This is a genomic window from Anaerolactibacter massiliensis, assembly GCF_900290205.1.
In the GTDB taxonomy this organism is placed as follows: Bacteria; Bacillota_I; Bacilli_A; order Erysipelotrichales; family Erysipelotrichaceae; genus Bulleidia; species Bulleidia intestinalis.
Window position 1 is genome coordinate 1,683,684 of record NZ_OLMH01000002.1, and the last position, 57,671, is coordinate 1,741,354.

Annotated in this window: 55 protein-coding genes, 1 tRNA gene and 1 pseudogene (2 of these 57 cut by a window edge); 10 read left to right on the forward strand and 47 right to left on the reverse strand. The window is 50.8% G+C overall.

From position 1 onward, the window contains the following. The 13 genes from C7E00_RS11600 to pheA form a co-directional block, all read right to left on the reverse strand. Window positions 1-635: the start of a PTS sucrose transporter subunit IIABC gene (locus C7E00_RS11600; protein ID WP_105304416.1), read on the reverse strand. 1,225 nt of this gene lie to the left of the window's left edge; the window shows 635 of its 1,860 coding nt (coding positions 1-635); it begins with the start codon at window positions 633-635; its stop codon lies beyond the left edge, outside the window. A gap of 26 nt (window positions 636-661) precedes the next feature. After that, window positions 662-1,498, reverse strand: coding sequence for an HAD family hydrolase (locus tag C7E00_RS11605; RefSeq protein ID WP_105304417.1), 837 nt, complete (start codon window positions 1,496-1,498; stop codon window positions 662-664). 200 nt (window positions 1,499-1,698) lie between these two features. After that, window positions 1,699-3,861, reverse strand: coding sequence for a bifunctional metallophosphatase/5'-nucleotidase (locus C7E00_RS11610; protein WP_105304418.1), 2,163 nt, complete (start codon window positions 3,859-3,861; stop codon window positions 1,699-1,701). 167 nt (window positions 3,862-4,028) lie between these two features. Beyond that, on the reverse strand, window positions 4,029-4,550 hold the full coding sequence (locus C7E00_RS11615; RefSeq protein WP_105304419.1) for a Gx transporter family protein: 522 nt from the start codon (window positions 4,548-4,550) through the stop codon (window positions 4,029-4,031). Next, a complete protein-coding gene (locus C7E00_RS11620) occupies window positions 4,547-4,900 on the reverse strand; it encodes a NusG domain II-containing protein (protein ID WP_105304420.1) in 354 nt (117 codons plus the stop codon). Before C7E00_RS11620 ends, C7E00_RS11615 begins: the two co-directional genes overlap by 4 nt. A 57-nt stretch (window positions 4,901-4,957) precedes the next feature. Further along, window positions 4,958-5,404 (reverse strand): type II 3-dehydroquinate dehydratase, encoded by a 447-nt coding sequence (locus C7E00_RS11625; protein WP_105304421.1) that lies wholly within the window; start codon window positions 5,402-5,404, stop codon window positions 4,958-4,960. Further along, entirely contained in the window at window positions 5,401-6,246 is an 846-nt protein-coding gene (locus tag C7E00_RS11630) for a prephenate dehydrogenase (RefSeq protein WP_105304422.1), read from the reverse strand. Before C7E00_RS11630 ends, C7E00_RS11625 begins: the two co-directional genes overlap by 4 nt. After that, the gene (gene aroA, locus C7E00_RS11635; RefSeq protein ID WP_105304423.1) at window positions 6,243-7,511 is read right to left on the reverse strand and encodes a 3-phosphoshikimate 1-carboxyvinyltransferase; all 1,269 of its coding nucleotides are present in this window, start codon (window positions 7,509-7,511) and stop codon (window positions 6,243-6,245) included. Before aroA ends, C7E00_RS11630 begins: the two co-directional genes overlap by 4 nt. Then, on the reverse strand, window positions 7,508-8,530 hold the full coding sequence (gene aroF / locus C7E00_RS11640) for a 3-deoxy-7-phosphoheptulonate synthase (RefSeq protein WP_105304424.1): 1,023 nt from the start codon (window positions 8,528-8,530) through the stop codon (window positions 7,508-7,510). Before aroF ends, aroA begins: the two co-directional genes overlap by 4 nt. Then, the gene (locus tag C7E00_RS11645; RefSeq protein ID WP_105304425.1) at window positions 8,527-9,774 is read right to left on the reverse strand and encodes a shikimate kinase; all 1,248 of its coding nucleotides are present in this window, start codon (window positions 9,772-9,774) and stop codon (window positions 8,527-8,529) included. Before C7E00_RS11645 ends, aroF begins: the two co-directional genes overlap by 4 nt. After that, entirely contained in the window at window positions 9,771-10,874 is a 1,104-nt protein-coding gene (gene aroC, locus C7E00_RS11650; protein WP_105304426.1) for a chorismate synthase, read from the reverse strand. Before aroC ends, C7E00_RS11645 begins: the two co-directional genes overlap by 4 nt. After that, window positions 10,871-11,875 carry a 3-dehydroquinate synthase gene (aroB, locus tag C7E00_RS11655; protein WP_105304427.1) on the reverse strand — a complete coding sequence of 335 codons (1,005 nt, stop codon included), beginning with the start codon at window positions 11,873-11,875 and terminating at the stop codon, window positions 10,871-10,873. The genes aroC and aroB overlap by 4 nt, the downstream gene beginning before the upstream one ends. A gap of 234 nt (window positions 11,876-12,109) precedes the next feature. Continuing rightward, window positions 12,110-12,943, reverse strand: coding sequence for a prephenate dehydratase (gene pheA, locus C7E00_RS11660; RefSeq protein WP_105304428.1), 834 nt, complete (start codon window positions 12,941-12,943; stop codon window positions 12,110-12,112). A gap of 38 nt (window positions 12,944-12,981) precedes the next feature. Between pheA and C7E00_RS11665 the strand changes: the two genes are divergently transcribed. After that, complete coding sequence (locus C7E00_RS11665; protein ID WP_105304429.1) at window positions 12,982-13,509, forward strand: hypothetical protein; 528 nt, start codon at window positions 12,982-12,984, stop codon at window positions 13,507-13,509. Window positions 13,510-13,511: 2 nt separating this feature from the next. On the opposite strand, the gene C7E00_RS11670 is transcribed toward C7E00_RS11665, so the two are convergent. Genes C7E00_RS11670 through C7E00_RS11710 form a run of 9 tightly spaced genes read right to left on the reverse strand, consistent with a single transcriptional unit; the run spans window position 13,512 to window position 22,606 of the window. After that, window positions 13,512-14,264 (reverse strand): TPM domain-containing protein, encoded by a 753-nt coding sequence (locus C7E00_RS11670; protein WP_167836576.1) that lies wholly within the window; start codon window positions 14,262-14,264, stop codon window positions 13,512-13,514. 12 nt (window positions 14,265-14,276) lie between these two features. After that, window positions 14,277-15,359 carry a hypothetical protein gene (locus C7E00_RS11675; RefSeq protein WP_105304431.1) on the reverse strand — a complete coding sequence of 361 codons (1,083 nt, stop codon included), beginning with the start codon at window positions 15,357-15,359 and terminating at the stop codon, window positions 14,277-14,279. Window positions 15,360-15,375: 16 nt separating this feature from the next. Continuing rightward, complete coding sequence (locus C7E00_RS11680) at window positions 15,376-16,140, reverse strand: DUF4428 domain-containing protein (protein WP_105304432.1); 765 nt, start codon at window positions 16,138-16,140, stop codon at window positions 15,376-15,378. Window positions 16,141-16,142: 2 nt separating this feature from the next. Beyond that, a complete protein-coding gene (locus C7E00_RS11685) occupies window positions 16,143-16,580 on the reverse strand; it encodes a hypothetical protein (protein WP_135358216.1) in 438 nt (145 codons plus the stop codon). Continuing rightward, complete coding sequence (locus C7E00_RS11690) at window positions 16,573-17,874, reverse strand: SPFH domain-containing protein (protein WP_105304434.1); 1,302 nt, start codon at window positions 17,872-17,874, stop codon at window positions 16,573-16,575. Before C7E00_RS11690 ends, C7E00_RS11685 begins: the two co-directional genes overlap by 8 nt. Before the next feature lie 35 nt (window positions 17,875-17,909). Further along, complete coding sequence (locus C7E00_RS11695) at window positions 17,910-18,116, reverse strand: DUF6935 domain-containing protein (RefSeq protein WP_105304435.1); 207 nt, start codon at window positions 18,114-18,116, stop codon at window positions 17,910-17,912. After that, entirely contained in the window at window positions 18,113-19,585 is a 1,473-nt protein-coding gene (locus C7E00_RS11700; RefSeq protein ID WP_105304436.1) for a bifunctional metallophosphatase/5'-nucleotidase, read from the reverse strand. Before C7E00_RS11700 ends, C7E00_RS11695 begins: the two co-directional genes overlap by 4 nt. Next, window positions 19,567-21,369 (reverse strand): hypothetical protein, encoded by a 1,803-nt coding sequence (locus C7E00_RS11705; RefSeq protein ID WP_105304437.1) that lies wholly within the window; start codon window positions 21,367-21,369, stop codon window positions 19,567-19,569. Before C7E00_RS11705 ends, C7E00_RS11700 begins: the two co-directional genes overlap by 19 nt. Before the next feature lie 4 nt (window positions 21,370-21,373). Next, on the reverse strand, window positions 21,374-22,606 hold the full coding sequence (locus tag C7E00_RS11710; protein ID WP_135358217.1) for a hypothetical protein: 1,233 nt from the start codon (window positions 22,604-22,606) through the stop codon (window positions 21,374-21,376). 239 nt (window positions 22,607-22,845) lie between these two features. On the opposite strand from C7E00_RS11710, the gene C7E00_RS11715 reads away from it, so the two are divergent. Both C7E00_RS11715 and C7E00_RS11720 read left to right on the forward strand, forming a co-directional pair. After that, a complete protein-coding gene (locus C7E00_RS11715; RefSeq protein ID WP_167836577.1) occupies window positions 22,846-24,156 on the forward strand; it encodes an ABC transporter substrate-binding protein in 1,311 nt (436 codons plus the stop codon). A gap of 63 nt (window positions 24,157-24,219) precedes the next feature. Next, on the forward strand, window positions 24,220-25,740 hold the full coding sequence (locus C7E00_RS11720; protein ID WP_167836578.1) for a LuxR family transcriptional regulator: 1,521 nt from the start codon (window positions 24,220-24,222) through the stop codon (window positions 25,738-25,740). 110 nt (window positions 25,741-25,850) lie between these two features. Here the strand turns inward: C7E00_RS11720 and C7E00_RS16235 are convergent, their stop codons facing one another. Together C7E00_RS16235 and C7E00_RS11725 are read right to left on the reverse strand one after the other, a co-directional pair. Continuing rightward, on the reverse strand, window positions 25,851-26,003 hold the full coding sequence (locus C7E00_RS16235; RefSeq protein WP_154503202.1) for a hypothetical protein: 153 nt from the start codon (window positions 26,001-26,003) through the stop codon (window positions 25,851-25,853). Window positions 26,004-26,275: 272 nt separating this feature from the next. Then, window positions 26,276-27,772, reverse strand: a complete 1,497-nt coding sequence (locus C7E00_RS11725) for a hypothetical protein (RefSeq protein ID WP_135358218.1) — start codon at window positions 27,770-27,772, stop codon at window positions 26,276-26,278. Window positions 27,773-28,432: 660 nt separating this feature from the next. Between C7E00_RS11725 and C7E00_RS16050 the strand changes: the two genes are divergently transcribed. The 4 genes from C7E00_RS16050 (at window position 28,433) to C7E00_RS16365 (ending at window position 29,779) form a co-directional block, all read left to right on the forward strand. Then, window positions 28,433-28,612 carry a hypothetical protein gene (locus tag C7E00_RS16050; RefSeq protein WP_135358219.1) on the forward strand — a complete coding sequence of 60 codons (180 nt, stop codon included), beginning with the start codon at window positions 28,433-28,435 and terminating at the stop codon, window positions 28,610-28,612. A 62-nt stretch (window positions 28,613-28,674) separates the two neighbouring features. Next, window positions 28,675-29,169: a hypothetical protein gene (locus C7E00_RS11735; protein ID WP_105304443.1), complete on the forward strand. Its 495-nt coding sequence runs from the start codon at window positions 28,675-28,677 to the stop codon at window positions 29,167-29,169. Further along, a complete protein-coding gene (locus tag C7E00_RS16635) occupies window positions 29,157-29,432 on the forward strand; it encodes a class I SAM-dependent methyltransferase (protein WP_204378619.1) in 276 nt (91 codons plus the stop codon). Before C7E00_RS11735 ends, C7E00_RS16635 begins: the two co-directional genes overlap by 13 nt. Continuing rightward, on the forward strand, window positions 29,429-29,779 hold the full coding sequence (locus C7E00_RS16365; RefSeq protein WP_204378620.1) for a methyltransferase domain-containing protein: 351 nt from the start codon (window positions 29,429-29,431) through the stop codon (window positions 29,777-29,779). The genes C7E00_RS16635 and C7E00_RS16365 overlap by 4 nt, the downstream gene beginning before the upstream one ends. A gap of 287 nt (window positions 29,780-30,066) precedes the next feature. On the opposite strand, the gene C7E00_RS16680 is transcribed toward C7E00_RS16365, so the two are convergent. Then, window positions 30,067-30,555: a hypothetical protein gene (locus C7E00_RS16680; RefSeq protein WP_154503193.1), complete on the reverse strand. Its 489-nt coding sequence runs from the start codon at window positions 30,553-30,555 to the stop codon at window positions 30,067-30,069. 126 nt (window positions 30,556-30,681) lie between these two features. Between C7E00_RS16680 and C7E00_RS11750 the strand changes: the two genes are divergently transcribed. After that, window positions 30,682-32,148, forward strand: coding sequence for an NAD(P)H-hydrate dehydratase (locus C7E00_RS11750; protein ID WP_105304444.1), 1,467 nt, complete (start codon window positions 30,682-30,684; stop codon window positions 32,146-32,148). Here C7E00_RS11750 and C7E00_RS11755 read toward each other — a convergent pair. Together C7E00_RS11755 and C7E00_RS11760 are read right to left on the reverse strand one after the other, a co-directional pair. Next, a complete protein-coding gene (locus tag C7E00_RS11755; protein ID WP_105304445.1) occupies window positions 32,125-32,670 on the reverse strand; it encodes a GNAT family N-acetyltransferase in 546 nt (181 codons plus the stop codon). The genes C7E00_RS11750 and C7E00_RS11755 overlap by 24 nt on opposite strands. Before the next feature lie 9 nt (window positions 32,671-32,679). Continuing rightward, complete coding sequence (locus C7E00_RS11760; protein WP_105304446.1) at window positions 32,680-33,549, reverse strand: phosphodiester glycosidase family protein; 870 nt, start codon at window positions 33,547-33,549, stop codon at window positions 32,680-32,682. 130 nt (window positions 33,550-33,679) lie between these two features. On the opposite strand from C7E00_RS11760, the gene C7E00_RS11765 reads away from it, so the two are divergent. Next, a complete protein-coding gene (locus C7E00_RS11765) occupies window positions 33,680-34,261 on the forward strand; it encodes a hypothetical protein (protein ID WP_204378621.1) in 582 nt (193 codons plus the stop codon). Between the two features lie 38 nt (window positions 34,262-34,299). Here the strand turns inward: C7E00_RS11765 and C7E00_RS11770 are convergent. Continuing rightward, window positions 34,300-34,383, reverse strand: a tRNA-Leu gene (locus tag C7E00_RS11770). Window positions 34,384-34,433: 50 nt separating this feature from the next. Then, window positions 34,434-35,315, reverse strand: a complete 882-nt coding sequence (locus tag C7E00_RS11775; protein WP_105304447.1) for an ArdC-like ssDNA-binding domain-containing protein — start codon at window positions 35,313-35,315, stop codon at window positions 34,434-34,436. 148 nt (window positions 35,316-35,463) lie between these two features. Here C7E00_RS11775 and C7E00_RS11780 point away from each other — a divergent pair, with 148 nt between their 5' ends. Further along, the gene (locus C7E00_RS11780; protein WP_105304448.1) at window positions 35,464-35,721 is read left to right on the forward strand and encodes a kinase to dihydroxyacetone kinase; all 258 of its coding nucleotides are present in this window, start codon (window positions 35,464-35,466) and stop codon (window positions 35,719-35,721) included. A 360-nt stretch (window positions 35,722-36,081) separates the two neighbouring features. Here C7E00_RS11780 and C7E00_RS11785 read toward each other — a convergent pair whose 3' ends face one another. The 18 genes and pseudogenes from C7E00_RS11785 to mgtE form a co-directional block, all read right to left on the reverse strand. Then, window positions 36,082-37,536 carry a C69 family dipeptidase gene (locus tag C7E00_RS11785; RefSeq protein ID WP_105304449.1) on the reverse strand — a complete coding sequence of 485 codons (1,455 nt, stop codon included), beginning with the start codon at window positions 37,534-37,536 and terminating at the stop codon, window positions 36,082-36,084. A gap of 43 nt (window positions 37,537-37,579) precedes the next feature. Further along, window positions 37,580-38,506: a CPBP family intramembrane glutamic endopeptidase gene (locus tag C7E00_RS11790; RefSeq protein WP_167836579.1), complete on the reverse strand. Its 927-nt coding sequence runs from the start codon at window positions 38,504-38,506 to the stop codon at window positions 37,580-37,582. A gap of 396 nt (window positions 38,507-38,902) precedes the next feature. Next, the gene (locus tag C7E00_RS11795; RefSeq protein WP_105304451.1) at window positions 38,903-40,975 is read right to left on the reverse strand and encodes an elongation factor G; all 2,073 of its coding nucleotides are present in this window, start codon (window positions 40,973-40,975) and stop codon (window positions 38,903-38,905) included. A 4-nt stretch (window positions 40,976-40,979) separates the two neighbouring features. Then, window positions 40,980-41,657 (reverse strand): ankyrin repeat domain-containing protein, encoded by a 678-nt coding sequence (locus tag C7E00_RS11800; RefSeq protein ID WP_105304452.1) that lies wholly within the window; start codon window positions 41,655-41,657, stop codon window positions 40,980-40,982. Window positions 41,658-41,956: 299 nt separating this feature from the next. Beyond that, window positions 41,957-42,820, reverse strand: coding sequence for a mechanosensitive ion channel family protein (locus C7E00_RS11805; RefSeq protein ID WP_105304453.1), 864 nt, complete (start codon window positions 42,818-42,820; stop codon window positions 41,957-41,959). Between the two features lie 8 nt (window positions 42,821-42,828). Beyond that, window positions 42,829-43,524: a M48 family metallopeptidase gene (locus tag C7E00_RS11810; RefSeq protein ID WP_105304454.1), complete on the reverse strand. Its 696-nt coding sequence runs from the start codon at window positions 43,522-43,524 to the stop codon at window positions 42,829-42,831. Window positions 43,525-43,585: 61 nt separating this feature from the next. After that, window positions 43,586-45,940, reverse strand: coding sequence for a ferrous iron transport protein B (gene feoB / locus C7E00_RS11815; RefSeq protein WP_105304455.1), 2,355 nt, complete (start codon window positions 45,938-45,940; stop codon window positions 43,586-43,588). Window positions 45,941-46,085: 145 nt separating this feature from the next. Beyond that, window positions 46,086-48,704: a glycoside hydrolase family 2 TIM barrel-domain containing protein gene (locus tag C7E00_RS11820; RefSeq protein ID WP_105304456.1), complete on the reverse strand. Its 2,619-nt coding sequence runs from the start codon at window positions 48,702-48,704 to the stop codon at window positions 46,086-46,088. 41 nt (window positions 48,705-48,745) lie between these two features. Beyond that, the gene (locus C7E00_RS11825; RefSeq protein ID WP_105304457.1) at window positions 48,746-48,943 is read right to left on the reverse strand and encodes a hypothetical protein; all 198 of its coding nucleotides are present in this window, start codon (window positions 48,941-48,943) and stop codon (window positions 48,746-48,748) included. A gap of 141 nt (window positions 48,944-49,084) precedes the next feature. Further along, window positions 49,085-50,035 (reverse strand): Gfo/Idh/MocA family protein, encoded by a 951-nt coding sequence (locus tag C7E00_RS11830; RefSeq protein WP_105304458.1) that lies wholly within the window; start codon window positions 50,033-50,035, stop codon window positions 49,085-49,087. Between the two features lie 127 nt (window positions 50,036-50,162). Beyond that, the gene (locus tag C7E00_RS16530) at window positions 50,163-50,822 is read right to left on the reverse strand and encodes a nitroreductase family protein (RefSeq protein WP_105304459.1); all 660 of its coding nucleotides are present in this window, start codon (window positions 50,820-50,822) and stop codon (window positions 50,163-50,165) included. Window positions 50,823-50,982: 160 nt separating this feature from the next. Further along, window positions 50,983-51,504, reverse strand: a pseudogene (locus C7E00_RS16535) (MBL fold metallo-hydrolase); the annotation flags it as partial. Further along, complete coding sequence (locus C7E00_RS16240; protein WP_167836580.1) at window positions 51,450-51,623, reverse strand: hypothetical protein; 174 nt, start codon at window positions 51,621-51,623, stop codon at window positions 51,450-51,452. The pseudogene C7E00_RS16535 and the gene C7E00_RS16240, both read right to left, overlap by 55 nt. Then, on the reverse strand, window positions 51,616-51,960 hold the full coding sequence (locus C7E00_RS11845; protein WP_105304461.1) for an ArsR/SmtB family transcription factor: 345 nt from the start codon (window positions 51,958-51,960) through the stop codon (window positions 51,616-51,618). Before C7E00_RS11845 ends, C7E00_RS16240 begins: the two co-directional genes overlap by 8 nt. Window positions 51,961-52,091: 131 nt before the next feature. After that, window positions 52,092-55,727 carry an EAL domain-containing protein gene (locus C7E00_RS11850; protein ID WP_167836581.1) on the reverse strand — a complete coding sequence of 1,212 codons (3,636 nt, stop codon included), beginning with the start codon at window positions 55,725-55,727 and terminating at the stop codon, window positions 52,092-52,094. After that, window positions 55,672-56,154, reverse strand: coding sequence for a hypothetical protein (locus tag C7E00_RS16245; protein ID WP_167836582.1), 483 nt, complete (start codon window positions 56,152-56,154; stop codon window positions 55,672-55,674). Before C7E00_RS16245 ends, C7E00_RS11850 begins: the two co-directional genes overlap by 56 nt. A 135-nt stretch (window positions 56,155-56,289) precedes the next feature. Next, window positions 56,290-56,826: a bifunctional pyr operon transcriptional regulator/uracil phosphoribosyltransferase PyrR gene (pyrR, locus tag C7E00_RS11855; RefSeq protein ID WP_105304463.1), complete on the reverse strand. Its 537-nt coding sequence runs from the start codon at window positions 56,824-56,826 to the stop codon at window positions 56,290-56,292. A gap of 17 nt (window positions 56,827-56,843) precedes the next feature. Further along, window positions 56,844-57,671: the 3' portion of a magnesium transporter gene (gene mgtE, locus C7E00_RS11860; protein ID WP_105304464.1), read on the reverse strand. 585 nt of this gene lie beyond the right edge of the window; the window shows 828 of its 1,413 coding nt (coding positions 586-1,413); the start codon falls outside the window, past its right edge; it ends in the stop codon at window positions 56,844-56,846.

Sequence of the window (57,671 nt, forward strand, 5' to 3'; positions counted from 1 at the left end):
AACAGATTCCAGGTCGGAATCGCGCCTTCATAGCTTGCGACAGCCCACGCATTCACCAGGTTGGAATGAATCATCAATAGACCGATGACCGCACCCAGATACACGTTGCCGCCGAAGACCTTTGCCGCAGATACTGCAACAATAACCGGCAGATATGCGAACGCGGTATTCGCTACCATATCCAGGAAGTTATACCAGTCGCTTGCCGCAAATCCCGGAATCGCCTTGCCGAGTGCTTCAACAAGACCCATCATGAGACCAGAAGCTACGATCGCCGGCAGAATCGGAACGAATACATCGCCCAGTGCTTTCAGCATCTGCTTCCAGACCGGCATCTGCGCTGCCGCAGCTGCCTTCACGTCTTCTTTGGTCGCCGCTGACAGACCCGTGATATCAAGGAATTCGTCATATACCTTATTGACGGTTCCTGTTCCGATGATCAGCTGAAGCTGACCATTGGAAGAGAAGACTCCCTTGACGCCCTCGACATTTTCGAGTGCTTTGACATCAACCTTGCTGTTATCCACAATTGCAAGGCGAAGCCGTGTTGCGCAATGTGCTGCTGAAGCGATGTTGTCTTTTCCGCCCAGATGGCTGTAAATCTCTTCCGCGCACTTCCGATAATCCAATGCCATACCCTTTACTATTCTCCCCTCGTTGCTTATAATCCGCTTCCGTCCAGAAGCCCGAGTATCTGAAATCCCTTTTCAAGCCCGTCTTCCTCTACAGAAGGAACTACCACATTGCTGATCTTCTTCAGAGCCTCTGCTCCATTCGCCATGCAGACAGATGTTCCCACCGTCTGAATCATGGTCAGATCATTCATCGAATCGCCGAATCCATACGTATCACTCAGCGGTACCTTCAATGCTTCTGCGATCTTACGGATCCCGGTCCCTTTATCAAACGCACGATTGATCAGCTCTCCATTCTGACAGCTCCCATGTGCTCTGACTTCCTGGATCACGAAATCAAATTCATCTCCGAGCATCCGCTTCGGTTCCTCCAGCTGTGATGAATTCTGACACATGATCACAACCTTATATACGGGTGCTCCGTCATATTCTTTCATCGGCCGGATCGAAAGCGACTCTGATAACGCTTTCCGCCACCGTTCGATTTCAGAATTGTCCGCATCCGCATTCTTCAGGAAGTCGCCGAGATTCTCATCTCCATAGGTTGCATTCTTCGCTTCAATCGTGCAGAATACTCCGTTCTTATGAAGTACTTCCAGACTTCTTTTCAACTGTTCATCTGTCATCGGATGATCATAGATCACCTTGTCATCCAGTGTGACATAGCCGCCAGCCGAAGCCACCATGCCGTCAAACGGATACTTCAGTAACGGTTTCAGCATGGCATAGTTCCGTCCTGTGCAGAGAAACACCAGATTTCCGAGATCTCTGGTCCTGCGGATTGCCCGCAAGGCACTCTCTGGCGGAACATTGGATCCAGCCGGAGTCAGAGTCCCGTCAATATCCAGGAAGATTAGTTTCATTCGCTTCCCCCTATTCAATTCAGGCAGACACCGAAGCAGTCTGCCGTTTCTGTTTACCATAATTATACGTTAGGAAGAAAGCCCTTACACTCAGAAAAATTGAATTTCGGTACAGAAATTTCTGATGGCGAAACAAATCGTGAAAAAAAGCAGCGGCAGAGAGAGAAAGTTTTCTCCCCCGCCGCTGCTAGTTCAATGCCTTATTCTTTCCTGCGGCGATCCGCTGCCTGCGCAGCAATCAGAGCGATCAGAAGGATCACCATGCACACGACAGCGATGGTCTGGATCGAATTGCTGGAATTCGTTCCCAGAACAACAGAGCCATCCGCATCCGTTACCGGAACCAGCAGGTCTCCATTTCCATCACGGGAACAGAGCACCGGCGACATATCAGCCTGTGAAACTGCATAGACATTCGCTGCACTCTGCAGGGAAGCCGGAAGCTGATCTTTTGCAATCCGCACACAGTACAGATTATCGGAATTCAGAACTGCTGATGAAGCAGAAAGATCAAAGGCGGCAGTATTCTTTTCCTTGATTCCGAGGTCTGAAGAAGTCAGCGCATTGAGCAGACCGCTGTCTGCGGTTTCAGAAGCAGCGGCTTCTGCATCGGCAATCACTGTGATTCTTCCATCACCATAAGGATTGCTGTAAGTATCAGGAACCTGCTCATTCTCCAGCGACTTGAAGAAGCTGCACATCAGCTCTACATCAATGACATTGTCATCTCCGTTCACGATGGCCTCATCGTTCTGGAACATTGTCATGCCATCGCCGCACTGCGTGTAGTAGTAATCATTGATCACCAGCAGGTATTCCTTTTCCAGATCCAACGGCTCGCCGCCGATCAGCACATTGTTCACGCGGTAGTCGCCGTTCTCATAGGAACCATCTACTCCTAAGAACATTCCCTGGCTGTCTTCCGAGACTTTGCTTTCTTTCGACAGATCGATCTGATAGCTCAGATTTCCGCCGATCATGAAGCCGCCGCATTCTTCCGGAGACTTCCGTGCCCCCATCTCCAGGCAGTCGACAATCTGCTGTCCGGTTGCCTTGATTTCCGTCACATGGGTATACCACGGGAAGACCGTGAGCACGCTGGTATAAGTCACATCTCCTGCCAGGATATCTGCGCGGATTGATCCGCCATTGAGCAAAGACAGATCTGCCGGCTCAAACCCATCCAGATTGCTGGATGCCCAGACATAGCCATCGGTCAGGAAGTCTGCCATATTGCAGTCACGGGTTCTGACCAGCCGCACGCTGCTGTCCGATGGATCATAGATCTTCAGATCATAATCCGTATGTCCGACCACTTCCGCCAGATATGCATACTGATCTTCTACTGCAGAGACTTCCGAAGCCATGTTCTGATAAGCTTCGCTGCTCTTCTCCTCATCCGTGATCGTATCAATCAGATGGCTCTCTGCTGCACTGATCTTTCCATCCGCAACCGTCAGCTTCAGGCAGCCGATATTCTCCAGCTTGGTGCCGGTGCTGGTCAGAAGAACTTCCTCGCCATCTTTGTTCTCAATCTGTTCGCCTGCAATGACGGAATGCGCATGACCGTCCAGGAACACATCGATTCCATCTGTATTCTCGATAATTTCCGGACTGGACCAGCCATCCGTGACACCCTCATCGCCGATATGCCCCATGACGATGACATAATCCGCTTCGGTTCTTGCCTGATCAACCGTCTTCTGAATATAGGCATAGAAGTCTTCCGGAGTATCCGCATTGAACGTGTACTTATACGTCTGTCCGTCATCTTCCATGAAGTACGTCGGAGTTCCCTTGGAGATCGACTCCGGAGTATCCAGACCGACAAACGCGATCTTCACGTCGCTTCCGTCCACTTCAAAGTCCTTTACTTCATAGCCTTTGTCAAAGACGAAGTTTCCATCCATATCTGTGAAATTTGCACAGATATACTCGAGACCAGGATGATTCTTCACTTCATCCAGGAACGTATCCACGCCGAAATCAAACTCATGATTGCCCGGTATGCACAGATCATAGCCAAGCTTCTCCATCAGATCCATGGACGCAGTGCCATCCGACAGCGTGTCGAACACTGCTCCCTGAATGGAATCGCCATTGTCTACCAGAAGAACTCCAGCCGCCTGTGCCTGTGCCTCTGCCCGGACTGCCGCAATGCCGGCATAGCCAAGCGAAGAAGAAGTTCCGGTCAGACCGGCATTGTCCGAAATTCCTCCATGCACATCATTCGTGTAAAGCACGATGATGTCAGAAGAACCGGCACCGATGTCCCCGAAGGTCGTACCTGCCGCCTGCACCGGCTGCAGACATAATCCGAAAGCCGCAGACAGCGCCAGCAGAAAACCAGCAAATCGTTTCATTATCTTTTCCTCCCATACAGAAATCACTGCAGGCAGAACAGATCTCTTCTCCTTTCTCTATGATGTATGTATTTCTGCACTGCAATTCTGTAAGTTCAGTATAGTTCTTTACGCAGAATTTACAATTGTCACATGGAAACAGAAAACGCTATCTGTACAGATAGCGCTCAGTTCGTATGCTTCGGTTTGATTCTCAATGGCTTGATCCGCTTCAGCACCAGTCCGGCAATGTATCCGGTCAGAATTCCAGCCGGAATGGATCCTAAGAAAAGATAAGGAAGCAGCACGGCAATTCCTGGCTGCATATAGAACAGCATGACTACGAACACCTGACCGACGGAATGCGCGATCGACATCAGCACCGACGTGAACATCAGCGAGGAATTCAGCCGGTCCAGAAGAATCAGCACCAGGCTCGAAAGCAGCACGCCGCCCGCACTGATCCAGAACGTGCTCCCGAAAATCGTTCCTCTTAACAGATTTCCAATGACTACCCGCATGATGTTGACGATGATCATATCCTTCACGCCAAGCAGGCGGATCGTGATCAGCGCAACAATATTCGCCAGGCCGATTCTCAGCACGCCGATGATCGGTCCGATATAGATGGACTCCACCAGGTTCAGCACGATCGCCATCGCACTGAGCAGAGCCAGATAGGTGAAATGGCGGTTCTTATCGATCGTCATTGTGCAGCCGACTCCTCCGGATAGATGATGATGTTATTCGGCAGGCAGGTGATCGGAATCGGATCATCCACCGATGCCCAGCCCATGCTTGCGCAGATATGGTTCGGGCATTTCTCATTGATGACTCTCCACCTGCCGTCCTTGACTTCCACCTGCAGTCCGCCAGTATCTCCGTCTACGGTATAAATCGCGTCCACATTCGGATCAAATTCCTGAACGATCGTATTTCCGTGCTGGATCGCGACCTTCGTCCCCGATGATTCTGCGGGAGTATTCCGGTTCAGCACGACCAGTGCAATCAGAGCTCCTGCCGCAATCAGGATCAGTATCCACAGTTCTTTTTTCTTCATAGTGAACGCATTATATCATCTCTCCACAAGGGAAACAATGATCGAGCTTCCCCTGAATCAATGCTCGTTTTCTGCCTTCAGAATCGCATCCATGCCCTCTGCATAGCCTGCCCAGCCATGGCCTTTGATCTGGGTGAGGCAATAAGGAGCCTCATAGGAAATATGGCGGAAATCCTCCCGGCTGCTGATATCGGTGATATGAACCTCTACCACCGGAACCGGTGCAATTGCTTTTACCGCATCTGCCAGCGCAATGCTGGTATGCGTATAAGCACCCGGATTGATCACCACTCCGAGCATATCTCTGAAGTATGCTTCCTGGATCCAGTCCACCAGATCTCCCTCATGATTGGACTGGCGGCAGTCTGCTTCAATGCCTCTTTTCCCGGCTTCTTCTTTCAGAAAGGCAACCAGATCCTCATAGCTCCCTTTCCCATACAGATTCTTTTCCCGGATACCGAGCATATTCAGATTCGGCCCATTCAGAACCATGATCTTCTTCATCTGTCAAAGCACTTCCTTCTCTCGGTAGACTGAATCATCTTCTGCTTCATGCCTTCCGTATCTTCCTCATCAATCATCTTCCGGAACGACTGCAGCTCCCTCTCGAACGCATCAATCTCGGCAATCAGATAATCTTTGTTCAGGATGAACAGCTCCGGCCACATATTCTCATTGATCTTCGCAATCCTGGTCAGATCCCGGAACGAGTCTCCGGTATACTGCGCCAGATGCGTACTGTCATTTGCATTCATCAGGCAGACCGCAATCACATGCGTCAGCTGCGACAGATAGCCGATCATCTGATCATGTTCTTCCGGGCTCAGCACCGCAATATGATGGAACTGCAGAATCTCAGCTAGCTGCTTTGCAGTTTCGATTGCCGATTCCGTATTCTCCTTCGTCGGCACAATCAGGAAATTTGCCTGACGGAAGCGGTTCGCATCACTGTACGCAATTCCTCTGAACTCTCTTCCGGCCATCGGATGGCAGGCGATATACTCCACATCCTTCCGGAGAATCCGATTCACTGCTTCGATGACCTTTCTCTTGACGCCAGTCACATCCGTGATCAGACAACCCGGCTTCAGTTCCTGCTGGTGCTCTTTGATCCACGAAACAAACACATGCGGATAAAGCGCAAAGATCACCAGATCACTTCCCCGTACCAGCGAAGGATCCGTGCTTCCTTCCTCAATCCATTCTTTCTTTCTTGCATACGCAACGGCTTCAGGGTCTGCATCAATGCCTCTCACCCTGTAACCCTCTCTGGCCAGACCTTCCGCGTAGCTGCCGCCCAGCAAACCAAGACCGACAATCGTAATGACCGTATTCTGTGTGATCATAGCTGTTCCACCTTCACGCCAGCTTTCTTCAGATCCTTAAAGAAATCAGGATAGCTCTTGCTGACGGCTTCTGTTCCCTCTATTGTAACCGGAGAATCTGCATTGCATGCAAGAACCGCAAGCGCCATCACGATCCGATGATCATTATGACCATTCAGAACGACACCTCCGGAGATCTTCGTCTTCCCGGAGATCTCAGCAGAGTCTTCCTCACTGTGCATGACTGCTCCGAGCTTCGTCAGTTCTTCTTCCATAGCGTCAATCCGATCGCTTTCCTTGATTCTTAAACGTCCGGCATGAATGAACTTCGTCACTCCTTCTGCCTGCGTCGCTGCGGCAAACAATACCGGTCCGAGATCCGGGCAGTTTTCCAGATCAATCACCGTTCCATGCAGAACAGAAGGTTCAGCGATTACAAGACCATCCATTTCCTTCAGACTTCCGCCCATCTTCCTCAGAATGTCCAGCATCGCATGATCCCCCTGCATGCTCTCCGGATTGATACCATGAATACATACCGGTTTTCCGGAAATCACGCCGAGTGCTTCAAAGAATGCCGCCTGGGAATCATCACCTTCTACCGTGCGCTCTGAAGGACGATAGCGCTGATTTCCGGGAATCCGGATCTCGAGTCCTTCATCATGAATCGTGATTCCGGATCCCTTCAGGATCTGCTCCGTGAGCAGCACATAAGAACGGGACTCATAAGGAGGAATGATCCGGATCACGGAGTCCTTCTCCGCGAGCGGCAGCGTGAACAGCAGGCCGGTGATGAACTGCGAAGAGACATCTCCCTTCAGCACATACTCCCCGCCCGGCACAGGTCCCTGCACCCGCAGGAATTCGTCCTTCTTTTCAAACAGCAGTCCTTTTTCACGGAACAGTTCCTCATAGACGGACTGAGGCCGCTGCATCAGCTTGCCATGCCCGGTGAATGTCACGACCTTTCCGGTCATCGCCGCAAGCGGAATCAGAAACCGCAGCGTGCTGCCCGATTCCCCGCAGTCAAGCACAGATCCCTCATACGAAGACCAGTCTCTGATTCCGGTGATATGAAGTCCGTCTGCCGCTTTCTCAGATCCTGCTCCGAGGGCCTTCAGACACCGCAGCGTCGCTTCGGTATCCTGGTTGTCTGCCACATGATGCAGCATGGAAGTTCCTTCTGCTAATGCAGCAGAGATCAGCACCCGATGCGACAGCGACTTGCTCGCCGGGATTGTCACTTCCCCTTCGGAAGTTCTTCCGGGGAAAATCCTCACTCTCATCGGATGCTTCTCCCGACCGCTTCTGCAACCTTCTTCGCACTAGTTACCAGATGTGCGAACTTTTCCGGTTTCAGAGACTGCGCACCATCTGACATTGCCTGATCCGGATGGTTATGGCATTCGATGATCAGACCATCGCAGCCTGCCGCAATCGCCGCCAGCGATACCGGCTCGATCAGCTTCCAGTCGCCGGAAGAATGAGATGGATCAATTACGATCGGAAGATGCGTCCTCTCCCGGAGAATCGGCACCACGGCAAGATCCATCGTATTGCGCGTGTACTTCTCATACGTGCGGATGCCGCGCTCGCAGAAGATGACATTCGGGTTGCCGCCGGACATGATGTACTCTGCACTCATGATCCATTCCTCGATCGTTGCCGACATGCCACGCTTCAGCAGTACCGGCTTCTTCGTATGTCCGACTGCCTTGAGCAGATCGAAGTTCTGCATGTTTCTGGCACCGATCTGCAGCACATCCACATATTCGACGAATTCATCGAGCTTATCTGCAGACATGATTTCCGAGACAATCGGCATTCCATTCTTCTGTCCTGCTTCATAGAGATCCAGGATGCCTTCATGGCCGAGACCCTGGAAGGAATACGGAGACGTACGCGGCTTATAAGCCCCGCCCCTCAGCACTTTCGCTCCTGCTTCATGGACTTCTTCGGCAATCTCTTCGACTTCCTTTTTTCCTTCGACTGCGCATGGTCCTGCCATCAGCACGATCGGCTGTCCGTTTCCGATCCTGATGCCATGGCCCAGATCCACAATCGTATCCTGAGGATGGAACATGCGGTTGGCAAGCTTGTAAGGAGCCTGCACACGCTGCACATTCTCAACCCATTCATTTGCCTGGATCAGACGTTCATCCAGTCTTGTCGTATCTCCAACCAATCCCCATACATTCCAGTTTTCTCCCTGGATGATGTTGACCTGCAGTCCTCTGTCTTCGAACTGCTTATGCAGCTTATCAATTTCTCCCTGCGGTGCGTTCTTCTTCAGGGTGATGATCATAATGTTTCCTCCATTGCCTTTCTGATCTGTTTCAAAGTATCTCCGACCGAGCCTGAATTCTCAATTCTGACATCTGCATAGCGTTCATAATAAGGTCTTCGTTCTTGATAGAGCGACAGAATATGTTCCCGATCAGAAGAAAGCGGGCGATCGCTCGATCCGTACAGCAGATCCACAGGACGGTCCAGCCAGAGAATCAGTCCATTCTCGGCTAATGCCTGCATGTTTTCCTTCCGCTTGATGACTCCGCCTCCGCAGGAGATCACACTCCCCATAGCTTCTTTCAGCGAATAGCAGAGACTGCTTTCGAGATCTCGGAAATACGTCTCTCCGCGTTCCTGGAAGCAGGTGCAGATCTTCATGCCCATCTCTGCTTCAATCACTTCATCCATCTCGATCCGCTTCTTTCCGGTTTCTTCGGCCAGCAGTTCTGCAATCGTCGTCTTGCCGGAAGTCGGCATGCCGATGAGCACGACGCTTCTTCTCTGATCATACAGAGACTTCATGCATGCAAGGATCTCTGCTTCCGGAATATGCTTGTCTGCAAACCAGCGATCAGCAGCTGCCGCCTGGCGGACGAGCATCTCGAAACCCCCGCAGGTCACGCATCCCTTCAGCTTCGCTTCAAACAGGAACTTCGTCCGCAGCGGATTGGCAATCACATCCACGGCATACTTCAGATGGTCAAATACCGAAGGATCCGCCGGCATCAGTTCATCATGCGGCTTCATGCCAAGCGGAGTCGCATTGATCAGGCACGCATACTCCGAGGCATGATCAAGCAGTTCCTGCATCGTGATGGATCCGGGACTGTGCTTGCGGCTCGTCACGCAGAAGTCTGCGCCAAGCTGCTTCAGTGCACACCGGATCGCCTTGGATACTCCCCCATCGCCGATCACGGCAGTCTTTCCGTTCTTCACATCAATGCCATGAGCCATGATCATATCCCGGAAGCCTTCGACATCCGTATTGTGACCGATCAGCCTGCCGTTCTGATTCACGATGGTATTCACTGCTCCGGCTTCCTGTGCAAGCGGATCAAGCTCATCCAGATACGGAATGACTTTCTGTTTGTAAGGGATGGTCACATTCAGACCATCGAATTCTTTCTTTTCCAGAAACGGTCCGAGTTCTTCTTCCTTCAGCTCGATCAGCGAATAGCAGTCCTGCTTCAGAAAGAAGGAATGAATTTCCGGTGACCAGGAATGACCAAGCGGATAGCCAATCAGTCCGAGTTTCATCATTCTTCTCCTTTCAGCCACTGCCGGCCATGGGCCGATGCAAGCATATCGGCCAGCGTGATGGCAGTCATTGCATCCACGACCGCTCTTGCCCGATGGATAATTGCCGGATCATGTCTTCCGTGAATCTCAATTTCCGTATTCTCCATCGTTCTGAAATTCACGGTTTCCTGCTTTCTTGCGATCGAAGGCGTCGGCTTGATCACCGTCCGGAAGCGGATCGGCATGCCATTGGTGATACCACCGTTGATACCGCCATTATGGTTGGTCTTCGTCACGACCTTTCCTTCTCTGATCTCAAAGGCATCATTTGCCTGGCTGCCATAGAGTTCTGCAAATCGGAAACCTTCTCCGAATTCCACGCCCTTGACAGCAGGAATGGAGAACATCGCTGCAGACAGATCACTCTCCGCAGAACAAAACTCCGGCTCGCCGATGCCTGCCTCCATGCCGAGGACCACCGTCTCGAGAATGCCGCCGACTGAATCAAGCGACTCTGCAGCCTTGCGGATCTCCTGCTGCATCTTCTCTCCGGTTGCTTCATTCAGTACCGCAAAGGCTCTGCCGTTCAGAAGTTCCATCTGTTCCTTCAGAGATCCTTCTGAAAACGAATCATCTTCAATGCCATGGAGCGAAGCAATATGGGTTGCGATCAGAATGCCGTGACCTGCCAGCATCTGTCTCAGGATCGAGCCCGCTGCCACAATCGGTGCCGTCAGCCTGCCGCTGAAATGACCGCCCCCTCTGGTGTCCTGGAAGCCGTGATAACGCATCTCTGCGGTATAGTCCGCATGTCCCGGACGAGCAAGATTCTCGAGCGCCGAATAGTCTTTCGAACGGACATTCGTATTGGCAATCAGAATTGCCAGCGGTGTTCCTTCCGTAACTCCGTCTTTCACTCCTGAAAGAAACTGCACTTCGTCTGCTTCATGTCTGCCTGTGGAAATCGCACCGACCGCTCTACGCTTGTCCATGTCCTGCTTCAGCTGCTCTTCATCAATGCGGAAGCCGGAAGGAAGTCCATCGATCACGCATCCGATTGCCGGCCCATGTGATTCTCCGAACAGCGTAACGGTCACTTCATTGCCGAATGTATTCTTCATAGTCCGATTCCCTCCCGGATCTCTTCCTGATTCCATTTCTCGAGATGGCCTTTGCCGAGCTCATCGACCTGAACGATCGTGATCGTATCATGATCTGCTTTCTTGTCATTCTGCACGAGCTGACAGATTTCCTCACGATCTGCATCGCAGGACTGCGGCAGATTCAGCCGGGTGAGCACTGCTGATAATCTCTGCTTCAGTTCTGGATTTTTCAGAATCGTCATCATGCCCATGCCGACACATTCCCCATGCAGATAGCGGTTCATCTCGTAGTAGCTTTCATATGCATGTCCGTAGGTATGTCCGAAGTTCAGCAGCATCCGTTCGCCGTTTTCTTCTTCGTCGTGTTCCACGACCTTGCGCTTGACTTCCAGGGAGCGATAGATGATTTCATCGAGGTGATCCATATAATCATCGTGTTCAAACAGAGCAAACAGTCCAGGATCATGCGTCATGCCCATCTTCACTGCTTCGGCCATGCCTTCCGACAGAAGCCGCGGGCTAAGCGACGAAAGTACCTCCGGATCTGCCAGCACCACCGACGGCTGCCAGAATGCACCGACGCAGTTCTTGATGCCATCGAGATCCACTGCCGTCTTCCCGCCGATCGAGCTGTCAACGATCGACAGCATCGTCGTCGGAATATTCACCCAGCGGATTCCTCTCTTATAGGAAGCTGCGCAGAATCCGGCCAGATCTCCGACTACTCCGCCGCCCAGTGCAATCACGACATCCTTTCTGGACACATTCTCTTCCAGCATCCTGGAAAGAATCCCGGACCACTGGGCGATGCTCTTGGACTCCTCGCCATGCGGCACCACGATCATAGGCGATTGCGGATACTGCTGCTGCAGCAGGTTCCGCCATTTCTCCGGAACCCCGGTATCGCTGATCAGCACCGGCTGTCCGCATTCGCCGATCACTTCCTTCGCCCTTGCAAGAACCCCATGTTCCAGAATAATCGGATAATTTCTCTGTCTGGTATGTACTTCAATCTCCATCGTTCGATCTCCCCTGAAAAGAAAAACCACAGGACATTATCCTGTGGCTCAGATCGCTGTGTTCTCTTTACCATTCAGATAATGCCTTCACGCAAAACGGGCCATTATCTGAATGACCCTGACTATCTAAAGGTAAAGTAATAGTAACCGTGCATCGTTCTCATAAATATACCGGGAATATTTTACCTCTCCCGAAGCAGGATGTAAAGAGCTGAAAATCAAATGAAAATTATTTCAATATTGTGAATCTGCTGCCCGGTAGCACCCGAGAATCTTCAGATCCAGACTGTGTTCCTTCAGTTTCAGCAGTGCCGTTTTCACAAACGGATCATTGCGATTGCCCTGGAAATCCAGATAGAACCGGTAATGGAAAGGCTCCGAAGGAATCGGCCGCGACTCCAGCTTCGTCACGTTGATATCCGCATAGCTCAGAATCCCGAGCGCATGATATAGCGCACCCGGCTCATGATTCACCGTCAGGATAATCGAGATTTTCGTGCCATCCTCCGGTTCTTCATGAATCGCGCTCATGAGCAGGAATCTCGTCATGTTCGTATGGCTGTCCTGCACATCTTTCTGCAAGGATACCAGCTGATAGTATTCCGCCGCCCGGCACGAACCAAGGGCAGCCTTGGAATGATCGCCGCACTCTGCCACATGATGAACAGCTGCAGAAGTATCCTGCCAGGCAATTGCCTGAATTCCCGGATGAGCTTCAAAGAACCCGCTGCACTGGCTCAGTGCTTCCGGATGGCTGTATACTTCCCGGATCTCTTCGATCTTCGTTCCCGGAACCGCAATCAGATCCTCTCTGATCGGAACAACGGTCTCTCCGACCGCATGAACGTCATGGCTCTGAAACAAGTCATACGTTCTCGCAATGACGCCGGTCGTCGTATTCTCCACCGGCAGCATCCCGTAGTCGAGCACGCCTTTCTCGCAATCTGCGAGAATCTCCGGGAAGCTGCGGTACCCGCAAAGCTCGATGTCTCTTCCTGCAAAATATTTCATCACAGCGATCTCGCTGAACGTTCCGTGATTCCCCTGATACCCGACTCTGACTGTCATTGTGCATCTCCTGTTTCTGAAGCTGGTATAATTCTAATATGCGCCGCAAGTCCGTTCAAGAATCGATCCTTTCGCTCAGCCGCTGGCTTGTGCCGGTCCTGTTCGTGCTGCCATTTCTGCCGGATCGTTTCATTTCCTTCAACTATACCGGGCTCATCAATGATCTCCGATACCGTTCTCTGTTCTTTCTGTGCGAAGTTCCTTGCGGCATCATCGAATTCCTGCTGCTGTATCAGGCGGGTTCAGGCCTCATTCCTCACTGGGGAAGACAATGTCTCTTTTCTCTCTGCCTGATGGTCCTGATGGTATTCACCCCATATCAGAAAGAGGAGAGCACGCTCTCCTCGCTTCATCTGATGCTGGCATGGTGTTTCATGATCCTGCTGAACTGGATGCTTTATCAGACAGGATGGGATCATCCGAAGATCCGCATGCCTTACCTCATCGGGTCCTTTCTTGCCGCAATGATTTCCCTGACAAGCAATTCCATTTGCGGGCTGGCAGAGGTTATTTATGCATGCATGGTAAATCACTGCCTCAGGATCCTTGTCCTGGAACGAACCTGAATTCAGAACTTCCCGCTTCGGACCGTACTTCCATGAGACGTTCCCGAAGAGTCTGAGTTCCGGGAAGGCTTTTCGATCTTCCGCCGGGATACCGTCGTATTCACAAACTGATCCGACTGTCCTCTGAGCGCCAGACTGCCGGCACAATAAGCAGCTGCTGAACGATTCATGGCAACCGACTTCATGCGTTGCTTCAGGATCAGGCAGACTCCGAGGGAGATTCCTGCAGAAATCGCAAAGATCAGAAGAATTCCTGTCCAGAGCGGACGTTTCACCGGATGATTCTCTGAAGCCAGGCTCAGATAGCGATCGCACTCCGAGAGATAATCATTGAATCCCGATGCCCACTGGTCCTCCTTCAGATCATCCAGAAACTTCGCTTCCAGCTGATCCAGTCCATAGGAGGTAAATGCATAGTCTGCTTTCGGACCATTCGTCAGCAATGCATATTCCCTCTCCTCCATGCTCAGCAGGAGCAGAATTCCATTCCGATCTGTTCCTTCTCCCAGACCATAACGCTCATGATAGAGCTCATCCGCCATTTCCTCGACTTCGCCGCCTGAAAGGGAAGGCAGCGTCACAATATAAACTCCGAACTGATAGCGTTCCGAGATGTTTCCGGCATAGTCTTCAAGGGAAGCCAGCTGGGTTTCGCTCAGAATGCCGGCCTCATCGAAGACATGCATGCCTGCAGCCGGAAGCGGCAGAATCAGGAATACGAATCCTGCCAGAATCATCATCAGCATCTTCTTCATCTGCATCGCCTCCTACCTCAGAAACAGCAGCGACAGGATCGCTGTCAGAGAGAATGTCAGTCCTGCAAAGGTTCCCCAGAACTTCGTCGGACTGATCGGAAGATCGCCGACCATCTTTCCCGTCTGGCCATTCATCATGAACAGATAGTCCTTCCCATTCCACTTCGTATTCAGAATCCATACCGGCAGCAGCGCATAATGAACTTTTCCGCGCTGCAGATGGATGGTTTCAGAAATCCGGGAATAGGAAGAGTAGCCCGTCACACTCCCTGCCAATGCATCGGAAAGCGAATTGGTGCAGCGCTGGTCCGCCCGCTTTTCGCATTCTTCTGCAGGAACATCGAACTTATCGGCAAGATAGCCTGGCAGATAGGCATTCGAGAAAGGCTTCAGATCTTCATAGTGGAACGGCTCCACTGATTCCATGTAGTCATCCTGCATCTTCCTGGATCCATCTGAGGGAATCTTCTCAAACGGCAGACTGCCGCTTCGGAAGACGTCATAATGGTCAGTTTCCGTGATTTCATAATCTCCCTGCGTATAGGTTCTGACCCTTCTGCCTTCATAACGGGCGGAGCCTTCTGCAGTTCCGTCAAAAAGCCAGAATGGCACATAGACTCCCTGCACCTTGCTGATATGGTTCCCAGCCGTGAATGCACCCGGCAGAAAAGGCCTTCCCCGGTAATGCTGGCGCAGAGCATTTTCCGCCTCCTTGCGGGCCATCTTGAATGGAATCACATAGTCCGGCTTCAGTCCTCCCGCAAACTGGCCCGGCACGATCGTCGGATTGCCGCAGTACGGGCAGCAGGAAGCAGCCGTCGTCTCATCTGTGACAAGTTCCGCGCCGCAGGATGGGCAGCTGTATGCACGCATGCCGGATGTCTCCGGCCCCCATTCTGTCATTCCGGAAGTATCCCAGCCTGCACTTTCCATGGCTTCTGCTGCTTTTTCATTCTTTTCCGCATACAATGCCTCTATTTCTGAAGGCTCATATGCACATCCGCAGTAGTCGCACTCCAGCTTTCCGGAAGCACCGCTGTAATGCAGCGGTCCGCCGCAGGCAGGACACTGATAGTTTGTAATCTGTGATGCCACCTGGATCCCTCCTTTCTTACATGCTGCGTTCTGCTCCGCACGCCTCGCAGAATTTTCCCTGGTTGACTTTTCCGCAATACGGACAGGTCCAGAAAGGATTTCCAGCCTCTGGCGCTGAAGAAGGAGCGACCGGCTGAGGAACTGCTGCAGAACTTCCTGGCTGTGTGCTCAATGCCTTCCGGATCTCTTCCGCCATCTCTTCGTAATGGCGATAGCGAGGGCTTTCTGAAAGCACATTTCCGGAAAATCTTCTTCCGTTTTCCTGGAACGTCACTTCCTGCTGATTGAGATCGAACTCCATCTCGCTGAAATACGGATTGCTGACATAAATGGTCATTCTGAAATCATAGCTGTATTCATATCTAGGAGGATTGAAGCTGACGCTCTTGTCTCCTACCTTTCTGAACATCTCCCGCTTTGATTCGTCCACGGAAAGATTTGTTCCGGTCACATCAGACAGATTCAGAATGTCCGGATTATCCTTTTCAAGATCCGCGGCAGAAGTCACTGCAAAGGTCCTCGCCGCAGAATCTATCAGCACTTTCTTTCCTTCTCCGATCACGCGATCCGGATGGAAGTTCCTGACCTTCTCCTTGTTCTGTTCCCGCCATTCCAGCTGCTTTCTGATCTCTTCCACGGTTTCATTCTTCCGATCGCGGAACCATGGCGAAAGCTTTGATGCACAATCCTTGCATAGATTTCCATCCGCAAGTTTCCGGTTTCCGAGAAGTCCGATTTTTTCTCCGCAGATATCGCAGTATTTCTTGTCAAATAATCCCATCGCTATTCTCCCCACTTTCCTTCATAAATTACCGGCTGACTGCTGCCACACGGATATGCTTCAATCGCATCCAGATATCCGTCTGTTTGCGGAATGCTTTCCCGCCGGAACAGAAGCCGGGAATACGGTCCGATTTCTCCATCATCCATGGGCAGAATCTCACCGGTTTCAATCACATACCGGACATTCCAGATCCCGATTTCTTTTCCGTCTTCCATGATCTTCACCGTGTCATCTTCAAAGATCAGCTGATCAGAGGAATCAGAATCCTGCTTCACCCAGGTGTAATCAGGCAAGCTCTGATTCCATTCTTTCACCATTCCCGGCCCATCCAGGATGAATGGCTTTGCGCATCCGGTGCTGACAGTCAGAAACAGTCCGGCCAGCATTCCCTTCAGAACGTTCTTGTCAGGTCTTAATGTATGCATTGTTTCAGTCATGAAGCTTGAAACCGCATTCCGGGCAGAACTTCGGCGGGGCAGAAGGATCTTTGATCTTCGCACCGCAGCTCGGGCAATTCGTCAATGCCTCCGGTTTCTTCGTTCCGCACTCCATGCAGAACTTTCCGGTATTCACTGCTCCGCACTGCGGGCATTTCCAGCCATCCTGCAGAACCGGTTTCGGAGTGCCGCATTCCGGGCAGAATTTACCGGAAGCCGTACTGCCGCACTTCGGGCACGTCCAGCTGTCTGAAGACGCTGCTGGTGCAGGTGCGGCCTGCTGCTGTGCAGCGCCCTGCCGGAACAGCTCCGCTGCATTGACTCCTCCGGCTGCTGCAGCCATGTTCACTCCCATGAAGCCCATCGCGGCGCCATTGGCATTTTTCGCCGCATCCTGCATTGCCTGCGCTTGTGCACCGACCAGCGTCGCAGCAGCGAGATTCTGATTCGTATAGGCAGCATTTCTCTGCATCTGCTTGATCATCTGCTCATCTTCTTCATCTGCCTTCACTGACGAAACCCCGAAGGAAACAATCTCCAGGCCGCGCAGCTGCTTCCACTTCTTCGTCAGCACTTCGTTGAGGGCTTCCGAAAGCTCGGTCGTATGCCCGGGCAGTGCAGAATAGCGGATTCCTTCTTCAGAGATCTTCGCGAAGGCAGGCTGCAATGCGGTCAGCAGTTCGCTCTTCAGCTGTCCGTCAATCTGGTCCCTGGTATAATCCTCCGAAACATTTGCGCAGACATTCGTATAGAACAGGACCGGATCCGCAATCCTGTAGCTGTACTCCCCGAAGCACTTGACCGAGATATCAAGATCAATTCCTGCCCGCTGATCCACCACCCGATACGGAACCGGATTCGGCGTTCCGTATTTATTTCCGGTGATTTCCTTGGTATTGAAGAAATAGATGCGCTGGTCTTTCGGTGCTTCGCCGCCGAACGTGAATCGTCTGCCGATGTTTGCAAAGGTATCCTTGACCGCATTGCCAAGATCACCGGTAAACAGGGAAGGCTCAGTGCCGGAATCGTAGACGAACTCTCCTGGCTGGGCGCAGATTTCCGTAACCTGCCCCTGATCTACCAGCAGCATGCACTGGCCATCCGCCACCGCGATCACGGATCCATTCGTGATGATGTTCTCATTGCCCTTGTAATTTGACGATCTGCCAGACACGCGCTTCTTTCCCTTTGTCACAAGAACATTGTTCGGAAGCGACTCGCAATAGAAATAGTCCTTCCAGGAATCTGCCAGAACTCCGCCTGCTGCGCCGATTGCCGCCTGAATTAATCCCATACCCTTTTCTCCTCTCTTTCTCTTTCGGGTAACACTTAATGATGCACCGGCATGCGTATGCCGGAAAGAATACTGGAATACTCATAGAGGTTCCAGGCATTCCCATTCTGTTTCAGAGTCACCGGACGCGGCGAATCCGCTCCGGCCGTAGCAATGAAGAATTTACTGTATCCTGCTTCGGCAGGATGCGTATCTTCAGTCAGTTCAATCGCATACGGAATCGCACTGATCTGAATTTTCATGATCTGCCTCCATCCGTGACTACGATTCTTCCTTCCACTTCTGCATTGAGTCCCTGATGCGTCGTCATGTATTCTTCAATGATGTGGTTCAGCGATACCGCCACCAGCCGAGGTTCCATATTCCTGCTTACTTCTTTCAGACTGACTGAGAACACCTGATCGAAATTCCGGAGATGATAGTCCTGCAGACCGATGGAGAATTCATCCTGATCGCGGATTTCTGCTCCATGGAAACGGAATTCCTCCAGAGCCCTCTTTCTGCGATCCCATAGAATCCGCATCCCGCGGGAATACTGATAGAATTCCGTATGACCGCTCCATGCTTCATCACGGAAGACATAGGAAACCATCCGCCTCAGCTGTTCTCCTTTCACCTTCAGCATCCACAGGCCGTCATCAAACGGCGTGTTCTCCTTCATATCCTGAAACGTGACAATCGGTCCGAGCTCCTCTTTGCGAATCGAACCAGAGCCAAGCACCATCAGATCAAAGGAGCTGCCTGCCTGCAGAAGATCTGCATACAGATTTCCGAGCTCGGTCTCCTGATTCCTCGAAGGATGTGTCAGCTTGCGTTCAAACGTCGTGATGACCCTGGAATACTTCGCATCTGTAGCACTCTGATACCGATTCAGAAGTTCCTGCATGGCCTCGTCCGGCACCGCCGTTTCCTCATTGATCGGCACACACTCCCATTTCATGTCAGCAATGCTGTTGGTATCCGTATCGCAGATCAGATCAAATCTTCCGATCTGGCCAGTGCCATGCCCGGCTTGGGCAATCCAGATTCCATTCACGAACTCCGGATGTTCCATGCTGGTGTGCGAATGCCCGCCGATAATCAGATCCACGCCATACTGCGGATCCAGCCGCTCGGCAAGTTCGCGGTCTTTCTCAATGCCAATGTGCGTGAGCAGCACCGTCAGATCAATATCGACCGTTCGATAGCTGTCCAGAATCAGTTCAATCTCATGGACTGCCTGTTCCACATCCACAAACGTTCCGACCAGCTTATCCTGACGCGTGACCCGGATCACTTCTTCCGTCAGCAATCCGATGAACAGAATCTTCATTCCATTCACTTCCTTGATGAGATAAGGAAGAAACAGTCTGCTGCTGTTCAGCGTTACGTAGAGATTCGCATTGATGATCGGGAAATTGGCACACTTCTCCAGAAACAATAGATGCGACAATCCGTAATCTACTTCATGATTGCCGATCGTCATCACATCAGGGTTCAGCTGATTGATCAGATCAATCGTGGAAATGCCACGGTATTCCTGATCGATGATCGACCCCTGGAACACATCTCCGGCAATTGCATACAGCACGTTCCGATCCCGTTTCCGCGACTCCTTCACATACCCTGAAAGCAATGCCAGTCCGCCCGTCTTTCTGCCATCCCTGACACCTGGAAGGAAGTCGCCATGCATGTCATTGCTATGAAGAATTGTCAGATGTTTTGTTTCCATGCCTCTCCTCCCATTCCATACGCTCCATCCGAAATCAGAATCCATCGGTCTGAATCCATGTCATAGTGATAGATCCGCTGCAAGGAATCCGTGCTCACGGCATACCACTCGATGACGGTCCATCTGTCCTTCCTCATTTCACCGACCGTGACGATCCGGCAGGTCTGCCCATCAATCACTTCTTCCGGCTCAGAAAAATCCACGCTCCTCTGATCGTTCTGCGCAAGCGCATCCCGGAAGGAAGAATCATCCATGTCATAAAGGGCATCAAAGAATGCCTGGTCCCTCACGGATCCGCCTGGCTCTTCAGAATCCCTGGTCAGAAAAAATCCTTCATAATCCGCAAGCCCGAACACATCAGGACCGCTGAGGTACGTAAGGAAAATACTGTTCAGATCGCTGCGCTGGAATCCGGATACCGGGGAATCATATCCTGGTTCGTTTTCTTTCGACGAAGCATAGATCAATCCTTCTGTGCTGACTCCGATCCGTTCCAGCCTGCCTTCATGAGAAGATTCCTGGCCATGATTGCTGCAGTACTCCTGCACATTCCCATCTTCATCAATGCTCAGCGAACCAGACCATGAATCCCAGGAATCTTCCCAGGTCTCTGCAAGAGAAACCGGAATGCTGAAAGGATGAATCTCATCCGCCAGGTCCACCCGGCTTCCATCCTGTCTGACCCCATAGATTCTTCCGTCATCAGGATCTGCCTCCAGGCTCAGAATGTCATTGTGACCATAGAGCGGTCCGCCGCAGATATAGGTCCCATACTTCATGCACCGGAACACATCGACGTATTCCACCGTATGGTCCTTCGTCAATAGAAACAGATACGGGATTCCGGAATCCGGTGCATCCTTCTGAAACACCAGATCGGTATATCTGCCATAGCACCCCTCAACCTCATACTTCTTGTTGTACTCAAACCCGTAGAGGGCCTTTGGCTTTCTGCTTCCGAATTCGGAGGAATACCAGATTTCCACGATTCCATCCGGCCTGCAGGAAGCATGGATAAACCCGGCTTCCGCTTCTTCTGCCTGGCAGACCCAGTCCATATCCGGGAAGCATTCCTGTTCCGCCCACATTCCTGCACCAGTGCTGTACACAGGGAGATATGCTCCGATGGTTCCATCTTCATCCAGATAGATCGACAGCAGATAGCGATTCCGGTCATAAGCCATTGCAAGCGTCTCTGCTCTTCTCAGCAGCATCTCGGCAATTCCCTGCTCGCTGTAATCCGGTTCAAACAGCGTGATCTCATCCTGGCAGAGCGCTGCTTCCCGTTCCAGCTCCCGAAAAAAGCGATCGGAAGAAATCCCTGCATACTCATCCAGCACCTCGGATGCGGTCATTTCCTGATCTCTGCTGAAATCGAAGAAATAGCTGTAGTGGCTGATATTCCCTTCCCAGTTTTCCTGAATCATGACAAGAGAGAGCAGACTTCCATACCATCTGCTTTCCCAGTCCAGCGAACAGACATAATCGGAAATATAGCCGGAGAATTCATCTTTGCCATACATGGAAAGCAAATGCTCATTGAATGCCTCTGCCCCTGGCTGATCGCTGAGCAGCTCAGGAACCCGATAATGATAATTTCCCTGCTGAAGCGTTCCGTCCATGCTCCAGGCTTCGCCAATCAGGGAGTCGTCATATGTTTTTACCGGGTCTGCCGGCGGCAGAACTCTCGCCGTGCTTTCCGATACGAATTGTGAATGCCCTGAGTCAGTGCATCCTGCAATCATCAGAATCCCTGCCATCAGGAAGAGGATCAGACGTTTCATGGCATCAGCCCTCGCCGCCAATCTTATATGGCATCTCACTGCCGCTTTCAATCAGCGGAAGATACCAGTCTTCATAAAAGTACGGACGATCTTCTTTCACGACATCGGACCAGTCAGTGCCCCATCGTCTCAGGATCACATAGTAGTCAATGCCGCCATCATCCACGGTGAACGACCCTCTGATTTCCAGGGTATCCGTATAATCGGACTCTCCCGGATCGATCATCCAGTCTGCATACTGCAGATCCTGATCCATGAAATATCCGCCTTGCGACAGCATCGTGCCATGTTCGCTGGTTCCGGTCATGGCGACACTGACTTCCGCATCTGAAATCGGGTCGGTCAGCGATCCGTATTCGTCATAGATCACCATGGCCCCCTGCAGGTCCTCATCCACTTCGATCACCGCAGCGCAATCCCACCAGCTGCCGATCAGTTCCGTATATTCGCCAGTCGCATCTTCAACCATCCACCATCCATACCAGCTTCCGTTCCACCATTCCTGCTGATCTGATTCATCCGTGCTGAGGCCGTCAAACACCGTGCTCTTCTGGTCCTGATACGGAGTGATATCCTTGGCAAGATACATCACGAGAGGCTCTTCCGAGCTGTCAGATGAAACTCTGATCTCCCCATTTCCGAGATCTTCAAACGCCATGTCCATCTCGGCAAAGTCCAGTTTTTTCTTTCCGAGATCAATCCGGAACGTATCCTGGTCCTCGCCCATGTACAAGGTTCCGCTGAGCCCATCCTCATTGATGATCATCCGGTATCCTTCCGTCATCTCAAGCATACTCAGGTCTCCGTAATTGAGCGTGAGCCCTTCTCCCTCAAGCTGATACAGATAATAGGTTCCTGCAAGACTCGCTTTTGGAGCAGCAGACCTGCCGGCAGATCCCTTCTGATAGTGATACGTGGTCCCGGAGGAATCTTTCACGATCAGAGCGTCATCCTCAAGCGTTCCGCCCAGCTTCTGATCAGATCCGAAGGAACGATAACTGCCGCTGAACTGATTGCCATCCAGCTGCCAGGCCAGATCGAATTTCATGTCATCCGCAGAAATGGTTCCGGATCCGTCTTTGACGAGCTCGATATACCCGGATTTTCCATCTGCTCCGGTAAGCTGATAGACGCCAGCCGCCTCGGCATTGCCTGCTGAACTGCCCGTGCAGGCAGCAAGCGTGAATGCAAGCACAGCAGATAAAAGCAGTCCGAGGAAACGAGTAAAGAATTTCATGACGTTCTCCTTTCCATGCAGAATCATGTATGCATCTTCATCAGAAGATGAGAGAAACCGCTTCTTTGTGCTATGATGAATTCAGCAAAAGTGACTCAAGCTTCATTCCCGTTCTTCTGTCTGTACCCGGATTGAATCATAAGTACGAAAACTCCGCGCCCCCCGAAACCTTTGAAAAGAGGGGAAAACCGCAAAAAGATCTGTATTTCTCTCAGAATTATCCAGGAAAGGAGTATTTCATGAAACGCTTGATCAGATTGGTGCTGGCCAGCACATTATGTTTTCCCGCTTCCGCCTGCAGCAAGCCCTTGCTGTCTCCAGATGATCCTGTAACGCTTGTGATGTGGCACGTCTATGGCGAGCAGGCAGGTTCTCCGATGGACCAGCTCATCGAAGAGTTCAATGAAACGGAAGGCATGGAGAAAGGCATCATCATCAGCACAGCCCGTCTGAGCAACGCCTACAGCATCGGCCAGGAACTCTCAGAAGCTCTTTCTGATAAACCAGGCGCGCCGGATATGCCGGATCTTTTTACCTGTCATATCAATGATGCGAAAAACATCGGTATGGACAATCTGCTGGACTGGAATGACTGGTTCTCAGAAACCGAACAGGAAGAATTCATTCTAGGCTTTCTCGAAGATGGAAGAATCGGCTTCCAGCTTGCTGTTCTTCCTTTGTCCAAGTCCACGCATGTCCTGATGGTCAACGGATCCGGATTTGCCCGCTTCCGGCAGGATACCGGGATCTCTCTTCAGAGTCTGGAAACCTGGGATGGTTTTTTTGAAGCAGCAGAGGCCTACCGCCAATGGTCTGATGGCACTTCGTTCTGCGCTTTTGACTATCTGCTGAGAGCAATCGAGCTCTATGCAGAAGAACAAGGAGCAGAAAACCTGTACTCCGATTCGGAATGGTATGACCCGGGAAATGAAATACTTCATGAAGCAGTGCTGCGATTTGCCAAGGAAATCGCCAGAGGAACTATTGTCATCTCAGACCGCTACTCCAATACGCAGATCATGACGGGAGAAGTGCTGTGCGGAGTCGGCTCTTCCGCGGCAATCCTTTACTATAACGATACCGTGACCTATCCGGATGGGACCTCGGAACCTATGGACCTTCAGGTGGTTCCCTTCATGCATGCAGAAACAGGCAAACCATTGATGACGATTGCAGGCGTCGGCCTCTGTGCCCGTAAGACTACGGAACAGAAAGCAGAGGCAGCCTCTGTCTTTGCCCACTGGCTGCTGGATCCTGATCGCAATCTCAGCTTTGTGACTTCTGCCGGCTATATGCCCGTGAAGAAGTCTTCTGCAGAAGCGATTCAGAAGGTGCAATTCTCTGACGCTGGCTATGGGAATCTGTATGAAGCCCTCGGGCAGATGACCCAGACCTATCAGGCCTGCTCAGAGCCGTCTTTCAAAGACTATTACTCAAAAGCGGAGCAATTCTACAATGCGGTGCGCAATCTGCAGCAGAGCGTGTCGGAAGAAACAGATCCGGACCAGTTTGCAGAACAGGTCTGGAATATCCTGATCACGATCCGATAGCCTATGTCCTTCTCTTCGATCGGAAAATCCCGGAGGTCTCTCCGCCGTGAGCTCTTTCTGAGCATGATGGTGCTGGCAGCACTTGTTTTATCAATGCTTTTGAGCTGCCTGTTCTTCTTCGGAAAGCTCAGCGATCCGAAAAAGAGAATTGCCGGAACTCTATCTCTCCAGCTCGACTTCTTTGAAAACTCCATGACCTCCTACTGGGAAAACCTGACCGTTATGGGCATCGATCTTTCAGAAGACAGCTCTTATCTGATTCAGTCCTATCTGAACACCCGGAATCTGACTCTCGATCATCTGCGGGGCACCGGCAGAGATGCCTATGATCTGCAGATTCTGCTGATCCGGGAACTCTCTGAAAAACTCCAGCAGACGGAATGCTCTGGCGGCTTCATCCTGCTGGATGATCCTCAGCATCCATCCGAACAAGTTCCCGGTATCTATATCTCAAAGGGACTGAGTGATCGTTCCGATCCTGAGCTTCTGCTGTACCGCGGCATCTCTTCGGCCGGCAAAAGCCAGAATGTCTATCCGCATCGGAAATGGGGAATGTATTTCCAGACGAATTTGATTCCGGATTACAGCAGCCTGATTCGTCCATCCAGCATGGTTGCAGACGAAGCGTACCAGATTTCCGGACCGCTATGCCTGTATGGAACCGATGAAGAAGTATATCTGCTGACGTTCCCGCTCAGGATCAATGATGAGATCTCCGGCTTATGCGGATTCGAAGTCAGCCGGCGTTTCTTCCGTGCTTCCAATCCCCAGCCAACCGAATTCCGCAGGCTGATCTGCACGATTTCCAGCAATGAGAAAAGTTCGCTGGACCTGGATATGGCCCTGGACTGCGGGAAGAATTATGCGATCCCCAATGGCACCTTCCGTGCGAAAAGCCTCCGCCAGGGCTTACATCTCTTCGAGGGCAGAAGCTCCTATGTCGGCATGCAGAGGACCATTTCCCTGGACAGCACCGAGGATCAGTATCTGCTGACCGCGATGATTCCGGAAGCAGACTTCAATTCCGAAGCTGCCAGAAGCTATACGCAGACCGCCATGATCATTTCCCTTCTGATTTTCTTCATCACGGTATCCTGTCTTTTCTTCAGCAAGAGCTATCTGAAACCGCTTCTGAAGGAAATATCCCATCTGAAAGAAACCGTCAGCGAAGAAGCCACCACCAGCTATCGCGAACTGGATGAGCTCTGCGAATTTCTGAGAACCCAGCAGATTAACCACAACTCTGCTCTCAGCAATCTGGAACAGGAAAAGCAGAAAGCCGAAACAGAGGCCGCACGGCTTGCATACCACCGGAAAACTGAGATTGATCCGGATGCCTACGAGATCTTCCTGAAAGGTCTTGCGGAACTGACACCCTCAGAAAAGAGAATTCTGAGCTTGTATATGGAGGATCTGTCAACGGCAGAGATCCTGGAGCAGCTCAGCATCAAGGAGAGTACACTGCGCTTTCATAATAAGAATATCTACAGCAAGCTAGGTGTCTCTTCCAGGAAGCAGGCAGTTCTTTATGCAAGAGTAGCGAAGAAGCAGGCAATGGAAGAAAGTCAGCGCAGAAAGCAATGAAACCGGAAATGAGTCTTTCCTGGTTTCGATCAGACTTCCTTCCCCTTGAGGCAAGCGATCGAAAAAGGTGCCTGGTATTCAGCCGGGCACCTTTGATCTTGTCCGAATGCTTATGCAGACTTCGTGCTCTGACAGAGCTCTTCTGAAAGTTTCTGAAGTATCTCGCGAAGCTCCCAGGCACCGGTTCCATCATGGTAATACCTTGCCAGTTCTGAACCTTCTCTCCAGGTGATCGTGATCGAGCTTCTTGTCTCATCCAGCAAGTCCGGCTGCGAGGTTTTCCAGGCAGGCAGTTCATAACTGCGTAAATAATCAGACAGCTCTTTCCAGCGATCAGACGGAATCAGCCTGCATCCTGATTCACCTTTTCCATCCCCTCAGCTGCTTGATCATGCCTGATAATTCGGCGCATCATAATAACTCCGCCAATCAATGCCGCCGCAAGAAAAGCAGCAGTATTCTCCTGTCACCTGCATGCATATCTGTTCCTTCGCTTCCTGTACCTGTCATGATATCTCTTGCTCATGTTTCTGAATCAGAAACCGCTCAGCCGGTAAATCAGCAGCTCATATGCAGATTCATCTGCCCGTTCTTCGGTCAGAGCAATCAGGATACTGCCATCCGGCATCAGGCATGCAGAACTGATCCATGGATATGCGGTTAAGAACAGCTCTTCATCGTCCACTGTTGCCAAGAGCGTCCCATCCGTTCCGTAGAACAGCAGGTTTCTCATATTGCCATCGAGAACGAGATACCCATTGGGAGTTTCAATCACATCCGTGATTGCCCCCATCCATCCCTCTTCATTCATATCTGTATTGCCGAATTCATACTGCTGATTTCCATCCGTGTCAAAAACCCAGACAGCAACATTTTCCTTATCCTCAGAAGTTCCTGTGATGCAGACATGATTCTCGGAAATGAACCCTTTGGTCGTCTCTTCTGCTGATCTCAGTTCCCAGTCTTCAATCTGCGCAGTTTCTCCATCGATCATGACTTTCCGCAGCGGCTGTCCGAAGAAGGAACTGATGCCCCAGGTTCCGTTTGGATGAACGAGTGCCCGATCCACGTCTTCAATCCTTCCGGTGACCTCTCCCTGTTCCATGATGAGCATCTGTTCCATGAATCCCGAAACATACAGTTTCCCATTACGATCAGAAGACAGTTCCTCGTAGTCGCCTTCGTTGCCGAGTGCCTGCTCGCTGACATAAGTCAGACCATCCTGGCTGTACTGATATTCATAGAGATAATTGTCCAGAAGTACCCAGACTGTATCGCCGGTCATCTCCACTCTGCCAGAGAAGATATCATAAGCAATCAGCGGGTCTTCCAGTTTCATCCAGTCCACGGTCACTGTATAATTTCCCGCATTCAGCGTATGGCGGGCATCGGCCGAGAACGGTTCTCCCTGCCACGGCCATGGCGGATCCACATTGCCGGAATCATTCAGAGTGAACTTCAGGGATCTGATCATGGTCTGAATTCCTGGATCCTCCTGATCTCCGATAATATCAATGGATACGGTTATTCCGGAGGCTTCATCACGGCCAAGATAGATGAGAGAACTGGAATACCAGGATTCTGCCATATATTCGACACATTCTACTCCGCCGACCTGGACCATATCCAGGTTCTTTGTTTCCACCAGATCATAGGCATCTATTCCAGCACCCCTGAGTCGGTCACGATAATTTCTGACATCTGACTTTGATGCAGAAATATTCACTTGAGCAGCAGCTGATTCCTCCCCCGTAAGAGTAAGCTCCATATAGCAGTAACTGCTGCTATCTGAGGTCATGGTCTCGTCAACCGCCCAGCCATCCGGATAGGTAAGGGAGAACAAAGTGGTAGATGCTGCTGTTCCCTCAAATACTTCTTCAGTGGCTGATGATGTACTTGCAGCAGAGGCAGATGCCTCTGCTGCAGCTGCAGAAGCTGAGGATGCCGATCCGCCGGGGCTGCAGGCAGCCAGACTGAATGCAGTCATTGCTGAAAGCATGAAGGATCCCAATCGTTTCAAGTTTGCGTTCATAGTCTTTTCCTTTCCATTTCAAGAGTTTCCAGATCAATCGCTGATTACGGCCTGGCTGAAGCCATCCCCTGCTTCTGATCGAAGAGCAAAGCACCTGTCGCTTGAAGAGACCAGGAAATCCTGCGGAAAGAATCAATCTTCCGCATAGACACTGTCCCCTTTCGCCAGATTCTGAGAAGAATCTATTCATTTCATTGCTAGGAATTCAGAAAAAGGGATTTGTGCTTTTCAGCCTTCTTCCGTCTGTACCTGGATTGAAGCATAACTTCACAGACTCCGCGCCCCCCAAACCGGCTGAAAAGAGGGGAAACCTGAAAAAAGCTTGAAACCAGAGCTTGCTGAACCAGACAATCGATCTGAAGCGTTTCGAAGTACTCATATATGATGCAGAAAGGACATCCCGATCAGGAAGCTTTCTGTCTATAAAGTACTTGCACGCATCACAGATTCCCAGCCGTTTTCTCGTGATCTGATCCAGCTAAGTCAGCGCAGGGACGTCTCCTCAGTTTCCAGTACAGAGACAAGCTCTGCATATTTCGTTTCATCCAGAACATTCTTCTTTGAGGATAAGGTGACGCTGGTCATTGTCCATGGGCTGAACACCATTCAAAATACAGATCAAATCGTCATCCATGGAGACAAGGGAAACATAATGATTGAATGCGCGAAGAACTGCTGCGGAGATTTCCTATCTGCCAGGAATTCATTCTGGAAAGAGAAAGTGCATCCCAGCAGCAGCTGAAAATCGCGGCTGAAGAAGAAATTGCACAAGCCAGCCCGTTGTTAGTTATGTCAAACTATGGTATTCTTTTTAGCAGCAGATTGTCGCTCATCAAATGAATCATGCATGAGCGGAGCGCAGGAAGACCGATCCGCCGCTTATTCTGTCTGGGGAAACAATAATGTCTGTAAAAGTTACCCGTACTTCTGTATTTCCGGAATCTGCAGAGAAAGTATTCGCCAGGCTCCAGAAGCTTTCCATGCTTCAGATGATTGCTTCTCTCTGGGTTTCTTTTACTCCTTCGCAGGCAGAGCAGTCCATCCAATGGAAGAAAGGTGCAGAGAATGACTTCCTCTTTCGTCTCTTTGGTGTCGTACCGTTCGGCACTTCCCATTTCCATGTGATCCGTTTCAGACTCAAGGAAGGAAATAATACACAGGAACAGAACAGCCATGTGCCGATATGGAACCATGAAATCATTTTGCAACCCATTCATGACAATCATTGCTCCTATACAGATCAGGCAGAGATAGATGCCGATTGGAAGACCCTGGCTGTCTGGATATGGGACAATCGATTTTTTGTGCACAGACAGATCCGCTGGATGCAAATGTCAAGAAAAAACCAGATATGGCATCGTACTCTGAAGGAGGATAATGAGCAATGGGATTTATGAAGAACTTTTTCAATCAAACAGGCAGGCCTTCCGGCTTGCTGGGCAAATTCATGCTAAGCACCATGAATTCCGGCCACGCAAAGCTGGCGGATTGGGGGAGGGGACACTTGTCCGAAATCTCACCAAAAGAAATCGTTGAGCTTGGCTGCGGAGCGGGTCGTAACGCAGGAGAACTGCTGAAAAGATATCCGGCCGCCACGCTGACGGCAATTGACTACTCACCGCTTTCAGTTGAAAAACATCGGAATACAACAAAACGATGATAGGCAGCGGCCGCTGCAAAGTGCAGCAGGGCGATGTATCAGACTTGCAGCTCGAAGAAAACCATTTTGACCTTGCCACCGCCTTTGAGACAATTTACTTCTGGCCAGGGCTTGAAAGATGCTTTGCGCAGGTAGCGAAGATTTTAAAACAGGGAGGATACTTTTTCATCTGCAATGAATCCGATGGCAAAGATGCCGCCGGCAAAAAGTTCGAGCGCATCATCGACGGCATGACCTGTTATACCCCAGGGCAGATCGAAGCGGCGCTGAAAAAGGCAGGCTTTTCAGAGGTCGCTATCGACCATCATCCGAACAAGCCGTGGATCGCGATATTGGCAAGAAAATGAGAAAACCACTTCCTTCTCCGATTATCTGTCTTCGTCTTTCCAGAGCCGTTTTCAGCTGTATTCATGCAGGCAGCCGGTGCCACACCACAGCAGCCTGACGATCCTGACATAAGTCTGAGGGCGCACAAGCCCTTGGACGAAGATGGCCACATCCGAAGAACAGAATCATAATAAAATCCCTGGCAGAGAATCCGCTTTGCCAGGGATATCATGAATGATCGTGAATAATGAGGAACAGTTCAGACCCCCTTTTGAGATCGCTCTGAACCATCCGGATCCGGAAACTATTATCTGTTGACGTCAGACCACTTTCTGCGATCTTCAGCAAGATTATCGCAATAATAGCGGACAGTCAGCTTGGTATCAGGCTTATCAGTCTGAACGATGAAGGTATCACCTTCCAGCATGCAATCCAGGATTGCATTGCAGCAGGTTTCAATATTGTTGACTCCTGCTTCCAGCTCTGTCATCAGATCACCTGCGTTGACCTCGATGTAAAGCCAGTTCATGTTATGAGCTTCCCACTTCTTCCAGTTGATGACATCCTTATAGGTCTGGAAGCTCTTCTTTTCAACTTCCGGTTTCGGCTCTTCTTTCTTTTCCGTCTTCTTCACAGCAGGCTTCTTCGCTGCTGCCTTCTTTGCCGGGGCCTTCTTCTCAGCAGGTTCCTTCTTTGCTGCAGGCTTCTTCGCCGAAGCTTTCTTTGCTGGTTTCTTCTCGACAGCTGGTTCAGTCTCGACGGCAGTTGCTTCTTTCACAGTTTTCTTTGCTGGCATACTAGCTATCCTCCTATGAGCAATAATCCCTCATAACCGCATTATAACACGGTTTTCTGAATGTGACTTAGCATCTTGCATGGATGCAATTCAAACTGTTACTATAGAAAAAGAAAAGAGGCTTCCATGATCCAAGACAAGGAAGGCATGATCCGTATCGAGCAAAGCTCAGGCAAGACCCCAGGCAGATTGATGGAGATTGCAGGTAAAGCAGTTTCCGAAGCACTTGGCAAGGTACTCAGAGAAGGTTCCAGCATCCTGATCCTGGCCGGAAACGGAAATAACGGCGGCGACGGAGCTGTCGTCTGCCGTATGCTTGCAGGGCGCTTTTCTGTTCAGATTGCCTATGTCTGCGGAGAACCGAAAACCCGCGAAGCCCGTGCTGCATACCGGAAAGTCGATCCTGCATGCATAGTTTCCGTGAATGATCTTTCAGAAGCACTCCGACATGCAGATGCGATCATCGATGCTGTTTACGGATTCAGTTTCCATGGGCCTCTGGATCCGCAGATGAAAAAGCTCTTCCGGGCTGTCAATAACTCCGGGAAGCCTGTTTACAGCATCGATCTCAACAGCGGCTGCGAAGCGGATACCGGACATTGCGATTCTGATGCAGTCCGTTCAAAGATCACATATGCATTAGACTGCTATAAGCCATTCCATCTGCTGCGCAAGGATCATCAGAAATTCCAACAGTGCGAACTGCTTTCTCTTGGTCTTCCGCATGAAGGTCCCTCGCGCTATCGTGAAATGGATGAAGACCTCTTCTTCGCCAACTTTCCCAAGAAAAGTGAAACTGCCTATAAAGGCTCTCTTGGCAAAGCATTGCTCATCAGCGGATGCTATGGCATGGCCGGGGCAGCCGGTCTGAATATTCTTGGTGCAGAAACCGTCGGCATTCCGTATCTTCATGCCGCAATGCCCGAAGAAATCTATGCACCCCTGGCCTCCAGATTTCTCACTCCGGTCATGCATCCATTCGGACACGAATCCTGGTATGAAGTCCTGGAACCGCTGATTCATCAGGCAACCGCTATAGGCTTCGGCAGCGGAGCTGTCTATATGGATCACAAATCACAGATCCTGGATCTGATCCTGCAGAATAGCAAAGTTCCTGTGGTACTTGATGCAGAGGCACTGCGTCTTCTGCAGCACAATACGTATATTCTCCGCTTTGCCGGTGCGCCGGTGATCCTGACTCCGCATATCGGAGAATTCTCAGCAATTTCAAATCTTCCGGAAGATGCGATCCGGGACAATCGTCTGAAGACTGCTCTCGACTTTGCGTCTGATTATAAAGTCATCGTCGTGCTGAAAGGCCCGAATACGATTGTCGCTTCTCCTTCCGGAGAAGTGTATATTAACCAGACCGGAAACCAGGCGCTTTCCCAGGCAGGTTCCGGCGATGTGCTTACCGGCATGATGACAGCGATGCTGGCAATGACCCGCGATGTCTTCACCGCCGTCTGCATGGCTGTCTGGCTCCATGGCTATCTGGCAGAGCTCGGTACGAAGAATCACTCCATGCAGAACTTCCGCCTGGAAACCTATCCGGAACTGATGGATGAATTATTCCGGAAGCACGGACTCTGAGAGCTGATATTCCATGAGAATCGCGGTCTGCTCTCCGATATCTTCGTAGACTACCTTCCGCTTCTCAGCAATCTGAAATCCCATCTTCTCATACAGACATTCCGCCCGGTCGTTCCCTTCCAGAACGTCCAGGTGTATGGCCTTCTTTTTCTTCTGCTCTGCCAGAAGAATCATTTCCCTCAGCATGAATTCCGAAAGATGCCTGCCGCGGAACTGCGGATGCACTGCAAACAGATGCAGCACCATGACCTCATCTGCCAGCGCATGACTTGGAAAACAGGCATCCAGATACTCCGGATCTTCCCGATCACTCAGCACCATTGCCGAAGCAATTCTTCCTTCTTCTATCAGCAGATACATTTCATGATGCTGAAGATGCTCTGCAAGTCCCTCTCTGGATGGATAGATCCCGATCGTCCAGGAAGGGCCATACTGATCCCTGCTCTGAAATGCGCATACTTCTTCGTAGAACCGGTACAGTTCCTCAAGATCTTCTATTCTGCCTTCTCTGAATTCTGTCATCTCTTCGCCTCAATGGACCAGTCCTTTATCCACGGTCATGCAGGTTGAAGTATTTCCATCCAGCCGGATCGCATTGACTGCTCCGAGTTCTTTCATCAGTTCTGTTTCTGCTTCCCCGCCGCCGAGCTTTCCGGCAATGACCAGAAGCACGGTTCCATCTGCCGTCTCGCCGAATAATGTCACCCAGCTGTCTGCTGATCGGTTCCAGTAAGCAGAATCATTCTTCCCGAGCCATACACGCTTCCCATTTCTCAGCAAGGTATAAGCTCCGCTCAATCCATACTCGGTATTGATCTGATACCCGTAATCCCCGAGATCTTCTTCGTAGGACCAGAATGAATCCGATGCCGGCTTCCATTCCCCGTTTTCCCAGCCATGATAAGCCAGCTTCAGATTGCCGTCGTGACTGAAATAAACCGTGGCATTTCCTTTTCCATATGCAGGGGTCAGCTCCTGGCCTTTCCACTCTGCCCAGCTTCCGTCAATCAGGAGCGCACCGACCGGTCTCCCATATTCTTCACCGCTGTTCTGAAAGAATCCTCCGTTGATTCCTCCGACATGCCAGCACTCTGAACCATGATCATAGAGTTCATCAAGAGATTCCGGAGTCTCTCCTGCATAGTCGAGCTGAATGAAGGTATGATCATCCGGTTTCACCTTCAGCACATGATACGGAACTCCTTCATAGGTTCCTGATACATACTTCACAGAAGGCCTGGTTCCTTTCCGGCAGTAGACATTGATCGCATCCGCTACCGGCCTCTCAAACGATCCGGAGCCATGATCTGAGATTCTGCTCAGTCCATGCGGAAAAGGAATCACCATGAGAGTCAATGTTGCTGCAATCACTGCCAGAATCAGCCATCTCAGTTTCCGCATACGAAAAGTTTATAGAAAACTGCCATTTCTGTACAGAAGCCGTATCCGGGACTACACGCTTCTTTCTGTTCTTCTTGTTATTCTGTTCACATACAGAGATGGCTCTTCTGAGCCGGGAAAGGAAATCATTATGAAGGCATTCAATAATCATTTCGGTATGGTCGTTTCCACGATCATCGCGATCGTCCTGTCTTTCCTGCTGAGCGAATTTGCAATCTCCTGGGATCACATTCCCTGGACCGTGCCCAGAGCAATTCAGAACTGGGGAACCTGCTATCTGATCATCACGCTCACCGGATGGATCTTTCCGTTAACGAAGTGGTCCTTTGCCCTGTGCAGGAAATGGCACATCAAAGAAGGAACTCCTGCCCATGGACTCATCGAGAACCTCGTTGCCACCCTGTTCTTCAATACTTCTGCCACGTTCGTGCTCTCCGCGGTCAACATGTTCGGAAACCCTGATGTCGAAGCAGCCGTTGCAGCAGGAGCTGCACCGAGCGTCGCAAGTCTCTGGTTCCGCAGTGCCTGCGCAGAGTGGCCGATCATGTTTGCAGTTTCCTATGTGATCGCCCTCATCATCACGAAATTTGCAATTGCCGCAGCTTCCAGAGCTGCAAAGATGAACTTCGATAATGAAGTCATGCGTCAGCAGGGACTCGGCGTCAATGCAGCCAACCGGCCAGCTGCCGGAATCCCGCAGGAGCATGAATAGAAAAAACCGGATTCCATCCAGGAAACCCGGTGTCACAGTGCCCCTGGCCGGACTCGAACCGGCACGGTATCGCTACCGGGGGATTTTGAGTCCCCTACGTCTACCAATTCCATCACAAGGGCGTTCAGGCACTGCTTATTTTACCCTGTGAACATCTTGTTTTCAATCTGCTTTATGCTCCGGAAAGAATTCGTTCTGCCTCCTGCATTGCATGCAGGCCAGACGAATCCCGGGGCGTCTGGAAATCCGGATTGATGATCTGATCTAATGCATGAATGATCTTGTGAGACGTATGGCATATGACTTCCATCGACTTCTTCAGTTCAGCAAGCTCCTGATCCTTGCTCCAGCCGGCAATATAGCCGAAGGAATATTCGCTCGGATCGAGATGATAATGCATGCATACTGCACAGGCGATGCTTTCCGCCTGCACTTCCATGGTTCTGCGATCAATGTCCAGGCTCTTCCCGCTATGCAGCATCGCATGCGATATCTCATGAATCACGGTCTTGACGGTCTGCAGCTGGGAAAGCGTATCATCGATCACGATCTCTTTCCGCTCGAGCGAATAATAGCCATTTGCTCTTCCTTCCAGACTCTCATATCTGATCGGAACCGGAGATACCAGTTCCAGGGCTGCCCGGAAGGAATCATAGTCTTCTACTTCTCCATCAATCTTCTCCTGCAAAAAGGAAGGCAGCGGAGCTCCATCCGTCTGGCTGATATCAAATACCGGAATTGCCCGGTATCCCACGATCACCCGTTTTCCGGAAGAACCGTCCTGGGATTCTGACTCCCGCACTTTCGTGATCGGTGCCATGATCCGGATGGATTTTTCTCCTTTCCGCACCCATCTGCCAAAACTGCGGTACCATGCCTGATAGCCGGCAATATAGGTTGCGTCTGGTTTCTGCTGGTAAATCAGAATCGTATTATTCAGAGAATAGCTGTGAAACCTGGACATCGTAGCGAGATAGTTGCGATAAGCATCGCTCTCGAATACGCCCTTCACCCCTGCTTCTACCTGTTCGGCAATCTGTCTGATGCTGTCCATAACAAACCTCCTGCTATTCCATTAGCAGAAGAATCAGAAGATTCCCTTCCTCATTGACGACACTTCGGGCCTTTTGTAAACACCTCATGACTGCAGGATCATTCTTCATGCTATAATCGCGGCAGATAAAGGAGATTAGTTTCTGATTATGGAACAGCTTGAATTCAAATTCGATACCCAGCTTCTGATTGACGGACACGATCTTTCTGAAGATGCGATTCATGACTATATTCTCGAGCACTTCAAGGGAGACTGCCTTCTGGTCGTCGGCGATGATACGCTGATCAAGATTCACTTCCATACCAACGAGCCATGGAAGATCCTGGAATACGGTCAGTCCATCGGTGATATCTATGACGTTGTCGTGGAAAACATGCAGCGTCAGGAAGAAGGCCTCAAGGGCTGAAATCTGAATTCTTCAGCAATGGCATCTGCGTTCTGCAGGTGTCTTTTTCTTTCTGAATATCAGCAGATAACCTAGGAACCATCGTTCAGAATGACCACAGCCCCAGATTCATAAAGAAGCACCTTTCCGCCAAAGACCGCATCAGAAGCTGACAAGCAGCAGAAACACGATCACGAAGAATTCTGCCGTCATGCAGGAAGAAGAAAGCAGAGCGGCCACTTTTCAATTGATACATGTGCTTGTTGCACATGCTGGCGATCCGAAGATGGCAAACCTCATCACTCACTTTTCTGGCAAGCAATCTGTCCGCTTCGGCCTGCATAGAAAAAAACCGTGGTTCATCAGACCACGGGGGAATGATCACTGATCAGATCTGGAATAGCTATTGCGCATGCGGCAGCTGACCAGATACAGTACTTCATTGAGCACCGCATCGGTTTCCTTCTTCGTCATCGCTGCGATCTCGTCGTTTGCTTCGTTCAGAATCTGTTCCGGATGATCAGAAGCTTCTGCAAGCTTCTCATACTTCTGAATCAGGATTCTGCCCTGGATTGCTGTTTTAGCCTGATAGCGCTCGATCGTCTGCACGCAGGCATGATACTGCGAATCTGCCAGTGCGCCGATCAGCCGGCTTGCCCAGTAGAAATTGTCGGTAGATACCGTCTTGGCAGTGTTGCCAAGATATTCCGGAACGGAATCGGTCTGGGTGAAGAATGGAACAAATGCATTGAAGACATTCGATCCGTAGCATACCCATTCAAGAGCCGCTGTTTCTGCCGGATGATCCGGACGGATTTCAGTGCAGGACATGAAGGTTGTCCGGCTGATTCCGATCGGCCGGTACTTGCCCTGCTTTCCATCCAGGTGCTCATACGGATCGTATTCTGTCCCCTGGAAATGGTTGGAAAGCACATACTTCACATCTTCCGGCGTAATCTTATGCTCGGGAACTCTGCACCATGGCAGATCATCGCTCTCCGGTCCGTATGCAGACCAGTCCGCATTCGGGTTGAAGTACTTCTGTCCAATCCAGGCTCTCGGCGTGTTATAGACATGATCGGAATCGGAATGGCTGCCGAAGGATACCCGGGCATTGAACGTCTGGTCCATGGACAGATCCAGATGATTTTCTGCAATGAATTCTCTGAGATCGGAAGAGCAGAGATAATTCTCCTGTTTCCCGAAGGCATCTTCCAGATCGAACGTATCCATGCAGAACTGGTTCGGAAGCACAGCATAGCTGTCGTCCGGGAGCTTTCTGGCAATCCAGTGATGGCCGCCTACCGACTCAAGCCACCATACTTCATCTGCATCATGGAAGGCGATGCCATTGCTTTCATAGGTGCCATACTGCTCCAGCAGGCTTCCTAAGCGAAGCACCCCTTCTCTGGCACTGTGAATATAAGGAAGCACGAGGACGACAATATCTTCTTCGCCGATTCCGCCGGGCACTTCTTCTTTTCCATCCTGGGCAGGAATCAGTCTGACCAGCGGATCTGCCGACAGAACCCGGACATTGCTGGTGATGGTTTCGGTTGCCGTCATGCCGACATTTGCAGCATTGACTCCGGCAGCTGCCCAGATGCCTTCATGTCCGGACACATCCGGCATCGCGGTATAGCGCATCGGGTTCTCCGGAAGTTCCACCTTCACATGAGAAATCACCGACTGGTAATGCCTCGGCTGATCCTCAGGTTTCACGACTTCAAAACGGCATGCAGAAAATTTCCCTGCCGGTGAATCATCATTTCTTGCGATCATTGTCGATCCGTTATAGCTTGCTCTGCGGCCGACAATCAATGTAGTACATGGCATAGATCTTTCACTCTCCTTGTGCCTACATTATATTGCGCTGTGCTCAGAGAATCGAAAAAACCACATTTGCCCCAAACAGAATCACGCAGACAACAATGGAAGGAGTCGTGAACAGGATCTTCCATAGTTTCGCCTCCGTTGCGCCATAGCGGACCATATTCGTATCCACCCGCCTCTGGAACAGGAAAAGACCAGCCAGGATATAGACCAGCACGATAAAGATCGTGACAATCATGATGAATTTCGAAGGAACAACCTGCACCGCCCACAGAACCAGGGCAATCACGAGATGAACCGTGATGCCAGGGCGGATCGAGTGATATCTCAGCGTGATCAGCGACAGATACCACCCTACGAAAAAAGCAGGGAATGCCTGGGCAATATTGACCTGAGCAATGGCATACAGCACAGCCGAGCCAAGCACGCCGAAATACCTGCCGTAATGGCCAAGCTGGCGCTGGATCACGCCGCGGAAGATATACTCGTCGCAGATCGGCTTCACGATCACAAACATCATGAAATACAGGATATTCTCGATGATCGCATCCCGGGTGCTGAAATTGCCGAGGAAGGAATATTCCGCCATATTGGTCGGAAACAGGAAATAAAACAGCGTAGAGACCGAAGTCATGATCAGATCGATGCCGATCCCGATGCATACGAGTGCAAAGATCCGGTCACCGCGCAGATTGGGATCTTTCAGATAATCATGAATATTCAGATGCAGCTTCTGCGCACTTCTGCGAAAAGGCACCATTGTGATGAACAGCATCAGAATCATTGAGACCGCAAGCGAAAAAGCCTGGGGATCCATGCCCATGAAAATAGAAGGATTGAAATTCTGCAGCAGCTCTGTCCCGTAGCTGAGAGCCATAAACAGCAGAATATAAAGCGCCAGGGACTTTCCGAAGAAGCCGATCTGCTTCTTCGCCTGCCGGGTGGTAATGACTTTCGGTGCGTGATCCGCCATGAAGAAAACTCCTTTATTAAACCTGCAGGATGCCTTACCTGCAGAGCTGTTTCTCTTGGAAACGTTTCTATTATACTCTATTCCCCATGCGACTTTAAAATGTACAGAATTGCGCATTGACGGGTTCATCCGGGAATGAGAGTATCCTTTTCCTGCTCAATCAAGGGGATTCCGGAATTTCTTGCCATTGCGGTTCAGATCCGGCTTCTCCTCAGATGATCCTTTCTTTCCTGGATGATCGATCTGAGCAGCATAGTGCACTGCAATCTCTTCTTCCTACGGGATCCTTGCAAAAAAGCAGATACCTGAACGCATGTACTCTTTGCCTGATTCAGAAAAAACGGAATTCTTAAGAAGCCATATGAAAAGCAGGACTGCTCCTGCTTCTCTTTACTGCTATTTCTGATTCTTTGCTTTCTGAGCCGCGATGACTTTTTCAGCTACTTCTTTCGGAGCTGCCTGGTAGCGGTCAAACTCGAGCGTGTATGTTCCGCGTCCCTGTGTCATTGAACGCAGCTCATTGGCATATGTCAGCATTTCTGCCATCGGCACTTCTGCCGAGATGACCTGATCGCCGTCTTCATTCATCTGCATATCCAGGATCAGACCTCTGCGCTTCGTGAAGTCGCCCATCAGCGTGCCGGTATATTCTTCTGGTGCGATCGTCGTGACTTTGCAGATCGGTTCCAGCAGAACCGGATCTGCCTTCGGCATCGCCGCATTGTAAGCAAGCCTTGCGGCTTCTTTGAAAGCCACTTCCTTGGAATCTACCGGATGATACGATCCATCATAGAGCGTCGCCTTGACACCGACAACCTTGAAGCCAGCCAGCGGACCATGCTGCATGCAGTCTCTGAGTCCCTGCTCGGTCGGAGGGAAGTACTGCTTCGGAACAGCACCGCCGAATACTTCTTCTGCAAATACCATTTCCTCGCTGTCGCACGGTTCGAAGCGGACCCATACATCGCCATACTGGCCAGCACCGCCATTCTGCTTCTTGTACTTGCCCTGGGCTTCGGCTTTGCCGCGGATCGTTTCCCGATACTGAACGGTAGGAACTGAGGTCGTAACATCAACCTTATACTTGGACTTCAGCTTGGAAAGGATCAGATCGATATGCTGATCACCCATGCCATAAAGCACCTGTTCATGCGTCTCCGCATTCTTGTCCAGGCGGATCGTATGATCTTCCTCGCACATGTTGCGGATGCCGACGGACATCTTGTCTTCGTCTGCCTTGGTCTTCGGCCAGATTGCATAGCCAAGCATCGGCTTCGGGAAGTCGATCGGCGGATAATGCACCACCTTCGACAGCGTGCACAGCGTATCGTTCGTCTGCGTCTGCGAGAGCTTGACGACGCAGCCGATATCGCCGGTAAACAGCTTGCCGACACCCAGCTGATACTTGCCGTTGACGACATAAACCTGAGCTACTTTCTCAGTGATGTCTTTCTGCGCATTGCAGACCTGAGAATCAGAATTCAGAACACCGCTCATCACTTTCAGATAAGAGATCTTTCCGACAAACGGATCGATGATCGTCTTGAATACGAATGCAGAAAGTGCTTCATTCTCATTCGTCTCCATGTCAATCGTCTCACCCTTTGCATTGAGGGCATGCACATGTCCCTTCTCGGCATAGCTCGGGAAGTATTCCGTGATCAGATCAAGCAGACGCTCAATTCCGGTCTGAAGCTCAGCACTGCCGCAGTAGACCGGCCGGATATCACCGGATCTCACGCCGATTCTAAGGCCTTTGGCAAGCTCATGCTGGTCGAACTCTTCTCCGGAGAAGAACTTCTCCATGAGTTCATCATCCGTCATCGCAATGGCCTCTGCCAGTTCCTGATAGTATTCCTCGACTTTGTCTTTCAGTTCATCCGGAACTTCCTGGGCAACATCGCGCTTGTCATAGTACCATGCTTTCTTGCGAAGAATATTGACAGACCCGATGACCTTGCGGTCCTTGATGATCGGAAGCTCGAACAGAATGACGGACTTGCCGAACTTCTCACGCAGCTCATCCACGGTCTTCGAGAAATCCGCATTGTCATCATCCAGCTTGTTCACGAAGAAGATCGTAGGCAGCTTGCGGCGGAGCACTGCATTCTTCCATGCCCGCTCTGTGCCAGCCTCTACGCCGTCTTTCGCACTGACGACAATCAGCGCATTGTCGCCAACGGTGAGCCCGGTAACTTCTTCTCCTTCATAGTCCATGTAGCCTGGCGTATCGATGAAGTTGATCTTCTTGTCTTTCCACTCGACCGGTGCCAGATGGCAATAGCACGAAGTACCGCGCTTGCCTTCTTCCGGATCGAAGTTCAGAACTGTTGTTCCGTCATTATTTTTTCCATAGCGGTCAATTGCCTTCGTGAAATAGAGACAAGCCTCGATCACAGAACTCTTGCCGGCCCCGGAATGGCCCAGCACTGTGACATTGCGTACCGCCGAAGCAAGATAGTCTTTCATCTCTTCACTCCTCCGCCTTCAGAAGACCTTTCAGGTCCGCAAGGCATTCCTTGCGCACGTAATGAATCGGAAGATTTCCGTCATAGTCTTTCTGATTCTTATCTGCACCTTTGCTCAGCAGGTACTTCACCAGCTCCGGATAGCCGATGTACGCAGCCCGCATCAGCGCCGTGCAGCCGCGGTTGTCACCTGCATTGATATCTGCGCCGGCATCGATCAGCGCACTGATGACATCCTGTTTGTATGCATTCACTGCTTCCATCAGAGCAGTTCTTCCCTGTTCATCTCTTGCATTGACATCGGCACCCTTGCCGATCAGATAGTTCACGACATCTGCTTCGCCAAGCAGAGCTGCCCGCATCAGAGAAGTACGTCCTTTATTATCATGGGCATTGACATCAGCACCGGCATGTTCCAGCATCTTGCAGATATCAAGATGGCCTTTCTTTGCGGCCCCCATCAATGCAGTCTTGTTATTCTTGTCCCTGGCTCTCGCATCGGCACCATTATCAATGAGGAACCGGACAATATCCGTATAGCCGCGCTTTGCACTGCGCATCAGTGCCGTGCGTCCATCACCATTGGTGACATTGACATTCGCGCCTTTGGAAACCATGGCGCAGACTTTCTCAAAGTCTCCTCTGGCTGCTGCGTCGAAGAATTCCTGATTCACCTGATCCATATTGAATTACCTCCTCTTTTCTGGATTCGAACGGATCCGATAAAAAAGATGGACCTGCTCAGTCCATCTCAAAAATGATCAGATTACGCACCACAACCCCATCGGTTTCTGCAACTCCATGAGCATTTTCCTGTGCATGAAAATAAGCTCCAGCTTCCATAGGGATCATGATAAGTTCACTCCGTTCTGATAAGAATACTTCTACCCTTATACTAACAGAAGAAACTTTTTCTTCAACCGGTTCTTTATGGAAACTGAGGAAGAATTTTACAAACTATGGAAAAGGGATGAAAGTGCTTTCATCCCTTCAGAATCGTTCTGGTCGGATACGGTATCACGATCTGATTCTCATCAAATTTTTTCAGAATCTCCTTACGGATATTGCTGGCCAGCCAGTATGCTTTGCCAGAATCCATGGCTGCGACCCGGAAGCTCAGTTCGATGCCGCTGTCCTGGAATTCGGTAACTGCTACCTTTACCGCAGGAACACCATCTTCATGATCTTTTTCCGTTCTCTGATCGATGAAGTCCGGTTCCTTCAGTGCAATTTCATTGATCAGCCTGCATGCCAGATCAATATCAGTTCCATAGGCAACCGAGACGGTGATCAGGGGTGTGATGACTTCACTGCCATTGCGCTTGTCTTCGACAACCGCACTGTTCATGGTACTGTTCGGAATCAGGACTCTCGTATTGTCATACGTCAGAAGAACCACATGGCGCATGGTGACTTCCGCAACTGTTCCGGTAATTGACTGCGAGGGAATCGAAACCACATCGCCGATCTGGAATGGCTGCACGATCGCAATCACTGCTCCTGCCACGAAGTTTCCGAACGTTTCCTGTGCAGCTAAGCCGGAAATGACCGCGATGATTGAAGTCGCACCAAGGGCTGTCTTTCCGATGAAGGCCAGCGGCTTGATCATGCTGAGAGTGATGAACGCAGCGATGGTATAGATCACCACCCGCATCACATTGATTCCGAATGAAAGGCTTGTCGTCGCCGCTTTGCCGCGGATTTTTTCCGTCTTTTTCATTCCCCGGTATATGAGCTTGACAAGAAATACCGCAAACGCCCAGCTCACCGCAGAACTGATCAGAAAGTTCAGAAAACCGGATTCAAAGATCGTTGAGCCGAATTCAGCAATTGATGTTTCGTTCATATAAGCCTCTATTTCAGCAGTGCGCTGTATGCCTGATACGCAGGCATGTAATGTTCCACGATCGCATAGAATCGCTTCGAGTGATCCCGTATCAGAAAATGAACATATTCATGAAGGAGGACATACTCCAGTGCTTCTTCGGGATAATGGATCAGTCTGGTGCTCAGAGTGATCCTGCCTTCCGCAGGGTAGCATACCCCCCACCGGCTCGTCATGAAACGATAGCGGATTTCCGGAACCGGAAGGCCATTGGCCATGCAGATCAGAGAATCCCATTGCCCTCTCAGTCCCTGCACTCTGCGTTCAAGTTCCTGATTGGCAGCAGCCCGGAATGCTTTCGTGATCCGCTCATCCGTCTCTTCTCTTAGAACAAAGGTGATGAGTTCGCCATCCACGCTGCACGAGTCTTGTTTTCCTTCCAGATAGCGGGCATACTTCTTCTCGCCCATCCACCAGATCACCGGACCCTCTGTGCCTTCCCGGTTGATGAACTCCGTACGCTGCTGGCTCAGCTGAGTCTTCAGCACCCAGGTTTCCCGTGACCAGATGAATCTGCGGATCTCCTCATCCGTGACCCAGCTTCCGCAGGATACTGCAAGGCTGCCATCCGGATTCACCCGGAGATACATATTCCGGATCCTTTTTGTTGTAACGATTACCGGGGTTTCCATCCCTCCGATCAGAATACTGAATGTTCTCTTCATGGATGGGATTCATTATAGCGCAAACCAGCCGGATCATCCGGCAAGGAGATCCCTGATTCCGTCACAGTGACAGCAGTGTTCCTCCTGCATAGGTCACCCAGGCAAAGAGCCAGGCAACCAGGCACTGGAAGACGACGATGCCAAACGCCCACTTGCCGCCAAGTTCTCTTCTGACTGCAGCGATTGCCGCAATGCATGGCGTATACAGCAGGCAGAAGACCAGCAGAGATATGCAGGAAAGCGGAGTGAGGATCTGCATCAGTTCAGCAGTATTGCCGATCAGAACCTGCAGCGTTGCAACTACGGATTCCTTCGCCATGAAGCCGGTGATCAGAGCCGTTGAGATCCGCCAGTCTCCGAAGCCCAGCGGCTTGAAGATCGGAGCGATGAAGCCAGCAGCTGAAGCAAGCATGCTTGCGCTGGAATCCGTCACGAGGTTGAAGTGAAGATCGAACGAACGGAGGAACCAGACGACAATCGTTGCCGCGAAGATGACCGTGAATGCTCTCTGCAGGAAGTCTTCTGCTTTCTCCCAGAGCAGCTGGCCGACATTCTTCGGGCTCGGCATGCGGTAGTTCGGAAGCTCCATCACAAACGGGACTGCTTCTCCGCGGAAGGCAGTCTTCTTCATGATGACTGCAGTCAGAATGCCGATCAGGATGCCGATGACATAAAGCAGAATCATCACCAGCCAGCCCGTATGCGGAAAAAAGACATTCGTGAAATACGTATAGATCGTAATCTTCGTCGAGCAGCTCATGAACGGCGTCAGAAGAATTGTCATCTTCCGGTCTCGGTCAGAAGGAAGCGTGCGGGAACTCATGACAGCCGGAACCGTGCATCCGAAGCCTACCAGCATCGGAACGATACTGCGGCCGGAGAGACCGATCTTTCTCAGAGGCTTATCCATGACGAAGGCAATGCGGGCCATATAGCCGCTGTCTTCAAGAATGGAAAGAAAGAAGAACAGAACGACGATGATCGGAATGAAGGCAAGCACTGCCCCGACACCATTGAAGATGCCGTCGATGATCAGCGAATGCAGAGCCGGATTCACCTGGGCTGCAGTCAATGCCTGATCTGTGACTGAGGTCAGTGCACTCACTCCTGCCGCAACCAGATTCTGAAGGGCAAGACCGATTACGTTGAAGGTCAGATAGAACACCAGTCCCATGATCACGATGAAGGCAGGAATTGCGGTATACCTTCCGGTCAGGATGCGGTCGATCTTCTCACTGCGCTGGTGCTCCTTGGATTCCCGCGGTTTCACTACCGTCTTTGCACAGAGCTTCCGGATGAAGGAAAAGCGCATATCTGCGATGGCAGCACTGCGGTCAAGACCGCGTTCTTCTTCCATCTGCTTCACGATGTGCTCCACCATCTCTTTTTCGTTCTCTTCCAGCTGCAGGGCATCGATGACCAAATGATCGCCCTCAATCAGCTTGGAAGCCGCAAAGCGCAGCGGAATGCCTGCCCTAGCAGCATGGTCTTCAATCAGATCCATGATGCCATGCATTGCCCGGTGAACGGCTCCGTGATGATCGTTCACATCACAGAAATCCTGGACCAGAGGTTTTTCCTGGTACTTTGCAATATGCACTGCATGGCGCACAAGTTCTTCGATGCCTTCGTTCTTTGCAGCAGAGATCGGAACTACCGGAACGCCAAGCAGGCGCTCCATCTCGTTGATGCGGATCGAGCCGCCATTTCCGCGCATCTCATCCATCATATTCACCGCCACTACTACCGGCACATCAAGCTCCAGCAGCTGCATGGTCAGATAAAGATTGCGTTCAATCGCAGTCGCATCCACGATATTGATAATTGCTTTCGGCTTCTCATTCAGAATGAACTGCCGGGAAACGATCTCTTCGCTCGTATACGGGGACAGGGAATAGATCCCCGGAAGATCAGTGACTTCCGTATTCGGATAGCCACGAATGACACCGCTCTTGCGGTCCACTGTGACACCAGGAAAATTGCCTACATGCTGATTGGAACCAGTCAGCTGATTGAACAAAGTCGTCTTGCCTGAATTCTGATTTCCGGCCAGCGCAAACGTCAGCTTCTCTCCTTCCGGAAGCGGATGCTCATTAGCACGGTCATGATATTTCCCGCCTTCGCCAAGACCCGGATGATCAATCGGTTCGAGCTGCTCAACCCTAGGACAAGGCGTCTCATCGATATCCTTGACCGGAAGCACTTCAATCTTCTCTGCATCAGCCAGCCGCAGGGTCAGCTCATAGCTGTCGATGCGAAGCTCCATCGGATCACCCATCGGAGCAAGTTTCTTCATCGTCACGGTATTTCCCGGAATGACCCCCATATCCAGAAAATGCTGGCGCAGTTCGCCTTCTCCGCCGACTTTCGTGATGACCGCAGATTCTCCGGCTTTCAGATCTCGCAATGTTGTCATAGTTTCCCCTTCTTAGCTAAGACTAACTTTATTAGCCTTGAGTACTATAGCTCCCGGGATGAACATCTGTCAATAACAGGCCGGAATGCACTTGCCGGATATGGTTCATCCTCCAGGAAAGCATCAGAAAAGCAACCCTCTCTCTTCAGAAAGGTTCCTGCTTTGCGGATACCGCCTTCAGCTCTATCGTATCCGATTCCAGTCCCTCCCCTTCGGCAGAAAGAGTCAGTGTTCCGCTCTTTGTTCCGGACTGAATGATGATCAGTGCTTTTCCCGAAAAGGTGCTCCTGGCCGCATGCGTCTCATCAGTGCCCTGATAAGAAGAAAGATCCGTCGGATCACCATTGTCCGCTCCGGCAATGATCCCGTTCCCATTCAGCGTGAAGGAAAGCTGCCTGGCTGCTCCGTATACCGGATTGCCATCCGCGTCCTGGATCTCTGCGGTCACAAACGCAAGATCCTTTCCATCCGCAGTCAGTACGCTCTCCTCTGAGGTAAGCACGATCTTTGCAGGTTCACCCGACGTCACCACACGGCTGCGTCCGACTGTATCCGTGATCACATTGCCATCTTCATCATAAGCCTTTGCCGAAAGCTCTCCGGAACGATACCAGATCTTCCAGGTCAGATACAGACTCCCTTTATACGTCTGATACGTATATCCATCATCCGTCGTCTGTTTCGTGAAATACTTTCTGCCTAATGACTTTCCATTGCAGAACAGCTCCACGCTTGCTGCATTGCTGTATACAGCAACCGTCACTCTGCCAAGCCAGTCTTTCTTAAGATCTTCCCGATTCCAGTCAGGAAGAATATGCAGCGTGGTCACAGAATCATTCCACTGACTCTGATAGAAGTAATAAGAATCTTTCTCAAATCCTGCCGTATCGATAACCCCGAAATAAGAAGACTTCGGCCTGGGTCCCTGACCAGTCACCGACCCTGCTCCAAGCCCGTTCCATGGTTCCGGTTCTCCGAGGTAATCCCAGCCGGTCCAGATGAATTCCCCAGCCAGATAATCTCGTTCAATCACATTCTTCCAGGCTTCTTCCGCTGTGCTGCCCCATTCCACATGGGCATGGTCATACGCACTGACCTGAAGATTCTTCTCATCAATTCCCTTGCTGGAATACCAGCCTCTTGTATTCAGCGCACTTGCGGTCTCAGACCCATAGAAACACCAGTCCGGATAAGCTTCATGCATGTCGTCATAGACCTCTGCAGTCGCATAGTTCAGGCCGACCGCACCCTTTGCATCTATGATCTCCTGGTCTATCGCATTCTGCGTCGCATTGTCTTTTCCGGCCATGTTGTCGCCGATGGTCACAACCGCCGAAGGATCTTCATCCCGGATCCAGGAAATGATCTCTGATGCATACTTCGGGTATTCTGAAGGATCTCCGCCGATATTGCCAAGCAGTTCATTTCCGATCGAATACATGATCACGGCAGGATTATTGCGTGATTCCCGGACCATCTTCCGAGCCACATATTCCGCCCAGGTCTCTTCTGCATAGGCCCCTTCAATCTCATTGTCTGATCCCACCGTTTCTGTAAACCAGCTGCTGCCGTCATAGGTATTTCCGTTCTTCGGATAGAGGTAGGTATCAAACCCTTCTTCAAGCAGAAGAAAGCCCTTTTCTGCACAGAGCTCCCGGAGAATTCTGCCTGCTGGATTATGAGCAGATCGGATGGCATTGACTCCCATTTCTTTCAGCTTATTCAGCTGCCGTTCTACAGCAGCTTCATAGCAGGCAGTGCCAAGTGCCCCGTAATCCTGATGCAGGCATACGCCCTTCAGCTTCATCGCTTCTCCATTCAGAGAAAACCCATGATCCGGATCCCATTCTGCATAGCGGAATCCGAACGGGATCGAAACTTCATCTTCATAGGAAGAATTGATTGTGATCTTCCAGGTATACTGTTCCGGATCTGATACTGACCAGAGATCCGGATCACTGATCGCAATGGTCTGAACAAGTTCTGCCTGTCCCCGGGCAGGAATCGTCACCTGTGAAGAAACCGCTTCTCCATAGACCGCCCCTTCCGGATCTGCCATCACGCTCATAACTGAAGCAGACTGCTCTGTATCTGTTTCATTCTGAAGCACGATGGAAGCAGACACCTCGGTATTCCCTGTTTCTTTCAGGGCATCCGGATCATATGAGATCACAGTTCCTTCTTCGTCAATCCGGACAGGATCCGTCACTTTCAGCCATACATCGCGATAAATGCCGCTGCCGGTATACCATCGGCTATTCGGCTGCTGATTTTCCACTCTGACTGCCAGCACATTCTCGGTCTTTCCATCCACAGCCAGGTATGCTGTGAGATCAAAGGAGAAGGAAGTGTATCCATCCGGATGCTCCCCGAGCTTATGACCATTGAGATATACTTCAGCACGCTGATAAGCGCCATCAAAGATCACGGAAATCCGTTTCCCTGAAAGAGATTCCGGCAGAATGAACTTCTTCCGGTACCAGCCCGTGCCGCCTGGAAGAAAGCCGCTCTCCGCTTCGCAGTCTTCAGAATAATCCATCGAGATCGACCAGTCATGCGGAAGCGACAATTCCTCCCATCCGGAATCATCCAGCTGAATATCCTCTCCGCCTGCCTGTTCTCCATACGCAAACAGCCAGTCTCCATCGATGCATGTAAGACGCGAAGAAAGATCCAATACCTTGCTTTCTTCTTCCGCAGATACCGGAACAATCCCTGATACCGCCAACAGAATCATCACCAGTACACAAAAAACACGTTTCATGGGTTCATCTTAACATGCGGAAAGAAACGGATCCATCTTCCTCATAAATTGAGAGGGAATGCTCTGCTGTGGAGGATCGCAGTCATCATTTTCGCTGCTTCCTGCAGAACCTCCTCACGGCCCATGCCTTTTTCCTTGCATACCCGGATGAAATCCCACATTCCTCCGCAAAGAAAAGCAGCCATCAGATTGCAGCATCCCCGGATGGGATCATCTTCCGGATTATTCTTTTTCTGCATGCGTTCCATCTCTTCAGAGATCCCACGGATTTCGTCCTGGAAGATATCATCCAGAAGCTCGTACTTATCGCCTCCCGCAGAAGTATGATCGATTTCACCGGAAATTGCCTGATACAGATTTCAGAAAAAACTAAATTCAGATCATTCCGGGAAAGATGCACGGATGCGGTCCAGGATTCTGGCGCAGGCAATCGAATCATCCAGAGACATCTGATCACTGCCGGATGCTTTCTCTGCAATCAGCCGATCGAAGTGACGGATTTCTCCGCTGAAGTCATCTCCTTCATAGGGAATGGATTCTTCCCATGTGCCTTTCGCTGTATTCAGGCGGATATGATCCGGCCGATGCATCGGGAAGACCTCAAGAATCCCGGAAGTTCCCGTAAATACCGCCTGAGAAGGAATGCTCTGATCGAAGGCGACGATCAGCTGACCATCGATCCCGTTTCCTTCCATTCTGGAATTGACATACATTTCTGATGGACCACGACGAATTTCAGTCCTGATGATCCGAAGATCATTTCCCAGATACTTCTGAAGCCAGCTCACCCCATAGCAGCCAATATCAAGAAGACATCCTCCGCCCTGTTCTGGGTTCGTGATATAGCTCGTTCCGTATCTCTCCTTCGCCAGTACGAAGCCATTCCGCACGAGAATGGACTTCAGTTCTCCGATCGCACCGGAGTCCAGCAGCCAAACCGCCCTGTGAAATGCAGGTGTGAAACGGTTCTTCATCGCTTCCATGAAAAGCATATGGGACTCTTCAGAAACTGATCTGATCTCATTCATCTCTGCTTCGTTCAATGCGGCTGGCTTCTCGCAGAGCACTGCCTTTCCATGACGCATTGCCTTGCATGCCCATTCTGCATGCATGAAATTCGGCAGGGAAAGATACACTGCTTCAACCTCAGGATCTTCTATCAGTTCTTCATGCGACAGATAAACTTTCTGACATGGGTGTTCCTTGGCAAATGCTTCCATCTTCCTGATGCTGCGTCCGCTGATCGCATAGAGTTCATCGCCTTCCCTGCTGAGGGAGTCTGCAAACCGATGAGCAATCTTTCCTGCTCCGATGATTCCGTATCTGACCATAAAAAAGAACTTCCTTCCTGATTATCATCATACTAGATGGAGATTCTGAATAAAATCATGAATCGGCTCATCTTTTCTGCAGTATTTCATGCATGCAGATGCCTTCCGGAGACGTGGCCGGCAAGATTTACTCCCAGACCGAATGGTCTTTTCCGGAACCAGCTTTAAAATGATACTTGACGATGCCGAGATCTGTTTTCGTATAGAAGCCAAGTCCTGCTTTTGCATGAACATGGTCGCCATGCCGCTCCAGATAGTACTTCTGCTGATTGATCGCAATCGGCGCTAAGAGAGCCGCCTTGATGCCATTCAGGTACCAGTCCGGATCGCCCTCTTTCCAATCGCTGATGTCTGTGAGCTTCTTCTGCTTATGCGCAGTTCCCTGGGTCTTTCCATAACCCAGTGCAATGACCATATACCGCTTTTCTCCGGTTCTGATGTCGCCCTCTGCCTTGCCTTTCCGGTAAGTCATCGCAACCCAGCAGGAATTGATACCAAGCTGCTGTGCCTTCAGAACAAGTCTTTCTCCATAGTACCCGATCTCCTCGTCTTTGCCGCTCGGGCCCGCCAGCACGAAGTAATTCCGGCAGCCGCTGAAGCTTCCGTAATGAGGCTTGCCTGCGTCAAACGCTTCCGGTTCATCGGTGACCAGCTGAATATGCAGCCCGCTTTCCAGATTGAGCTGTTCTGTTTCCTGCTTCAGTTCTTTTACTGCCTCTTCTGCCAGGGGCTGATCCGTAAATGCTCTGACCGCATGTCTTGTTTCCATTGCCTGCTTGAGATCCATAGTCTATTTCCTCCTGCTCCAGGATAAATGTCTTCTGCGACTGTTCTGTATCGTGTGTCATCAGCACTGCATCACAATGCGGATCCAGTGCGTAGTCTCTTAATTTCTTCAGAGTTTCTGCTTCTTCTTTCCGATTCCACTCTGCTCCCGGCAGCACCTGTCTTTCAGAAGAAGCCCGCCCGTAGCCTGCATCTCCGGCAATCAGCACATAATGATCCGGCTTGCCGATCCGGAAGGCTGTCATGCCAGCGGAATGTCCATGCATCGGAATTGTGGTCAGCGTTCCATCCTGAAAAAAGTCATATTCCTGATCCGGGAAGGTCTCCATACGCACATTCTTCCATAACCGCTTCAGATACCTCGGATTCCGCTTCTGCGCCGCCTTCCATTCTGCCTGGCTGCACATGACATGTCCTGCATTGCGCACCTCATCGATCCCGCCGGCATGATCAATATCCAGATGCGCCAGCGGACAGTAATCCAGGTCATCCGTACTGAATCCATACAAAGCCAGCTGATCGATGATTCCTTCGCCATCCGGCAGTAATCCCGATGATGCAAAGTAATTGAAGAAGCCTTCATAAGCCCTTGCATCTTGACGGATGGCATTGTCCCAGCCCGTGTCGATCAGAATCTTTCCCTGCAGATGTTCATCAGATAAGCTCTCACCGGCACCGAACACTGATGTGTCTTTCCGCGGAACAGACCCGTGAAAGCAAGCGGATTGCGGGAACGATCTGAAAACGGCAATGCCTCATCAACTATCGTGCTTCCGCACGCAAGCACATAAACCTTAATCATTACCGCTCCGATCCGGCAGCTCGCTCATGATCTGCTGTGCATGTTTCAGCATGCCGATGAGCTGATTCATCGCTTCTGCATCCGCGTCAGAATAGTAGTAATTATTCGTTCCTTCTCTGCGCACCCGGATGATGCCCGCATCTTTCAGTATCTGAAGATGATGCGAGACTGCCGGCCGCGAGAGAGAAGTCTTCGCAGCGATGTCATTGACCCGCATGCCGCTTTCCATCATCACCAGGATCAGATGCTGCCGCATCTCATCGCCCAATACTGTCAGAAGCTCCGCTGACTTTCTGATCTCTTCAGAGAGTTTCCTGATCTCGCCCGGAGCTGTCATAGATTCACCTCATCTGTTTAAGTACATGGGCCCATTATGCCATGTTCTTTTTCCGATCATTCAACGGGAAAGAAAATCGAGATGAATGAAAAAGCCTTCCAGCAGGTATCCGGAAGGCTGATTCAGGATTCTCAATTCCGGGAAGTATTCTCCGGTTTTGCGATCACTGCTCTTAGACTCGAATACATCGTCGTTTCCACGGTCGCATTGAAGCGGGCCTTCTGTCCCTGTCTGGTACGGATGCCCGCAAAGCAGACCGTGATCTTCCTGCGCACTGTATCTGCAGAATCCGGATTGATCAGCTGAGACAGAATCATGAAACTGCCATTTCCGGAACGAAGCAGCACATTGTTTCTGCCGCAGGTTTCTGCCAGATTCTCTCCCGCAGTCCTGAGCAGTGCTTCTGTTTCTTCCGGTCCGAACTTCTTCTTCAGTTCAGAGAGATTTTCAATCTTCACCAAGATCATCGCAAAATCGATGCCGCGTTTCTGACTTGCCTCGATATACCTGGAAATCGATGGCTTTTCCTGAGAACCGCTGGCAGCAGAATTCAGAAGTCCGTGCTTCTTCTCTTCTTCTGTCAGATCGATGAACCACCCGGTGAGGCCGCTGATCTCTCCATCCTGGACAATCGGTCCCTTGGTGCAGGCAATCTCATGTTCTTCCCCCTGCACGATGCAGGTGCCTGGCACGTCATGAACGCTGACCCCATCACGGATCACCCGGATCTCATCATTCCGGTACGGATCCGGATCGGTATGCCAGCCGAGATCCTCATCTGTCTTGCCAAGCACTTCATCCACGCTCTTCATGCCATAGAAATTCAGAAATGCCTGATTGACGCCGAGGAACCTCCGGTCGCGGTCTTTCCAGAACGTTCCGACCGGCAGCAGCTTCAGCAGGCTGTTCAGAATGGAATCCGTTGCAATCGGAAGTGTGCGCTCCGCAGATTGTGTTTCTGCACGCAGAGAAGAAGCTTCTTCGGCAGTGATCGCCTTCGGCATTCCGGAGCTTACTGGTGCCATCATCAATGCAGAAAGAATGATCTGATGTCCTGGTGCGAGGACCGGAATCTGGAACGCATAAGACTCTCCGATTCCATTCCGGGTTTCCCCATGGAAGTCCAGAATCCGGCACGGATTTCTCCCATCGGAAAGATCAGCCTCAACATTCTCCCAGAGATAATAGTTTTCAAACCTCTGCCTGTCTTCCATGGATACATTAGCTTCTGCATATGCCCTGACTGCATCAGAGAGGTTTCCTTCCTGAGTGATATTATTCAGATTTCCTCCGGTCTGATGGATCGTCTTCACCCTGCCGCTTTCATAATCAAGCAGATCAATCCGATCAAACATGGCGACAATCGATCTCAGCGCCTTATCCTGTTCTTCCTGCCTGCCTGAATTTGCAAAACCGCTGAGGTTCAGCGAAGCCACCAGAACCGTCATCGCACCTGATTCCTGATTGACTGCCACCAGCCGAAGCCGATGCGTGCAGTATTCGCCATTGATGACCGTATCGAACTTCACCGGCTTTCCGCTTCTTCTGGCAAGATCTGCCGCCCGCCGATACTGATCGCCGATACCAGCATAATTCTGATTCAGCAATTCTTCAGCCGTGCCAGCATCTCCAGCTTCCAGGGAATGGAGATAATCATTGAACGAACGGTTGCAGGCAAGACACTTGATGTGATCCGTTCTGATCTCAAACAGGCCTCTCGGAATCGCATAATACCAGCCATCTCCTTCGGAGGCAGACTCCTCTCCGGACAGCAGATTGATTCTTCCGGCAACACTTCCGTATCTTGCTTCTTCCATAGTTTCCATAGAAAACCCCTTCTGCAGGAATTCTTCCAGCGGAACTGGTCTGGAATAATAGTATCCCTGAACCATCTCGCAGCCGACCTCCTTCAGAAAGGCGATATGCTCGGCAGTCTCCGCGCCTTCGCACAGCGTCTCGATGCCAAGCCTCTTTGCCATATCAATCGTCGAAGTGATAATCGTCTCTGCCCGTTTCCGGAGCTTTTCATCCGACAGGGAGCGCAGAAACTTCATATCAATCTTCAGCACATCGAAGTCTACTTCCTTCAGGACATTCATCGAAGAATAGCCGCTGCCGAAGTCATCCATCCAGATCCGGTATCCTGCTCTGCGGAACTTCTGAAGCGATTCCTTCATCGCGTCATAGGACTCCGCAAACGCCGACTCCGTCACTTCAATTTCAAGATCTGCAGCCGTCAGTCCGTGTTTCTTCACGATTTCATCCACACCCTGAAAAATATCGCAGAGCTGGAAATCAAACCGGGACAGATTGATCGAAACCGGCACCGTCCGGGCCCCTTTCTTCTTCAGATTCTCAATATCTCTGCATGCACACTCGCAGATATGCAGATCCAGCAGGTGGATGATTCTCGCATTCTCCAGCACATCAATGAATGTTTCCGGAAGCAGAACCGAATAATCCTCTCCGCGCCAGCGGCAAAGTGCCTCTGCTCCGCACAGCTTGCCCGTCAGCAGGCGGATCTGCGGCTGGTAATAAGCCACAAGCTTCCCCTCCCTGATCGCATCCGGAAGCGTATCAATAATCTTCTTGCGGGCAAGCATCCGCTGAATCTCCGAACGATCATACCAGCAGAAGACCTGATCATTCCGATCACGCAGCGATGTTTCCGAGAGATGAGCATTATCAATTGCCGTCAGAATCTCCATGCCAGGTTCCACCCGGCAGATTCCTGCTTTCAGCTCCAGGACGAACTGATTCTGATAATGAGAAACCTCCCGGTGAAGCCGCATAATCGAGGACTCCAGATCCTCTGCCTGATCTGTCATCACCGCAAAATGATCTGCAGTAATCCGGCAGATCAGTGCCTTCGGCCACTGATACCTCAGCAGCCTGGCAAGATACAGAATCAGTCCATCGCCGGCATCTCTCCCGCACGTCGTGTTGAAGAGCTTGAAATGCTCGATATTGAAATATATGACATGATACTTCTTCGGAGGCTCTTTCTTCAGAAGAGTTTCCCCCATTCTTCCGAACGCATCTCTGGTCAGAAGCTTCGTCAGACCGTCATGTTCCTCTTCGGTCCAGCTCTCGGTCTGCGCAATACGCTCCAGGGAATCGCGATTATCTCTCCATTCCTTGCCTGACAGAAGATAATACTGGCGCTTGTCTTCATACATCCCCGTCTCTGCTCTCCGCACAAGATCGTTGAGATCCGGATTTTCTTTTCCAGCCATCGCGTATCCGGCAGACACATGATAGGAATCTTCTTCGGCAAGCTTCTTCATCTGCTCCGTTCTTCTGATCACTTCTTCTTCCGGAAGATCGATTGCAAACGCTATGAATTCATCTCCCCCGATCCGGAAGGTCAGCTCATCCCCGAACTCTTCGCGGACTGCTGCAGCGATGCTCTTGAGCATCTGGTCGCCGGCATCATGCCCTTTCTGCTCATTGATCTCATGAAGCCCATCGGCATCCGCATAGACACAGGCAAGCTTTTCCTGATACTGCCCTGGCAGCACTCCTAAAGCCTTCTGATAAGAATACCTGCTCTTCAGTCCGGTCAGAAGATCCATGTCTCCGACCAGAAACAGTTCTTTCTCATAAAGCATCTTTCTTGCAAATGACCTGCTCAGATACGCACTGGAAAAAAAGCTGCACACAGAGAACAGGATGGAGTTCAGAATATCGGTGCGCACCATATCTGAATGATCAAACCGGACTGCCATCAGAATGAAGAATGCCAGATTGATGCCGATGCACTTCATGGTTCTGGAAGGACGATCCGGAAAAAAACAGAGGAGCCGACAGCACGACCGCCCCGAATGACACCGCCGGATCATCCGGACTGTAAGCCGTTCCAAGCAGCGTACCAGTCACCAGCAGAGCCGTCAGCAGCACATAGCAGGCCAGGAACACCTGCTTCAGCTTTCCGGCAGAAAGTTTCTGAGCATACACATGCACAAGCAGGGAAACAGCCAGAAGGATGCTGACGGCTATTCTCGAATCACGCAGGACGGAGTTCTGTTCAAAAAACGAGATGATCAGCAGAGCCGCAGCATAGAAAACAGAAATCTGAGAAACCATCACAAGATTCTTCTGATTTTCTGCTGCTATTTCATTTTCCAGCTGCGAAAGCTGCCTTTCAGTCCATTTCAGCCCAAGAAAACCATCTGACTTCTTATTCTTTCCCATCTGCATCCCCTCGGAAGAGATGTTCCATTGCGAACATGAAACTCTCATCTCTCTGAGTCCATCATATCATTATATGAATGAAAAAGGCTCTTCTCCCGCAGATGGAAGAAAAGCCATTCATAGCCAGCATCGTTTTTATATTTCGTACAGTTCAGCACCGTACCTGCCGTCAATCGGGCTGACAAGCACTGAAACCATTTCATTCCTGCTCGTCGGAATATTCTTGCCGACATAATCCGGCCGGATCGGCAGTTCCCGATGGCCTCGGTCAATCAGCACTGCAAACTGGATCGCTTTCGGTCTGCCATGCTGGAATACGGCATCAATTGCTGCCCGGCAGGTCCGTCCGGTATACAGGACATCATCTACCAGGACAACCGTGTAGTCTTTCAGGTCAACCGGAATCAGACAATCGCTGGTCTTCGGCATATCGCCAAGTTCAGACAGATCATCCCGATACAGCGAAATATCCACATGTCCCATCGGAACTTCAATTCCTTCGAACTTCCTGATATTTGCCTGCAGCATTTCCGCAAGCGGAATACCTCTGCGCTTGATGCCTAACAGGCAGATTCCTTCTGCTCCGTTATTCTTTTCAATGATTTCATGCGCAATGCGTGCCATGGAACGTTCCAGCTGCGCTTCGTCCATGATTGATGCTTTGAGTTTCATTTCCCACCTCTTGATGATCAGCCCAGATGGAATGTTTCAATTAAGAGAATCCATGCCAGTCCATAAAAGCATACCACACCGACCAGATCTGTGATGGTCGTGATCAGCGGTCCGGACGCAACTGCCGGATCAACCCCGATCTTCTTGAAGAACATCGGCACCGAAGTACCCACTCCGGAACTGATCACCATCGCAACCAGCAGCGAAGCCCCGATGCATAGCGAGATCAGAAACGATTGTCCTGCCGGCATCTTCTTCAGCAGCATCAGATATACTCCGACAAATACGAATGCAAACAATCCGGTGATGAGACCATTGATGAATCCGGTCGTCATCTCCTTCCGGATGAACTTGTTCTTTTCTTTATGAGAGAGATTCTCATCCATCAGCACCCGGATGGTCACGGCCAGGGATTGCGTACCGACATTTCCGGACATATCAAGAATCATCGACTGGAATGCCATGATTACCGGCAAAGTCACTACCACGGTTTCAAACAGAGAGACAACCGTAGACACCAGAATGCCGAGCACACACAGCAGAATCAGCCACGGCAACCGCTTCTTCACGGAAACCATGACCGGCTCATTCAGATCTTCTTCTTCTGAGAGACCGCCGAGTTTCGCGTAGTCATCGCTCATCTCATCATCGACGACTTCAGCGAGATCCGCTGCGGTCACAGCACCAAGAATCGTATTCTTTCGAGAAAGAACCGGAATTGCCTCTTCACCATAATCCTGGATTGAAGACAGGCAATCTGCAATCTTCTCATCTGCATAGACAGACGGGAAGGCTGTCACGGTAATATCTTCCAGACTCGTATCCTTGCGGGCAATGATCAGATC

Bases quoted from the DNA above. Each gene is read 5' to 3' on its own strand.
- C7E00_RS11605 (WP_105304417.1), bottom strand. From the start codon at position 1,498: ATGAAACTAATCTTCCTGGATATTGACGGGACTCTGACTCCGGCTGGA.
- C7E00_RS11610 (WP_105304418.1), bottom strand. From the start codon at position 3,861: ATGAAACGATTTGCTGGTTTTCTGCTGGCGCTGTCTGCGGCTTTCGGA.
- C7E00_RS11615 (WP_105304419.1), bottom strand. From the start codon at position 4,550: ATGACGATCGATAAGAACCGCCATTTCACCTATCTGGCTCTGCTCAGT.
- C7E00_RS11620 (WP_105304420.1), bottom strand. From the start codon at position 4,900: ATGAAGAAAAAAGAACTGTGGATACTGATCCTGATTGCGGCAGGAGCT.
- C7E00_RS11625 (WP_105304421.1), bottom strand. From the start codon at position 5,404: ATGAAGAAGATCATGGTTCTGAATGGGCCGAATCTGAATATGCTCGGT.
- C7E00_RS11630 (WP_105304422.1), bottom strand. From the start codon at position 6,246: ATGATCACACAGAATACGGTCATTACGATTGTCGGTCTTGGTTTGCTG.
- aroA (WP_105304423.1), bottom strand. From the start codon at position 7,511: ATGAGAGTGAGGATTTTCCCCGGAAGAACTTCCGAAGGGGAAGTGACA.
- aroF (WP_105304424.1), bottom strand. From the start codon at position 8,530: ATGATCATCACCCTGAAGAAGAACGCACCGCAGGGAGAAATTGATAAG.
- C7E00_RS11645 (WP_105304425.1), bottom strand. From the start codon at position 9,774: ATGATGAAACTCGGACTGATTGGCTATCCGCTTGGTCATTCCTGGTCA.
- aroC (WP_105304426.1), bottom strand. From the start codon at position 10,874: ATGAAGAATACATTCGGCAATGAAGTGACCGTTACGCTGTTCGGAGAA.
- aroB (WP_105304427.1), bottom strand. From the start codon at position 11,875: ATGGAGATTGAAGTACATACCAGACAGAGAAATTATCCGATTATTCTG.
- pheA (WP_105304428.1), bottom strand. From the start codon at position 12,943: ATGACAGTCAGAGTCGGGTATCAGGGGAATCACGGAACGTTCAGCGAG.
- C7E00_RS11665 (WP_105304429.1), top strand. From the start codon at position 12,982: ATGCGCCGCAAGTCCGTTCAAGAATCGATCCTTTCGCTCAGCCGCTGG.
- C7E00_RS11670 (WP_167836576.1), bottom strand. From the start codon at position 14,264: ATGAAGAAGATGCTGATGATGATTCTGGCAGGATTCGTATTCCTGATT.
- C7E00_RS11680 (WP_105304432.1), bottom strand. From the start codon at position 16,140: ATGGGATTATTTGACAAGAAATACTGCGATATCTGCGGAGAAAAAATC.
- C7E00_RS11685 (WP_135358216.1), bottom strand. From the start codon at position 16,580: ATGACTGAAACAATGCATACATTAAGACCTGACAAGAACGTTCTGAAG.
- C7E00_RS11690 (WP_105304434.1), bottom strand. From the start codon at position 17,874: ATGGGATTAATTCAGGCGGCAATCGGCGCAGCAGGCGGAGTTCTGGCA.
- C7E00_RS11695 (WP_105304435.1), bottom strand. From the start codon at position 18,116: ATGAAAATTCAGATCAGTGCGATTCCGTATGCGATTGAACTGACTGAA.
- C7E00_RS11700 (WP_105304436.1), bottom strand. From the start codon at position 19,585: ATGGAAACAAAACATCTGACAATTCTTCATAGCAATGACATGCATGGC.
- C7E00_RS11705 (WP_105304437.1), bottom strand. From the start codon at position 21,369: ATGAAACGTCTGATCCTCTTCCTGATGGCAGGGATTCTGATGATTGCA.
- C7E00_RS11710 (WP_135358217.1), bottom strand. From the start codon at position 22,606: ATGAAATTCTTTACTCGTTTCCTCGGACTGCTTTTATCTGCTGTGCTT.
- C7E00_RS11715 (WP_167836577.1), top strand. From the start codon at position 22,846: ATGAAACGCTTGATCAGATTGGTGCTGGCCAGCACATTATGTTTTCCC.
- C7E00_RS11720 (WP_167836578.1), top strand. From the start codon at position 24,220: ATGATGGTGCTGGCAGCACTTGTTTTATCAATGCTTTTGAGCTGCCTG.
- C7E00_RS11725 (WP_135358218.1), bottom strand. From the start codon at position 27,772: ATGAACGCAAACTTGAAACGATTGGGATCCTTCATGCTTTCAGCAATG.
- C7E00_RS16050 (WP_135358219.1), top strand. From the start codon at position 28,433: ATGCGCGAAGAACTGCTGCGGAGATTTCCTATCTGCCAGGAATTCATT.
- C7E00_RS11735 (WP_105304443.1), top strand. From the start codon at position 28,675: ATGTCTGTAAAAGTTACCCGTACTTCTGTATTTCCGGAATCTGCAGAG.
- C7E00_RS16635 (WP_204378619.1), top strand. From the start codon at position 29,157: ATGGGATTTATGAAGAACTTTTTCAATCAAACAGGCAGGCCTTCCGGC.
- C7E00_RS16365 (WP_204378620.1), top strand. From the start codon at position 29,429: ATGATAGGCAGCGGCCGCTGCAAAGTGCAGCAGGGCGATGTATCAGAC.
- C7E00_RS16680 (WP_154503193.1), bottom strand. From the start codon at position 30,555: ATGCCAGCAAAGAAAACTGTGAAAGAAGCAACTGCCGTCGAGACTGAA.
- C7E00_RS11750 (WP_105304444.1), top strand. From the start codon at position 30,682: ATGATCCAAGACAAGGAAGGCATGATCCGTATCGAGCAAAGCTCAGGC.
- C7E00_RS11755 (WP_105304445.1), bottom strand. From the start codon at position 32,670: ATGACAGAATTCAGAGAAGGCAGAATAGAAGATCTTGAGGAACTGTAC.
- C7E00_RS11760 (WP_105304446.1), bottom strand. From the start codon at position 33,549: ATGCGGAAACTGAGATGGCTGATTCTGGCAGTGATTGCAGCAACATTG.
- C7E00_RS11765 (WP_204378621.1), top strand. From the start codon at position 33,680: ATGAAGGCATTCAATAATCATTTCGGTATGGTCGTTTCCACGATCATC.
- C7E00_RS11775 (WP_105304447.1), bottom strand. From the start codon at position 35,315: ATGGACAGCATCAGACAGATTGCCGAACAGGTAGAAGCAGGGGTGAAG.
- C7E00_RS11780 (WP_105304448.1), top strand. From the start codon at position 35,464: ATGGAACAGCTTGAATTCAAATTCGATACCCAGCTTCTGATTGACGGA.
- C7E00_RS11785 (WP_105304449.1), bottom strand. From the start codon at position 37,536: ATGCCATGTACTACATTGATTGTCGGCCGCAGAGCAAGCTATAACGGA.
- C7E00_RS11790 (WP_167836579.1), bottom strand. From the start codon at position 38,506: ATGGCGGATCACGCACCGAAAGTCATTACCACCCGGCAGGCGAAGAAG.
- C7E00_RS11795 (WP_105304451.1), bottom strand. From the start codon at position 40,975: ATGAAAGACTATCTTGCTTCGGCGGTACGCAATGTCACAGTGCTGGGC.
- C7E00_RS11800 (WP_105304452.1), bottom strand. From the start codon at position 41,657: ATGGATCAGGTGAATCAGGAATTCTTCGACGCAGCAGCCAGAGGAGAC.
- C7E00_RS11805 (WP_105304453.1), bottom strand. From the start codon at position 42,820: ATGAACGAAACATCAATTGCTGAATTCGGCTCAACGATCTTTGAATCC.
- C7E00_RS11810 (WP_105304454.1), bottom strand. From the start codon at position 43,524: ATGAAGAGAACATTCAGTATTCTGATCGGAGGGATGGAAACCCCGGTA.
- feoB (WP_105304455.1), bottom strand. From the start codon at position 45,940: ATGACAACATTGCGAGATCTGAAAGCCGGAGAATCTGCGGTCATCACG.
- C7E00_RS11820 (WP_105304456.1), bottom strand. From the start codon at position 48,704: ATGAAACGTGTTTTTTGTGTACTGGTGATGATTCTGTTGGCGGTATCA.
- C7E00_RS11825 (WP_105304457.1), bottom strand. From the start codon at position 48,943: ATGCAGAAAAAGAATAATCCGGAAGATGATCCCATCCGGGGATGCTGC.
- C7E00_RS11830 (WP_105304458.1), bottom strand. From the start codon at position 50,035: ATGGTCAGATACGGAATCATCGGAGCAGGAAAGATTGCTCATCGGTTT.
- C7E00_RS16530 (WP_105304459.1), bottom strand. From the start codon at position 50,822: ATGGATCTCAAGCAGGCAATGGAAACAAGACATGCGGTCAGAGCATTT.
- C7E00_RS16240 (WP_167836580.1), bottom strand. From the start codon at position 51,623: ATGATTAAGGTTTATGTGCTTGCGTGCGGAAGCACGATAGTTGATGAG.
- C7E00_RS11845 (WP_105304461.1), bottom strand. From the start codon at position 51,960: ATGACAGCTCCGGGCGAGATCAGGAAACTCTCTGAAGAGATCAGAAAG.
- C7E00_RS11850 (WP_167836581.1), bottom strand. From the start codon at position 55,727: ATGAAGTGCATCGGCATCAATCTGGCATTCTTCATTCTGATGGCAGTC.
- C7E00_RS16245 (WP_167836582.1), bottom strand. From the start codon at position 56,154: ATGGGAAAGAATAAGAAGTCAGATGGTTTTCTTGGGCTGAAATGGACT.
- pyrR (WP_105304463.1), bottom strand. From the start codon at position 56,826: ATGAAACTCAAAGCATCAATCATGGACGAAGCGCAGCTGGAACGTTCC.